The organism is Halomonas sp. 111, assembly GCF_052379685.1.
Classification (GTDB): domain Bacteria; phylum Pseudomonadota; class Gammaproteobacteria; order Pseudomonadales; family Halomonadaceae; genus Vreelandella; species Vreelandella citrativorans.
This window is the reverse complement of the sequence record NZ_JBQSYV010000007.1, coordinates 56,806-109,798: the sequence shown is the minus strand read 5'-3', so window position 1 is coordinate 109,798 and position 52,993 is coordinate 56,806. Positions and strand designations below refer to the sequence as shown.

Annotated in this window: 64 protein-coding genes, 1 other RNA gene, 2 pseudogenes and 1 riboswitch (2 of these 68 running past the window's edge); of the genes and pseudogenes, 19 read left to right on the top strand and 48 right to left on the bottom strand. The window is 55.7% G+C overall.

Annotated elements, in window-relative coordinates; translation table 11 throughout:
- The 30 genes from ACT3T7_RS07315 to ACT3T7_RS07170 form a co-directional block, all read right to left on the bottom strand.
- A protein-coding gene (locus tag ACT3T7_RS07315; RefSeq protein WP_444630521.1) for a terminase large subunit domain-containing protein crosses the window boundary here: on the bottom strand, positions 1 to 507 show its start. Its footprint begins 990 nt before the window's first position; only the first 507 of its 1,497 coding nucleotides appear in the window; its start codon is at positions 505 to 507; the stop codon falls past the left edge of the window.
- A complete protein-coding gene (locus tag ACT3T7_RS07310; RefSeq protein ID WP_444630520.1) occupies positions 504 to 1,055 on the bottom strand; it encodes a DUF3486 family protein in 552 nt (183 codons plus the stop codon). Before ACT3T7_RS07310 ends, ACT3T7_RS07315 begins: the two co-directional genes overlap by 4 nt.
- 1 nt (position 1,056) lies before the next feature.
- The gene (locus ACT3T7_RS07305; protein ID WP_444630519.1) at positions 1,057 to 1,356 is read right to left on the bottom strand and encodes a VpaChn25_0724 family phage protein; all 300 of its coding nucleotides are present in this window, start codon (positions 1,354 to 1,356) and stop codon (positions 1,057 to 1,059) included.
- A gap of 2 nt (positions 1,357 to 1,358) precedes the next feature.
- Complete coding sequence (locus ACT3T7_RS07300; RefSeq protein ID WP_087110208.1) at positions 1,359 to 1,703, bottom strand: DUF2730 family protein; 345 nt, start codon at positions 1,701 to 1,703, stop codon at positions 1,359 to 1,361.
- A gap of 10 nt (positions 1,704 to 1,713) precedes the next feature.
- Complete coding sequence (locus ACT3T7_RS07295; protein WP_444630518.1) at positions 1,714 to 2,016, bottom strand: hypothetical protein; 303 nt, start codon at positions 2,014 to 2,016, stop codon at positions 1,714 to 1,716.
- Positions 2,013 to 2,366 carry a hypothetical protein gene (locus ACT3T7_RS07290; RefSeq protein ID WP_444630517.1) on the bottom strand — a complete coding sequence of 118 codons (354 nt, stop codon included), beginning with the start codon at positions 2,364 to 2,366 and terminating at the stop codon, positions 2,013 to 2,015. Before ACT3T7_RS07290 ends, ACT3T7_RS07295 begins: the two co-directional genes overlap by 4 nt.
- Positions 2,360 to 2,974, bottom strand: a complete 615-nt coding sequence (locus ACT3T7_RS07285) for a transglycosylase SLT domain-containing protein (RefSeq protein ID WP_444630516.1) — start codon at positions 2,972 to 2,974, stop codon at positions 2,360 to 2,362. Before ACT3T7_RS07285 ends, ACT3T7_RS07290 begins: the two co-directional genes overlap by 7 nt.
- Positions 2,971 to 3,144: a hypothetical protein gene (locus ACT3T7_RS07280; RefSeq protein ID WP_444630514.1), complete on the bottom strand. Its 174-nt coding sequence runs from the start codon at positions 3,142 to 3,144 to the stop codon at positions 2,971 to 2,973. The genes ACT3T7_RS07285 and ACT3T7_RS07280 overlap by 4 nt, the downstream gene beginning before the upstream one ends.
- A gap of 1 nt (position 3,145) precedes the next feature.
- Complete coding sequence (locus tag ACT3T7_RS07275) at positions 3,146 to 3,439, bottom strand: putative holin (RefSeq protein WP_444630513.1); 294 nt, start codon at positions 3,437 to 3,439, stop codon at positions 3,146 to 3,148.
- Positions 3,440 to 3,590: 151 nt separating this feature from the next.
- On the bottom strand, positions 3,591 to 3,902 hold the full coding sequence (locus ACT3T7_RS07270; protein ID WP_444630512.1) for a hypothetical protein: 312 nt from the start codon (positions 3,900 to 3,902) through the stop codon (positions 3,591 to 3,593).
- A 30-nt stretch (positions 3,903 to 3,932) separates the two neighbouring features.
- Positions 3,933 to 4,361: a Mor transcription activator family protein gene (locus tag ACT3T7_RS07265; RefSeq protein WP_444630511.1), complete on the bottom strand. Its 429-nt coding sequence runs from the start codon at positions 4,359 to 4,361 to the stop codon at positions 3,933 to 3,935.
- Positions 4,354 to 4,740 (bottom strand): hypothetical protein, encoded by a 387-nt coding sequence (locus ACT3T7_RS07260; protein ID WP_444630510.1) that lies wholly within the window; start codon positions 4,738 to 4,740, stop codon positions 4,354 to 4,356. Before ACT3T7_RS07260 ends, ACT3T7_RS07265 begins: the two co-directional genes overlap by 8 nt.
- A complete protein-coding gene (locus ACT3T7_RS07255) occupies positions 4,737 to 5,186 on the bottom strand; it encodes a hypothetical protein (protein WP_444630509.1) in 450 nt (149 codons plus the stop codon). The genes ACT3T7_RS07260 and ACT3T7_RS07255 overlap by 4 nt, the downstream gene beginning before the upstream one ends.
- 37 nt (positions 5,187 to 5,223) lie before the next feature.
- Positions 5,224 to 5,793, bottom strand: a complete 570-nt coding sequence (locus ACT3T7_RS07250) for a gp16 family protein (RefSeq protein ID WP_444630507.1) — start codon at positions 5,791 to 5,793, stop codon at positions 5,224 to 5,226.
- Entirely contained in the window at positions 5,790 to 6,236 is a 447-nt protein-coding gene (locus tag ACT3T7_RS07245) for a hypothetical protein (protein WP_444630506.1), read from the bottom strand. Before ACT3T7_RS07245 ends, ACT3T7_RS07250 begins: the two co-directional genes overlap by 4 nt.
- The gene (locus tag ACT3T7_RS07240; protein ID WP_444630505.1) at positions 6,233 to 6,637 is read right to left on the bottom strand and encodes a hypothetical protein; all 405 of its coding nucleotides are present in this window, start codon (positions 6,635 to 6,637) and stop codon (positions 6,233 to 6,235) included. The genes ACT3T7_RS07245 and ACT3T7_RS07240 overlap by 4 nt, the downstream gene beginning before the upstream one ends.
- Positions 6,638 to 6,646: 9 nt before the next feature.
- Positions 6,647 to 6,712: hammerhead ribozyme type II (locus tag ACT3T7_RS07235), an RNA gene on the bottom strand.
- Complete coding sequence (locus ACT3T7_RS07230; protein ID WP_444630504.1) at positions 6,712 to 6,972, bottom strand: hypothetical protein; 261 nt, start codon at positions 6,970 to 6,972, stop codon at positions 6,712 to 6,714. The genes ACT3T7_RS07235 and ACT3T7_RS07230 overlap by 1 nt, the downstream gene beginning before the upstream one ends.
- The gene (locus ACT3T7_RS07225; protein ID WP_444630503.1) at positions 6,969 to 7,205 is read right to left on the bottom strand and encodes a hypothetical protein; all 237 of its coding nucleotides are present in this window, start codon (positions 7,203 to 7,205) and stop codon (positions 6,969 to 6,971) included. The genes ACT3T7_RS07230 and ACT3T7_RS07225 overlap by 4 nt, the downstream gene beginning before the upstream one ends.
- Positions 7,202 to 7,444: a hypothetical protein gene (locus ACT3T7_RS07220; protein ID WP_444630502.1), complete on the bottom strand. Its 243-nt coding sequence runs from the start codon at positions 7,442 to 7,444 to the stop codon at positions 7,202 to 7,204. Before ACT3T7_RS07220 ends, ACT3T7_RS07225 begins: the two co-directional genes overlap by 4 nt.
- Complete coding sequence (locus ACT3T7_RS07215; protein WP_444630501.1) at positions 7,441 to 7,812, bottom strand: hypothetical protein; 372 nt, start codon at positions 7,810 to 7,812, stop codon at positions 7,441 to 7,443. Before ACT3T7_RS07215 ends, ACT3T7_RS07220 begins: the two co-directional genes overlap by 4 nt.
- A gap of 1 nt (position 7,813) precedes the next feature.
- Entirely contained in the window at positions 7,814 to 8,446 is a 633-nt protein-coding gene (locus tag ACT3T7_RS07210; protein ID WP_444630500.1) for a DUF3164 family protein, read from the bottom strand.
- Positions 8,447 to 8,449: 3 nt separating this feature from the next.
- Entirely contained in the window at positions 8,450 to 8,692 is a 243-nt protein-coding gene (locus ACT3T7_RS07205) for a hypothetical protein (protein ID WP_444630499.1), read from the bottom strand.
- Between the two features lie 2 nt (positions 8,693 to 8,694).
- Complete coding sequence (locus ACT3T7_RS07200) at positions 8,695 to 9,111, bottom strand: hypothetical protein (RefSeq protein ID WP_444630498.1); 417 nt, start codon at positions 9,109 to 9,111, stop codon at positions 8,695 to 8,697.
- On the bottom strand, positions 9,108 to 9,458 hold the full coding sequence (locus tag ACT3T7_RS07195) for a hypothetical protein (RefSeq protein WP_444630497.1): 351 nt from the start codon (positions 9,456 to 9,458) through the stop codon (positions 9,108 to 9,110). Before ACT3T7_RS07195 ends, ACT3T7_RS07200 begins: the two co-directional genes overlap by 4 nt.
- Entirely contained in the window at positions 9,451 to 10,068 is a 618-nt protein-coding gene (locus tag ACT3T7_RS07190) for a hypothetical protein (protein ID WP_444630496.1), read from the bottom strand. The genes ACT3T7_RS07195 and ACT3T7_RS07190 overlap by 8 nt, the downstream gene beginning before the upstream one ends.
- A gap of 2 nt (positions 10,069 to 10,070) precedes the next feature.
- Positions 10,071 to 10,817 (bottom strand): AAA family ATPase, encoded by a 747-nt coding sequence (locus ACT3T7_RS07185; RefSeq protein ID WP_444630495.1) that lies wholly within the window; start codon positions 10,815 to 10,817, stop codon positions 10,071 to 10,073.
- Between the two features lie 64 nt (positions 10,818 to 10,881).
- Entirely contained in the window at positions 10,882 to 13,086 is a 2,205-nt protein-coding gene (locus ACT3T7_RS07180) for a Mu transposase C-terminal domain-containing protein (RefSeq protein ID WP_444630494.1), read from the bottom strand.
- 33 nt (positions 13,087 to 13,119) lie between these two features.
- Positions 13,120 to 13,596 carry a helix-turn-helix transcriptional regulator gene (locus tag ACT3T7_RS07175; RefSeq protein WP_444630493.1) on the bottom strand — a complete coding sequence of 159 codons (477 nt, stop codon included), beginning with the start codon at positions 13,594 to 13,596 and terminating at the stop codon, positions 13,120 to 13,122.
- Positions 13,597 to 13,700: 104 nt separating this feature from the next.
- A complete protein-coding gene (locus ACT3T7_RS07170; protein ID WP_444630492.1) occupies positions 13,701 to 13,997 on the bottom strand; it encodes a helix-turn-helix domain-containing protein in 297 nt (98 codons plus the stop codon).
- A 211-nt stretch (positions 13,998 to 14,208) separates the two neighbouring features.
- Between ACT3T7_RS07170 and ACT3T7_RS07165 the strand changes: the two genes are divergently transcribed.
- Positions 14,209 to 14,868 carry a helix-turn-helix domain-containing protein gene (locus ACT3T7_RS07165; protein ID WP_444630491.1) on the top strand — a complete coding sequence of 220 codons (660 nt, stop codon included), beginning with the start codon at positions 14,209 to 14,211 and terminating at the stop codon, positions 14,866 to 14,868.
- Positions 14,869 to 15,330: 462 nt separating this feature from the next.
- On the opposite strand, the gene ACT3T7_RS07160 is transcribed toward ACT3T7_RS07165, so the two are convergent.
- The 4 genes from ACT3T7_RS07160 to ACT3T7_RS07145 form a co-directional block, all read right to left on the bottom strand.
- Complete coding sequence (locus tag ACT3T7_RS07160) at positions 15,331 to 16,635, bottom strand: TRAP transporter large permease (RefSeq protein WP_087110758.1); 1,305 nt, start codon at positions 16,633 to 16,635, stop codon at positions 15,331 to 15,333.
- Positions 16,629 to 17,252, bottom strand: a complete 624-nt coding sequence (locus tag ACT3T7_RS07155; RefSeq protein WP_087110760.1) for a TRAP transporter small permease — start codon at positions 17,250 to 17,252, stop codon at positions 16,629 to 16,631. The genes ACT3T7_RS07160 and ACT3T7_RS07155 overlap by 7 nt, the downstream gene beginning before the upstream one ends.
- Positions 17,253 to 17,298: 46 nt before the next feature.
- On the bottom strand, positions 17,299 to 18,321 hold the full coding sequence (gene dctP / locus ACT3T7_RS07150; protein ID WP_087110762.1) for a TRAP transporter substrate-binding protein DctP: 1,023 nt from the start codon (positions 18,319 to 18,321) through the stop codon (positions 17,299 to 17,301).
- Between the two features lie 377 nt (positions 18,322 to 18,698).
- The gene (locus ACT3T7_RS07145) at positions 18,699 to 19,637 is read right to left on the bottom strand and encodes a LysR family transcriptional regulator (protein WP_087110764.1); all 939 of its coding nucleotides are present in this window, start codon (positions 19,635 to 19,637) and stop codon (positions 18,699 to 18,701) included.
- A 184-nt stretch (positions 19,638 to 19,821) separates the two neighbouring features.
- Here ACT3T7_RS07145 and ACT3T7_RS07140 point away from each other — a divergent pair, with 184 nt between their 5' ends.
- The 4 genes and pseudogenes from ACT3T7_RS07140 (at position 19,822) to ACT3T7_RS07125 (ending at position 23,424) form a co-directional block, all read left to right on the top strand.
- The gene (locus ACT3T7_RS07140) at positions 19,822 to 21,165 is read left to right on the top strand and encodes an aspartate aminotransferase family protein (protein WP_444630490.1); all 1,344 of its coding nucleotides are present in this window, start codon (positions 19,822 to 19,824) and stop codon (positions 21,163 to 21,165) included.
- A 49-nt stretch (positions 21,166 to 21,214) separates the two neighbouring features.
- Positions 21,215 to 22,705 carry a CoA-acylating methylmalonate-semialdehyde dehydrogenase gene (locus ACT3T7_RS07135; protein ID WP_444630488.1) on the top strand — a complete coding sequence of 497 codons (1,491 nt, stop codon included), beginning with the start codon at positions 21,215 to 21,217 and terminating at the stop codon, positions 22,703 to 22,705.
- 77 nt (positions 22,706 to 22,782) lie between these two features.
- Positions 22,783 to 23,210: pseudogene (locus ACT3T7_RS07130) on the top strand (alanine dehydrogenase); the annotation flags it as partial.
- The gene (locus ACT3T7_RS07125) at positions 23,188 to 23,424 is read left to right on the top strand and encodes an Abi family protein (protein ID WP_444630487.1); all 237 of its coding nucleotides are present in this window, start codon (positions 23,188 to 23,190) and stop codon (positions 23,422 to 23,424) included. The pseudogene ACT3T7_RS07130 and the gene ACT3T7_RS07125, both read left to right, overlap by 23 nt.
- Positions 23,425 to 23,790: 366 nt before the next feature.
- Here the strand turns inward: ACT3T7_RS07125 and ACT3T7_RS07120 are convergent, their stop codons facing one another.
- On the bottom strand, positions 23,791 to 25,992 hold the full coding sequence (locus ACT3T7_RS07120) for a TonB-dependent siderophore receptor (RefSeq protein WP_444630486.1): 2,202 nt from the start codon (positions 25,990 to 25,992) through the stop codon (positions 23,791 to 23,793).
- Positions 25,993 to 26,203: 211 nt separating this feature from the next.
- Here ACT3T7_RS07120 and ACT3T7_RS07115 point away from each other — a divergent pair, with 211 nt between their 5' ends.
- The 3 genes from ACT3T7_RS07115 to ACT3T7_RS07105 are packed head-to-tail and all read left to right on the top strand — an operon-like array spanning position 26,204 to position 28,513.
- Positions 26,204 to 26,902, top strand: coding sequence for a response regulator (locus tag ACT3T7_RS07115; protein ID WP_444630485.1), 699 nt, complete (start codon positions 26,204 to 26,206; stop codon positions 26,900 to 26,902).
- Between the two features lie 4 nt (positions 26,903 to 26,906).
- Positions 26,907 to 27,074, top strand: coding sequence for a winged helix-turn-helix domain-containing protein (locus ACT3T7_RS07110; RefSeq protein ID WP_444630561.1), 168 nt, complete (start codon positions 26,907 to 26,909; stop codon positions 27,072 to 27,074).
- On the top strand, positions 27,074 to 28,513 hold the full coding sequence (locus tag ACT3T7_RS07105) for an ATP-binding protein (protein WP_444630484.1): 1,440 nt from the start codon (positions 27,074 to 27,076) through the stop codon (positions 28,511 to 28,513). The genes ACT3T7_RS07110 and ACT3T7_RS07105 overlap by 1 nt, the downstream gene beginning before the upstream one ends.
- A 56-nt stretch (positions 28,514 to 28,569) precedes the next feature.
- On the opposite strand, the gene ACT3T7_RS07100 is transcribed toward ACT3T7_RS07105, so the two are convergent.
- From ACT3T7_RS07100 to ACT3T7_RS07085, 4 genes are all read right to left on the bottom strand, one after another.
- The gene (locus tag ACT3T7_RS07100; protein ID WP_444630483.1) at positions 28,570 to 29,046 is read right to left on the bottom strand and encodes an NYN domain-containing protein; all 477 of its coding nucleotides are present in this window, start codon (positions 29,044 to 29,046) and stop codon (positions 28,570 to 28,572) included.
- Between the two features lie 369 nt (positions 29,047 to 29,415).
- On the bottom strand, positions 29,416 to 31,365 hold the full coding sequence (locus ACT3T7_RS07095) for a methyl-accepting chemotaxis protein (protein WP_444630482.1): 1,950 nt from the start codon (positions 31,363 to 31,365) through the stop codon (positions 29,416 to 29,418).
- A gap of 561 nt (positions 31,366 to 31,926) precedes the next feature.
- Positions 31,927 to 32,361, bottom strand: a complete 435-nt coding sequence (locus ACT3T7_RS07090; protein ID WP_444630481.1) for a pseudoazurin — start codon at positions 32,359 to 32,361, stop codon at positions 31,927 to 31,929.
- A 72-nt stretch (positions 32,362 to 32,433) separates the two neighbouring features.
- On the bottom strand, positions 32,434 to 33,447 hold the full coding sequence (locus ACT3T7_RS07085; protein WP_444630480.1) for an ABC transporter substrate-binding protein: 1,014 nt from the start codon (positions 33,445 to 33,447) through the stop codon (positions 32,434 to 32,436).
- A 73-nt stretch (positions 33,448 to 33,520) separates the two neighbouring features.
- Positions 33,521 to 33,713: riboswitch (cobalamin riboswitch) on the bottom strand.
- A 112-nt stretch (positions 33,714 to 33,825) separates the two neighbouring features.
- Between ACT3T7_RS07085 and ACT3T7_RS07080 the strand changes: the two genes are divergently transcribed.
- Together ACT3T7_RS07080 and ACT3T7_RS07075 are read left to right on the top strand one after the other, a co-directional pair.
- Positions 33,826 to 34,290: a DUF2243 domain-containing protein gene (locus ACT3T7_RS07080; protein WP_444630479.1), complete on the top strand. Its 465-nt coding sequence runs from the start codon at positions 33,826 to 33,828 to the stop codon at positions 34,288 to 34,290.
- A 2-nt stretch (positions 34,291 to 34,292) separates the two neighbouring features.
- On the top strand, positions 34,293 to 35,102 hold the full coding sequence (locus ACT3T7_RS07075; RefSeq protein ID WP_444630478.1) for a cytochrome c oxidase assembly protein: 810 nt from the start codon (positions 34,293 to 34,295) through the stop codon (positions 35,100 to 35,102).
- Between the two features lie 37 nt (positions 35,103 to 35,139).
- Here ACT3T7_RS07075 and ACT3T7_RS07070 read toward each other — a convergent pair.
- A pseudogene (locus ACT3T7_RS07070) lies at positions 35,140 to 35,370 on the bottom strand (arginase family protein); the annotation flags it as partial.
- On the opposite strand from ACT3T7_RS07070, the gene ACT3T7_RS07065 reads away from it, so the two are divergent.
- Positions 35,365 to 35,460 carry a LysR family transcriptional regulator gene (locus ACT3T7_RS07065; protein WP_444630560.1) on the top strand — a complete coding sequence of 32 codons (96 nt, stop codon included), beginning with the start codon at positions 35,365 to 35,367 and terminating at the stop codon, positions 35,458 to 35,460. The pseudogene ACT3T7_RS07070 and the gene ACT3T7_RS07065 overlap by 6 nt on opposite strands.
- 4 nt (positions 35,461 to 35,464) lie before the next feature.
- Here the strand turns inward: ACT3T7_RS07065 and ACT3T7_RS07060 are convergent, their stop codons facing one another.
- A complete protein-coding gene (locus tag ACT3T7_RS07060) occupies positions 35,465 to 36,784 on the bottom strand; it encodes an NRAMP family divalent metal transporter (protein WP_192528415.1) in 1,320 nt (439 codons plus the stop codon).
- 498 nt (positions 36,785 to 37,282) lie between these two features.
- Between ACT3T7_RS07060 and ACT3T7_RS07055 the strand changes: the two genes are divergently transcribed.
- Entirely contained in the window at positions 37,283 to 37,933 is a 651-nt protein-coding gene (locus ACT3T7_RS07055; protein ID WP_444630477.1) for a hypothetical protein, read from the top strand.
- 31 nt (positions 37,934 to 37,964) lie between these two features.
- Here ACT3T7_RS07055 and ACT3T7_RS07050 read toward each other — a convergent pair whose 3' ends face one another.
- Positions 37,965 to 39,386: an aminotransferase-like domain-containing protein gene (locus ACT3T7_RS07050; protein WP_444630476.1), complete on the bottom strand. Its 1,422-nt coding sequence runs from the start codon at positions 39,384 to 39,386 to the stop codon at positions 37,965 to 37,967.
- Positions 39,387 to 39,453: 67 nt separating this feature from the next.
- Entirely contained in the window at positions 39,454 to 40,719 is a 1,266-nt protein-coding gene (fabF, locus tag ACT3T7_RS07045; protein WP_444630475.1) for a beta-ketoacyl-ACP synthase II, read from the bottom strand.
- Positions 40,720 to 40,847: 128 nt separating this feature from the next.
- Here fabF and ACT3T7_RS07040 point away from each other — a divergent pair, with 128 nt between their 5' ends.
- Positions 40,848 to 41,498: a TetR/AcrR family transcriptional regulator gene (locus ACT3T7_RS07040; protein ID WP_444621613.1), complete on the top strand. Its 651-nt coding sequence runs from the start codon at positions 40,848 to 40,850 to the stop codon at positions 41,496 to 41,498.
- On the opposite strand, the gene ACT3T7_RS07035 is transcribed toward ACT3T7_RS07040, so the two are convergent.
- Positions 41,495 to 42,418: a LysR substrate-binding domain-containing protein gene (locus ACT3T7_RS07035; protein WP_444630474.1), complete on the bottom strand. Its 924-nt coding sequence runs from the start codon at positions 42,416 to 42,418 to the stop codon at positions 41,495 to 41,497. The genes ACT3T7_RS07040 and ACT3T7_RS07035 overlap by 4 nt on opposite strands.
- A 131-nt stretch (positions 42,419 to 42,549) precedes the next feature.
- Here ACT3T7_RS07035 and ACT3T7_RS07030 point away from each other — a divergent pair, with 131 nt between their 5' ends.
- The 6 genes from ACT3T7_RS07030 to ACT3T7_RS07005 all read left to right on the top strand — a co-directional run bounded on the left by ACT3T7_RS07030 (position 42,550) and on the right by ACT3T7_RS07005 (position 50,473).
- Positions 42,550 to 42,822, top strand: coding sequence for a DUF2798 domain-containing protein (locus ACT3T7_RS07030; protein ID WP_172117817.1), 273 nt, complete (start codon positions 42,550 to 42,552; stop codon positions 42,820 to 42,822).
- Between the two features lie 233 nt (positions 42,823 to 43,055).
- On the top strand, positions 43,056 to 44,636 hold the full coding sequence (locus ACT3T7_RS07025; protein ID WP_444630473.1) for a Re/Si-specific NAD(P)(+) transhydrogenase subunit alpha: 1,581 nt from the start codon (positions 43,056 to 43,058) through the stop codon (positions 44,634 to 44,636).
- Positions 44,637 to 44,652: 16 nt separating this feature from the next.
- Positions 44,653 to 46,095 carry an NAD(P)(+) transhydrogenase (Re/Si-specific) subunit beta gene (locus ACT3T7_RS07020; RefSeq protein WP_444630472.1) on the top strand — a complete coding sequence of 481 codons (1,443 nt, stop codon included), beginning with the start codon at positions 44,653 to 44,655 and terminating at the stop codon, positions 46,093 to 46,095.
- A 299-nt stretch (positions 46,096 to 46,394) separates the two neighbouring features.
- On the top strand, positions 46,395 to 48,545 hold the full coding sequence (katG, locus tag ACT3T7_RS07015; RefSeq protein WP_444630471.1) for a catalase/peroxidase HPI: 2,151 nt from the start codon (positions 46,395 to 46,397) through the stop codon (positions 48,543 to 48,545).
- Between the two features lie 250 nt (positions 48,546 to 48,795).
- Complete coding sequence (locus ACT3T7_RS07010; protein ID WP_192528407.1) at positions 48,796 to 48,984, top strand: hypothetical protein; 189 nt, start codon at positions 48,796 to 48,798, stop codon at positions 48,982 to 48,984.
- A complete protein-coding gene (locus ACT3T7_RS07005) occupies positions 48,977 to 50,473 on the top strand; it encodes a sodium:solute symporter family protein (protein ID WP_444630470.1) in 1,497 nt (498 codons plus the stop codon). The genes ACT3T7_RS07010 and ACT3T7_RS07005 overlap by 8 nt, the downstream gene beginning before the upstream one ends.
- Positions 50,474 to 50,502: 29 nt before the next feature.
- Here ACT3T7_RS07005 and ACT3T7_RS07000 read toward each other — a convergent pair whose 3' ends face one another.
- The 4 genes in view from ACT3T7_RS07000 to ACT3T7_RS06985 are tightly spaced (at most 26 nt apart) and all read right to left on the bottom strand, a layout consistent with a single transcriptional unit that may run on beyond the window.
- Positions 50,503 to 51,432, bottom strand: coding sequence for a biotin-dependent carboxyltransferase family protein (locus ACT3T7_RS07000; RefSeq protein ID WP_444630469.1), 930 nt, complete (start codon positions 51,430 to 51,432; stop codon positions 50,503 to 50,505).
- Positions 51,429 to 52,133, bottom strand: a complete 705-nt coding sequence (pxpB, locus tag ACT3T7_RS06995; protein WP_444630468.1) for a 5-oxoprolinase subunit PxpB — start codon at positions 52,131 to 52,133, stop codon at positions 51,429 to 51,431. The genes ACT3T7_RS07000 and pxpB overlap by 4 nt, the downstream gene beginning before the upstream one ends.
- Positions 52,130 to 52,891, bottom strand: a complete 762-nt coding sequence (locus ACT3T7_RS06990) for a 5-oxoprolinase subunit PxpA (RefSeq protein ID WP_444630467.1) — start codon at positions 52,889 to 52,891, stop codon at positions 52,130 to 52,132. Before ACT3T7_RS06990 ends, pxpB begins: the two co-directional genes overlap by 4 nt.
- A 26-nt stretch (positions 52,892 to 52,917) precedes the next feature.
- A protein-coding gene (locus ACT3T7_RS06985; RefSeq protein WP_172117825.1) for a peptidase M14 crosses the window boundary here: on the bottom strand, positions 52,918 to 52,993 show its end. Its footprint extends 1,691 nt past the window's final position; the window shows 76 of its 1,767 coding nt (coding positions 1,692-1,767); its start codon lies off the right edge, out of view — the gene reads right to left on this strand; the stop codon is at positions 52,918 to 52,920.

Below are 52,993 nucleotides of genomic sequence, written 5' to 3'. Positions count from 1 at the left end.
ATTTTCTTCTCCGTTGTGAGTACTGATGATACGGATCTGGCCGCCCCAGATCGTCATGGCCATGGCGGCTTTAAGCAGCTCTTTGATGTTATCAACGAACGCCGCTTCATCGATCACCAGCCGCTCGCCGGGCCTCCCCTTACTGCGCAGGTTACGGGGGTTGGAAGTGAACGCCTGAATCTGGTGGCCGCTATCGAACTTGATGGTATAGCTCAGTATCTGCTTATCATCTTCTTCGATCACTGACTCTTCGATCTGGCTGGCCGCTGCTTGATACGCCTTGGCCCAACCGGCGCAGTCCTGAATAAAGCCTTGGGTCATCTCCTTGTTGTAGGAGATGTAATAGACGTTGGCACCGGCGCTAGATGCGGCGTAGAGCACATCGTCTGCTGCCTCGCCGTAAGAGAGGCCGATTCGGCGCGACTTCTCGATCACCTTCACGGCAGAGGTATCGTTCACCCAGCGTTGCTGGTAAGGAAGCAGCACGCTTTCGGTGGCGGCGCTCACGACATACCCTCCAGAATTGCCGCGCGCAATGCGGCAACGCCGTCATTGGATAGCCCTTGAGCGCGCCCGGCAGTTTCGGCCTTCGCAGCGGCTTCCTTGGCAAACTCGGCGCGTAGCTCTTTGGCGTGTTTCTTCTGGCTGAGCGACAAGCGGCCCAGACTATCCAGCGCCTTGGAGACCTTGCCCAGGTGATGCGCGGCGGCATCCGGCTCAATCTCCATCTTGCGAAACTCAAGCGAGATGCGCAGCAGATGCTCTTGCACCAAGCGTGCCGTAGCGTCGATCAAGTGGCCTTCGTCGTCTTCCACCGCATCCGACATGGCTTTGGCCATTTCGGTAGTACGGCGCACGCTGCCCATGGCTTCTTCAAACTCTTCTTGCAAGTCCTGGCCATAGCGCTGCACGGAACTACGCGAGACTTCAAAGCCACGGTCTGTCAGCCAATTAGCCAGCCCTGCATAGCCTTGAAAGCCTGTTGATACCAGCTTCTCGTTTAGCTCTTCGCGTACCTCTGCAGGCAAGTCAAAGACCTTGGATCGCTTAGCCATATCAGGCTCCCGGACGTGGTTTGGCAACGCCGGGTACGTTGGCGAGGCCTTCAGCGCAATCAGCGCCACGGCTCGTTAGCGTAATCACCCAACCGGCGCGGGGCTGCTGGGTAATCACCAGCCCTTGTTCATCCAGCCACGCCAAGTCACCGTGCAGCCTGTCGCGGCTGATGTGGTGGGCGTAAGCGCCTTTTAACTCATCGTTAAGCGAGTATTCATTAGTGGTGAACTGGCTACGCCGCGAGAGAATGCGCAGGATGCCAAGGCGTCGGCCTTCGGTTTCAAAGTCCTGGAAGCTCATACTTATACCTTCCCCCCTGAACGGTTCAGCAGATAATCATTCATGCGCCCCACCTGTTGCGCCGTGGCTTTTTGGCTGGCGCTGATCTCGGCCAGCAGCACGTTGGTTTGCGACATTTGTTCTTGAAGCTTGGTGAGGTCGCCGTGGTCGGGTAGGCGCTCAACGGTGTGCTCCAGTTTCACCACCTGTTTCTCCACGTTATCGATACGCTTGTTGGTTGATCGGATGGCGGTTTGGCTGGCGCGGTGCTTGTTGAGCCAATAAATGTACGCGGCCATCACGCCCATAAAGGCGGCTTGCAGCACATCAAATAGCACCTTGGCGGCGGCCCAGTTGATTGGTTCCACGGTGTTCCCCTTAGTCGTTGTCGTCGTCTTCTTCGGCGCTTTGCGCGCACGTATCGGCGTGTTCTCGAATACGGGCGACTTTAAGCCAACCCCGTGCGCCCCATTGGTGTAAATCGGTGATGAACAGCGCCACGTCGGCCTGTGAGTAGTCGCCCATGGGGGGCAGCGGCTGGCGCTCGCGCTCGGTCATGCCTGCTGGCGTCGCGCACTGGTAAACGTTGATAGCGGGTGGCGGGGGCGGTTCGGGCGGCTTGCTTCCGCAGGCGGCCAGCAAGGCCCCGGCGGCGACGATCACAATGGTTCTCACGGTCATGGCAGGCGCTCCAGTGTGTCGCGCAGCACCGGGGCTACGGGTCCATCGTCCGTCGTTGGAGTGCGTTGGATGCGTTGGCGTAGGGTGTCGTAGCCTTCGGCTTGCGCGGCCAGTTCCTCTTGAAGCGCTTTAATATCGGCTTCTGCGAGACGGTGCAGGCGTACGACCGTCTCTAAGTCGCCCAACGCTTCTAACGTCTGCTGGCGTGCAACCTCTGTGCGCGCTTGGGCGTTTTCAGTGGCCTGCTGCTCAATGGCCACCATCTCTTTAAGGTGCTTCACGTAAAGATGCTGAAACCACAACCCAAGGGCCAATACGCCTACCAACGCCAGAGTGGCTTTACTTAACATGGCGCACCCCCTTGCCAGCCTGCCCGCGTATACCGGGGCGTGAGCGTTAGTAGGATGTGGCGCACATAGTGGCGGTTTTCGCGCAGGGCCCAGCCAGCGCGGGCGGTGTACTTCTCAACGCTGTCAAACCACACACCGGCATCATCCCCGGCAGCGCGGGCCAGGCGCTGGTCGCGCTGCACCCAGCCGAGCCCACCGTTGTAGGCGCTAAGCGCGAAGGCCCAGCGCTGGCATTCATCAGCGGCGCTAGCTAAACGCTTCCAGTGCCATTTGTTGTAGCGGGCCTGTGCCCGCATGGCCCATGTGGGCGAGTAAGGCGCGGCTTTCCCCAAGTCCGGGTAGATCTCGGCGATCCATGCCGATGTTCCCGGCATGAATTGGCTAAGCCCTTGGGCGCCCACGGGGCTATCAACGTTAGGCCGCCAGCCGCTCTCCTGATGGATCTGCGCGGCATGAACCGCCACACGGCCCTTCATGCCCCATTCCTGCTGCACGATGCGGGTTAGCTCGCGCTGGTGCTGTTGAGCAGCGCTGGGGATTTGGGCATTGGCGGGTGTGCAGGCAAACACGCTGGCAAGCGTGATGATGGCTAATAGCAACCGGGTCATGCTGCCTCCTTGGGGAGTTCAGCAGCAGCACGTTGCACAACATCTTGCAGCTGCATGTAAAGCACCAGCAGCTTGGGGCCAGCGTTGGGCTTGCCATCAAGCGCTTTGATCTCAGCAGCAAGCCGTTCGCCTTCCTTCAATAGCCAAGAGGTGTTGGCATGGGCGCTCATCTCAAACCCCCAGACCAAGGGCCAAGATAGTGGCGGCGATGATGATCGTACGGCGAAGCATGAAGAGCCCAAGCGAACTCGCGGACAACGCGAGGAGATTGCCGGGACGAGCGTACGGGAACATGGACCGGTCGATCCAGTAGCCGAGGTAGGCACCCCAACACAATTTGGTCAGCGACCAAAGCAGCACGCCAAGCTGGTGGGGGTAGAGAAAGCCCACGGCAATAGACGTGATGATAGCGAGAATCAACCAAGGGCCAATGCGGAGCTTGTCGAGCAGGGTTTGCTTATTCACGGGGATAGCCTCAATGCAGGGGGCGGGATGCAGTGAGGTCAGGATAGGGGCTTCGCGTGGGGCGCTGGGAATAAAGCGTTTTAGGATTTTTCAGGGGCTAGAAAGAAAACAACCCGCCGGGGCGGGTTTGTTGGGGCATCGCTAACAGTAATTAACTGGGGCAGTCCGTAATCCACAGCACGCTAAATGTAGGCCATTGTGATTCTAGATAAACAGCTCTTCCACCATTGTTGGCGATGAAGCGCTCATAGCCAGAATAGGCACCATAAGCATTTTTCCCGTTTACCTCACCACATACAGTTTCCAGTCCGTTAGATGCTTTGCCACTTTTAATGTTACGGAACTGAGCAGAGTCAGGGTCTCTCAGCCGGTCAGCTACGGCTTCTTTCGACTTTTTTACATGCCCTGAATCGCACCCTACTAGCAACAATGTCCCTATAACTACCCCTACCAATACCTTCATGCTAATTCCCCTGTTGTTATCGCGGCTAGCTTAGCCGTTTACGGATTCGTTGAACAGATCCGCTTGGCGGCGAGCGCGGGCCAGTTTCCGCTGCTCAGCGATGATGTTGTAGACCTGCACCGCCGTAATGCCTGCCCGTGCTGCCAGCTCATCAACGTTATGGCCGTTGTGTAATTCCCACAGGGCGCGGTCGCGTAAGGCGCGCTCCAAATGCTTGCCCTGGGGTACGTACAGGCTGCGCCCACCGGCCAAGCGAGAAATGGCACGCACCACGGTAAAGGCGTGGCGGCGGGCACAGTGTGGGTCTTCTCCGGCTTTTACCAGTGCATGCTCAACCACGCTGAGCATGTCGCTTAGGCCTTGCGGCCACTTCTTTAGGATCTCCGGGTCCAAGTGTTCCAGAGCATCATCGGGAACCTCGAAACCCATATCGAGCGTATCGTCATCGTGCTTATTCACGGTGGTTTCCTCGCGTTGAGTGTAGGCCGAGTTCGGCGATCATCATTCTCAGGCGCTCTCGGTTGGCTTGGCGCTTGGCTTCGCTCATGGGTGGCTTGGGTAACCGTGGGCGTGGCAGGCGTTCGGGTAGCATGGCCAGCAGTTGGCGCGGCGCTGGCCAGCGTTCTGACTGTGCGGCCAGCCGGTTAAAGGCGTGGCGAAGGCGGCGGGCGTCTTGCTGCTCATCCCAGCCGATCGGCGCGGCCCAGAGCACTTCTATCCATGTCTGGGTGGTGTATTCGGCTTCGTCTTCCCACGGGGCGCTGGGCAGGCGCAGCACCAGCAGGCGCATGACGCCATCGGTGACGGCGTTACGAAACCATGACGCAATCTGGCTCATCCTTCACGGCTCCGGTTGGCGGCTTCCAGGGCGCGCATCATGCCTTTGGATACAGGCTTGGGGCATTCCGGGATATAGAGGCTAGGGGCTTGCGCCCGTGCGCCTTGGGTTTCGACCACGCGCTTGAGGTAGTTGTGATTGCGCAGCGGGCGCGTGTCTTCGCCGGTGTCGCGCTTGGTGCGGATGGCTTCGACGGTATCCGACAGTGCCACACCTACCACCAGCGTATCGGTGGCCAACGCCAAGGCTTCGCGCATAAGGCGTAGTTGGCGTTCATAGGCCATGGCGCGGGTTTTCCCCCGGAACAGGCCAATATAGGCTACCAGCGGGCGTGATACGTCACGGGGCAGGTCTGCCAGTATGGCCATCATTTCGCGCAGCGCTTCATCTTCCATAGCGTGTTCCAGGCTGAACTGGGTGTGGCAGCACGGGCAGCGGGTTTCCATGGTGTTCTCCGGCGTTTAAACGTGGGTTAACGGCTGCTTAACAGCTGGGGTCAAAGGTCTGGATAAAGCGCGGTGGTTCCGGCAGCAGCGTGGCCAGCTTTTTCAGCATGGTCAGATTGCGCTCCCAGCCCTTCGGTAGCCGATAACGCTCGACCAACTCTTCGCGCGTCTTGCCCATGGCGGTAATGCACTCATCCACGTACGCGATGAGATCGCGCTTTTGGTGCTCTACATCCAGCGCGGCAATCACGCCTTTGAATTGCTTTTCAGTGCGCAGCCAGTCGATGCGTTCAATGCCTGTTTGGCACTTGGCAATGGCTCCGGCGTACTCCCATGAAAGCCCCATGTCGGTCAGCTGTGCTTCGATCTTGGCCATCTGCTCATGCTTGTTGAAGGTGTTGGGCACACGCCCTGCACGCTTGGGGGCTTTGGGCTGCCAGCCCAGGCGGCGGAACTCGTGCAGCACGCCGCCCACGGTGCGATCCGTCAGGTCTTTAGAACTGCTGACGCCCGCCGTGCGGGCGAGAATGGCGCGGTAGTCGTCGTCGCTTAAACCCAGCTGCGCTTTAGCGATGTGGATCTGGGCCAGCTTGCCTTTGGTGATCATGACGTGGCTCCGTTCATCTGGCGGCGTACCGCGTTACACCAACCGCCGCAGGGCTTGCCGTGGTTGTTTCCCTCATGGCACGCAAACACGCCCTGGCGCTTTACAGCGGCGTGGAAGTCCCTCTGAGTGTGCAAGCTTTTGCTGGCCTCGCTTCCCTTACGGGCGGCACAGCCGCCGCACATCGGCACCGCCTGGTTTAGAGCGTCTTCCAGTTCCTGACCTTCCAGAATGCGCACCGGCTTGGGCTGGTAGCTGAGGCAGGTAATGCCCGCGCCGGGGTCAGTTACCCAGCCGCCCTGGGGCCAAGGTGCGCCGTCTTTCATCTCAATCATGCCTTCGATGATCTGGCATTCACCCAAGTGCTTGCACACGCCGCAGAGCATGGCGAAGGCTTCGGTCCACTCTTCGCCCAAGGGCTTGAAGGGGATGCGTTCGAGGGTCATGACGCTACCTCATCTGCCTTGATCTCAAGATCAGGGAAGTGTTTCTTGAGATGAGCCACCACAGCGCCCTCGGTGCCAAAGGTTGGTACTACGCCGATCACGCGTGGCGCTACCATGCGGTCGGCTTCTTTCTTGCCAAACGCCCGCTTAAATTGTGCATAGTACTTTTTGGGATGGGGCGCACGCTTCATTGGTCGCCAGAATCGGCCTTCGGGATGCACGGGCTCGCCATCCTTAGTATCCGTCCACTTGCCTTCCACGGTGCCGTTTATGTAGACGTAAACGAAGATCTTCTTTCCGTCATGCACCTTGGCCAGTGTTAACGTGTAGCCATCCGCCAGTAGCTCTACGGAGCCACCCAAGTGCGCTAGGCGCTCTTTGATTTCTTTCCACTTGTCCATTGTTCACCTCATCGGCTGCTCATCAGTGCCGGGCCACCACGCCCAGCAGACGCCCCACGCGGGGGCGTTTCGCTTTAGCGCTTAGCTGTTTGTGCTTCCTCCAAGGCGTTGCGCGCTCTCACAAACGGCTCGGCGTGCATGGTTAGGCCGTCAAGATCGCTATCTGCCAGCTCGCCCAGCAGCTCTTCAAGCGCCTCTTGCAGCTCCTGTTCGATGCGTAGACGGTTTCCGTCAAAATCCACTGCGACGACTTGGCCGCCTTGAAACTCGGTAGCCGCGCTGTAGCTTGGCTGAACGCCTTCAGGGAAGCGGACAACGATGGTGTGTTCGTTCATTGGTTCTCTTCCTGCATGGCCTTAATGGATTCGGTAAGGGCATTGGGTTGACCAGCAGGTCGCACGTTGTTGGCGTTGACGTGGATCAGCCGCCCGTTGCTGGCGCGGATGAACGCCACATCGCCCTTAATGCTGACCAGCATTCCCTTACGCGCCGAGAAGCTGATCTGATTGCCTCGACGTACCGTGCGCGTGTAGCTCACGCGGTCGCCGTACTTGAGTGCGTTGCTCATGCGGCACCTCGGTTAGCGCGGTAAGTGATGTGATATCGGTACTGGATGCCCGCCGCTGTGTCTGAGTCGCGCAGGTAGTCGTTAACGACGTTGACCTTTGGGCCATATACCTTACGGGCGACGGCCAGCGCCGCTTCGCGGTGCGTTGACCCGGTGGCACGCTTACCGCGCAGGGTGGCGACAAAGCCGCCCATGGCGGGGCTAACGCGGATAGAGGAAGCATTCAAGACGGTGCTCATTGGGCGGCCCCCGTTTCAAAAGCTTCTGGGTCAGCGATATGGCCATCGTCGTCCACGACACCAACCTTCCCGCGTAATTGCTGTTCAAGCTCGGCAGGATCTCTCCATTCGCAAGCTGGACAACTCCGGCTCTTGGCCCATTTCACAAAAGCAACAACAGCTTCGATGGCACTCTCAACTGAGAATGACTCAGGCACGCCCGGAACTAGCAGTGTCCGGTTGTCATAAGCAAGCCGTGCCACCACATCGATCTCCCGCTTAAGCTCTGGTCGAGGGCCAGTAGCAATAACGACAGCACCTCCAGGAACACGCTTGCCCACCTGAATTTCTCCACTGGCAAAGCAATATGCGCTGACTTGATTTTTCATCTCACACCTCCGCGATGTTGAGGCTGATGGGCTGGTAGCGCTCGGTTTCGCCGATACGCTCATAGATGCGTACGTAGCTTTTTGAGCCGGTGACCTGTACGGCGTCGGCGATAGCGTCCATGGCTTTCAACCAGCGCGGGTCGTCAAAGTCGTGGCGGCGCAGGGCTAGCACCGCACCGGTGCGCAGGTTGCCTTGCTTGTCGGTACGGAAGGCGTCTTGCACGATGGTTTTCACCTCATGGCCAGCGCCAGACGTCCAATCGCGCAGGCACTCATCAATCAAGCCCTTGGCGGCTTCCAGGCGTTCATCGAAGGTGATGTGATCGGCCACTTGGCGCTGGATCTTGTAGCGGCCATCGAAGCTCAGCAGCGTGACGTTGCCTTTCTTCCCGCCCACATTGACGCCGTACTGCTCAGCGGAAAGCTGCACAAAGGTTTCAATGTCGCCAAAGGCGGCGGCTTTAAACTGTTGCAGTTGGCGGTTCAGCTCGATGGCCTGGGTGACCAGTTCGATAGTTAACTCATCGCGTGCCTGGTCGATGGGCTTAATACTTTCCTCCGGGATAAGGCGCCCTTTGGCGTCCATCCAGTAGCCTTCTGGAATTTTGGGGGGCTCGGTCGCTTTCGTGTTCATGGGTTACTCCTGGTCCTCGTTATCAATCTGATCTGTCACGGCCTGGATGGCATCGAGATAGCGCTGTGTGTCTGGCCTGTTGATGATGACCAGCGCTCCAAAGACGTTGTTGTCGTTATCAGCGAACACGCTCGACACTTGGCCAGCAGCTATCTCATCCATATCGCTAATGACCTGGCTGACGGTTCGGCTGCCGATGGTCTTGATGTTCAGTAAGCGCCCCATGGCGCTGTTAGGCATATTCATGTTCAGGCTCCTTTACGGGCTTGCTTGCGTTCAAAGTTGGCGGTGGCGCGGCTGGCACCACGGTTGTGGCGGTGGTGGTGCAGCGGCTCTATCAGTGCGCCATTGCGCTGGCGCAGGGCCTTGCTGTTACCCAGCCCCAACATCCACTCTTCCCACACGGCATATTCAGGCGGCAGTTCGAAAGGCTCTTCGTCCGGTACCGTCTCGGTGGCTGCCGTTAAGCCGGTGTCCCAGCGCTGCCAGAGAGGCAGCACGGCGGCGTGCTGGGCGGGCAGCAACGGAAACGGCTCAAACGCCAGGTGTTCGTAGCGTTCAGGCGCGGCCAGGTATTGCTGCAACGTGATGCCGTGGCCTTTCAGGTACATGGCCACATAGCGTGCGGCGTAGTGCTCCAGGTATTCGTCGGTGTAGGTGGTCATGAGCCATCTCCGTTATCGGTGGTGATCACTGCCGTGTTGAGCTGGCTGTTCGGGCAACCGCTTCGGCAGGCGCGATAGAGACGCACCCGCTGAGCATTGGTGGCGGCAAACGGCTGGCGCTGGCAGTCAAGGCACTGGCGTGATGAGATCTCGCCGAGTACCGGGCAGTGAACGGCGCTGCCCATTAACTCGCCTTCAACACGCTTTTGAAGGCCGCTTAAATCACCGGGGTAAATACCTCTGATGGCCTGGCTGATCATTGAGGAAGAAACCCCCAGCCGTACGGCGATACGCTTTTGGCTGCTTTCATGGCAGGCCTGCTGTAGCACGTAGATCCAATCACTCATCGCCGCCGTCCTCGGGCCGCCAGACGACCGCTTGCTTGTTGGCATCCCACACTTGACGGATGCGTTGGATCTGCGGCGCACGGGGGCCGCTGTAGCGGCTGGGCAACAGGCGAAAGCGCGTGGCGCGGTTGGGGCCACCTTCTGCGGTAACCACCAGATACCCGGCGCGGGCGAGGTACTGGCAGTAGAAGGCAGCTTCCTGCACGGCCACGGGGTGTTCTTCGGTGCTGGCCTGTAGGGCCAGCTCGTGGTGGTTGAAATCGCCGATGATGCGCATGGTTCGCCACAGCTGCTCTCGGCCGTAGCCGTGGGTGACCTGGCTGCCGTCCTTGCGCACGCGGGGTGCTTCAACGCCGGTGTCTCGCACCAGCGACCAGGTGGCTTTAGGGAAAGCACCGTTAACACGCTCGGTGGGCCGCTCGCGGTTGAGGTAACCGGCCTTGGTGAGGGCTTCTACGTAGCTGCGCAGTGCGCCTTCCTTGAGGCGGGTGGTGGTTTCCAGCTCACTGATCGTGAACTTGCGCAGCTTGCGGATGGCTTCCCACATCGTTTGGCGGCCTTCGGGGCGCTTGGCGTTGGCGGTGAGGTGTACGGGTTTGCGACCTGCCATGGTTACACCCTCCGCTTCGGTGCTTCGCCGCTGTACAGCGTGCGTTGGCCCCAGGTGGCGGCATCCATGGTGTTGTCACCCTGCACCAGCGTTTCCTGGCGGACGTGTTCGATGTTGACGCAAATGCGGCGGGCAGCGCCCCGGCTGACTTCCAGAATGCGCTCCAATAGGTCGTCGGCAATCGTTACATCGCGGCAGTACATACGCGCCAAGGCGCGGGTATCGTCCAGGTCGCAAGGTTGGGCGGGCGTCCATGAGAGCATGCGGTTGTGGAAGCGCTCCCATTCGCGCAGCTTGGCGGGCATGTTCTCCTCACCGATCAGCAGGATCGCGGCGTTGCTACCTTCGTAGATGTCACGGATCACCTCGACCGCTTTCTTGGTGACGATGTGGTCCATCTCATCAATGATCAGCGGGCGTTGGCTTAGCACAAGCTGCTCGCTGATCTGGGCGGTCATCTCAGGAATGGTCTTCGCAGGAGCAATGCCCATCTCCGTCAGGATTGAGAGCAACAGGAATTTCTTGGTCCAGGTGCTTTTGCACTCGACGTAATAGGCGCGGTGCTTGTTAGCCACGTAGGCGGCGGCGGTGCTTTTTCCCCAGCCGCTGGGGCCGTAAAAGGCCACCATGCCGGGCAGGTGCGCGGGGCGGTTAAGGGCGCGTTCCATCGCCATGTTGCATAGCGCTACGTTCTGTAGCGGGGCGGTGGTCATGCTGTTGACGTTGACCATTGGGGGTTGTTGAGTCATCATTTGCTCCTGTTTTTTGCATTGCATTGGCCCGTTCCCTTCCTCACAAAGGGCGCGGGCTTTTTCATGAGCGTTCGCCGTGAGCGCTCAAACCTAAGTCGTCATAAACCGATGTCATCGAGCGGTATTCGCCGGTGCCGGGGTAGGTCTGGTGAAAGCGCAGGTCGATAGCGTTGAGCTGATCCCCGGCTTGTACGCGACGATCCAGCCGCAACCAGCGTTGATAGCGCCGCTTGGGGGTATCCACTTCCGCTACCGTTGCTGGTTCACCGGCCATTTCCGCCGCCAGCTTTTGGCGCGCATCGCTTTGCGCGGGCGTGGCGGGTTCGGGGATGGGCGGCAGTTCGCGTTTAGCAGCCTGCTGGGCTTGGCGTAGGCCTTCGGGGGTGTAGTCGAGGCTTGGCCGGTGCAGGGTTTCGATGTTCTGGATTTGCTCTAACTGATGCTCAAGCACCACTTGGCCAATGTTGCGATCCACACCTTTCTTGAAGTCGCGGAACTCTTTTTGCTGGGTGGCCACGAAGCGTTTTTGGGCCGTGCGTGAGGCGGCAGCGCGCTCTTTGCGTGAGATGCCTAGCAGCTCTGCACACTCTGCAACGGCGATAAACTCGCCCTCTACATAGACGTACAGCCTGCCGATATCCGCTTCGTCACGTTTAAGCACTGCTGAGCGGCCCACGTGCTCGAATAACGCGGGGGCATCGTAGGAGTTACCTTCAAAGCGAATGCCTTTTTTGCCAATCACGCGGGTGCCGCCGATCTCTGCTAGTAACAGGTCAAGCGCACGCTCATCGTTGATTCGGCGGACAGGTGCGGTCCAGGCGTTGGCAACTTCAAACGGTGTTTTGTTGTTAAGGCCGCTATGAGTGTTGTGGTGATAAATCGAACACCATTGATCAAGGATCAGCTGGAGTTCGTCACTGGTCATTTCGACCTCGACGGTTTCTCCTTTGGTCATGATGCGTTGCGCGAAACTCTTACGCGCTTCAATCACCTTTCGCTCGGCGACGTTGTGGCCAATGAAGCCGGGCAGCAGGTCAAGGATGCCGTGGCTCATGGTGCGGAAGGCGCGCTCAACGGTGCCTTTTTGCTCGGAGGCAAAGGGCAAGCACAGCTCTTGCTCTACTTCTAAATCACGCAGCACGCTGGTGAACTGCTCGCTCACGTAGTCCTTGCCGTTATCCGTACGGGCAATTTCGCAGATACCCCAGTCCAGAGCGGCTCGGCGGAACACTTGGCACACCGCCTTGGCGGTACTGGTTTTTGAGACGTATAGCTTGAACCGACGTGAGTAGAGGTCGATGGTGCCAATCACGCTGTGGCGGCCATCGGCTAACAGCCAGTCACCGGGGGTGGAGTCCAGCTCCCACACCTGGTTAAGCCGCTCGATACGCTCATGGTGACTACCCACCGCCGCCATGTAGTTGTTCTTCCAGGCATCCGGGTTCGTCGCATAGGTGTAGGCCTGGGCGTTTTCGGCTTTCCACCAGTCCATAAAGCGCTTGTAACTGGACACTGAGACGCGGTCTTTGCCGGGTTCTTCAGCGCTTATATAGAGCTTCACTTTTTTGGGTGTGATGTGTGGCCGTTCCAGCATCAAGCCGATCACCATCGCTTCAAGGCCGTCGATCTCACGGACCTTAAACTGCTCTTTACGCCCACCGTAATTGTCGACTAACCCCCACAGCCCTTCGGCGCGGTAGTCGTAATGCCACTTTTTGAGCGTACCGGCGTTGATGGAGCGCGTGCCTTGGTACTCAGGCATCCACTGCCATACGTTGTCGGGCAGGGTTACGTCGCCAGTATTGGCCAGCTCGGCAAATTGGTTCAGGGCCGGGCGCAGGCTAATGCCACGGCGGCGCTTGAAATCCCACAAGGCCAGCAGCACCGCTTCACGCGCCTTGGCGCGCAGGCGCTTTTCGCTGTTGGGGGCCAGCGCGGCAAACTGTTTCATACCCAGTTGCTTACGCGCTTGGCGGGTGGTGTCGTCGTCGGCCTGCGCTTGGTTCAGGTGGCGACCATAGGCGCGGGCGTCTTCTACCTGAGCACTGTTGTTTAGGCGATCTTGCGCGGCGGCAATGGCCTGCTTTTCGTTTAAGGCGTTTTGCACCGTCACTGGTAAACGATCAGCGACGTATAGGCGGCGCTTGCCGCCACGGCCTTTGGCTATGTCGAAGGCCCAGCTTTCACGGTTAGCCCGTTTCTGAGCAGCCTGCTGGCTAACACCCAATGCGTCAGCAATGGTGCGCATTGAGTAGTTCTCACTCATGAGCGGCACCTAAATTCTTGGCTGCTGGCATCTTTATGCTCCCTCGAATAGTTCAAGTTCTGGCGCGCTGGCTTTGCGCACGTTTTCGCGGTGGCCAGCGAGTTGCTTAATGGCTTGGGTGACGCCCTCAAGCGTTGCGTCGACATCGCGTTGCTCGCGGTAGAAGCCACTGAGGTGTTCAACCGCTTTGTTCAAACAGGTCTGCAAATCCATCAGGTCGTTCTGGCTACGCGCCCGGCCTGCCGGTATATCGATCACTAGCTTCTGGGCACTGCCCGCGATCCACTGGGTGATAAAGGTGGCATCGCACGCAAACTCAAAAGGGCGGATGCGGCGGGTAGGTATGCACCCATCGGCAATCCATTTGTAAACCGACCATTCGCTCACCCCGACTAGGTCGGCCACTTGGGCAACGCTACGGTTGTGCTTGTGCAGCGCGTAGTCGATACACAGGCGTGTGGCGTGTTCCAAGCTATGGGGTTGTACGGGCTTCCAGCGCTTCCGAGTCATTGGAAGTGTGTCCTTGTTCAGTAGCTACAAACGTGGCGCTGCTCTGCATCTAGGCGCGTTGAATAACGGCGGTTAGGCTGAGTGGCACATGATTGGAGTTCGACCTATGCTGCTTTTCTATTGGCGTGACCACGATGCTGTTTGTCGGCACCAGTGGTATCCTTGCCCTCGTAACGACTCGGCCAAATGGTCTGAGCGTCAGTGCCGATCGCTTCGGCAATCAACCGCTCACCTCTCGGCCAGGGTCGATCAAGGGCAGTGGTTAGCGTGGTGGCGGACTTATAACCGTGATGCTTGGCGAGCTTTCGCAGAGACCAGCCAGCTTTACGGACAGCGGCGACAATGTCGGCGCGGTGCCAGTCTCGAAGTCTGGCTTTTTTTGACGCACTTTTTTCATTCATGTCTAAAGACTCTTTACGGCTAGTGGGTTAGTACATGAATCAACTTTAATCCCGAATGTGGGTTATATCAACCCCTTTCGTAGGTTGTAACTTCGCTTTGTGTGTCAGAGAGGCCGGGGCTTTGTTTAAGTTATTGTTATTAATGGTGAATAATGGAAGCTACAACCTGTATCGAACTTACAACCATGGGTTGTAGCTTTGGGGGTGGGAAGTGACAACCACAATCGGGGAGAGAATAGCCTACATACGTGGTGACAAAAGCCAGGCGGCTTTTGCTGAATCCATCGGTGCGCATAAAAACTCAATAGGGAACTACGAACGGGGTGAGCGTACTCCTGATGCAGGTTTCATCCACAAGCTCGTTCAGGCAGGCTACAACGCAAATTGGGTGCTAACAGGCAAGGGGCCAATGATCCTCATTGATGAGGCTCACTCGGCAACAGGGAATGGGCTTCCGCCTTCGATCCACGAGGATCAGGAGGCTAGCTTCGCCTTTACTGGCACTCCTAAGAGCAAGTCTAGTGAGGGTTACGAAGAAGATGATAGCGTAGGGCCGGTACGTATTGAGGAGATGGAGGCTCACTTTGAGCGCGCGCGCAAGGCCGATATAGAGGCCGGTACCAGCAGTTATGCGCAAACGCTACCCATTCCAATGACTGTATATGTGCGCCTTGTCGGGCCTTTGGCTGAGTTGGCGCCGGACGATGAATGGCATCGTGAGGCTATATTAGCGAGAGCTATCAGCGCGCTGAGGGCGCTTACCTATGATGATCCAGTTGAGATGCTCCACTTCCAGGAGCCAGATCTGCGCAATATAGTTGCTTCCGCTTGCACAGCCTATAGAATTGCTAGTGAAAGAAGAGGCGTGTAACTGCTGCTAGATTCAGTAGGGATATTCAGAGTAGAGTTAACGGGTCTTTAAAGGGCTTTGAAACACCAATGTTAAGTGTCGCAAACTATGCGGTACGTTCCTGAAAAATACCGCTATCCATTCGACACGCCGCTTTTCCCTGCGCGACCCGCGCCACTTCCTTGTAGCCCGCGCCACTGTGGGCTTCAACTCACATCAACACGCTGCAACCCACATCAACCCGCTTTCCTTCCATCTGTCCTATACCATTTGATAAGTCACAATAGTCTGGCACAACAATTGGGACAACCTTCTTGGCAGTGATTAGCTCTTTTCTTGCAGCCTATTTGGCACTGGATCGAAACAAGACCACTTTTCATCTTGTTGATCTGCCCCGACCCGGGTCGGTAACGTTTAGTTTCGGTGAATCATATTTTACTAAAAGTAAGCTTACGTCTTATCTCACTCGATAGGGCATACCTGTTAGGTAATGCCCAAAATAAACCTAGGTAGGGCCAGTGATAACTCAGGTATGAAGGTCACTATCAGTACCATTGGAAGGTGGCCAAAGAGCAAAAACTTCATTGTGACCCCAAAGTACTTATCGAGAGATATTTTACTAACGCCTGCAGCCATATAAAGCATAGGTGCGCATGGTGGTGAGACATTACCTAACCCTAAATTGACGCCAACAATAGCGGCAAAATGAATAGGATGTACGCCAATAGCAGTGGCTAATGGCAGCAGCACAACTGCAGCTAAGATGCTGCCGGAAATGTCATCGACAATCATGCCGATTAAAAGCAGAACGAGATTTATAAGCAATAGAATGACGAGTGGGCTGTCTGATAGTCCCAGTAGAAAGCCTGTCACTTGGCTCGGCACCTGTTGAAGGATCATGGCGCGGCTCATCATGAAGAGAAAGAAAAGCACGGCAATGATTGACCCAATCGTCAATGTGGCTTGAATCAAGCCATTCCAGAATGCCTTGACGCTAAGAGTGCGGTAGAGCACAAATCCAGCAAAGGTGGCGTATACGAAGGCTATGGCTGCTGCCTCAGTAGGCGTCGCTATGCCTCCATAAATGGTGCCCAGGATGATGATAGGCATTAGAAGTGCCCAAATTGCGCTTTTACCGCTTTTCAAGATCTTAATGCCAGCCTGTCGTACAGGCAGTTTTTCATCAACTTGTATGTTGGGGTTGTTGCGCAGGAAAAAGAAATTCAACCCGACGTAGATAATCATCAGTAATACGCCGGGAATGACGGTGGAAAGAAAGGCAGCGCTAACGGAAAGCCCACCCGTTATCGCGAAGACGATCATCGGTACCGAAGGTGGGATGAGCAGTGCAAGTACCGAAGAGCATGCTACCAAGGCGGTTGCATGGCCAACAGGATAGCCCTCTCGAACCATTCGCGGAATCATAATCTGGCCAATCGCTGCGATGGCGGCAGAAGATGAGCCAGAAATGGCTCCAAAAAGAGCACACGTTATAACGGTAACAGCTCCCAGGCCGCCCTTAACTCTTCCTACGAAGGCATTGATGAAGTTGAGTAAGTGTGTGGATATCCCCGCTTGGGCCATTACCACGCCCGCTAATACGAAAAGAGGTAGCGCTAATAACGCAAAACTGGTTGTCGTTTGAAATGCATAAGGAATAAGGAATGAGATATCAGCACCAGTGCTGAGCAAATAGACAAGAGCACCAAGACCAAAGGCGAAGGCTATCGGCATTCCCAAGAGTAATAAAGCTACAATAATCCCGAGAGCTAGGGAAAAAATCAGCATCGTTGCCTCTCTTCTTTTTGTATGCGACGAAGGTCAAGGAACTGGTTAATCGTTTGCATGAGCAACGCTAATATAGTGCCTAAAAAGCCCACTACTAATGAGGCAGACCACAACCACCTAGGCCAGCGCATATAGGAGCTCAAGCGACCTCGATCGAAATCAAACATGGCGTACTTAATGGCAAAGTAACCAAACACCACGCAGACAGCTATGCTCAGTAGGGACATGCAGAGATTGATGATTTGGGTCTTGCTACGAGATTTAACAATAAGATCTAGTATGCCGCCGCGTATATGCTCGCCCTCTCTAGTGGTATAGGCAATAGCCGGAAAATAAATCCATGCTCCTAGCAGCAGCGCAATCTCTTCAATGCCTAGAAATGGGGAGTTAAAGACGTAGCGCATTAGCACTTGACCAAACATCAAGCCACCCAAAAGAATGCTAAATATTGCCAGCGAACTTTTGAGAAGCATTGCATAAGCGGCTTCACACTTTAAAAAAACTGAATAGAGTGGGCTAACAGGAAAGTTTGGCACGGCAGTCACTTCTGCCACCTGGCTTACCTGATGGCTTTCATCCGCAGGGGAAAAGTCTTTTTCCTTTTCTTGTATTGGCATCACTTTACTCCAAAGAGAAAGGCCCACTAAACGCGGGCCTTGGGTCTTACTCAATACCAGCGGCTTGTCTCAGTTTTGCCATAATTTCGGAGCCGACCAGCTTCTCCATTTCAGGCCATTCTGTTTCATGAACAATTTGTGCAGCAGTGGCAATCTGCTCATCACTGAGTTCGACGACATCAATGCCTGAATCTCGCACTTTATCCAGGAATTCTTCACTCAAGCTCTGAGCCTCATCCCAAGACCACAGCACAGTGTCGTCGGCAGCGCTCTGTAGTAAGTCGCGGTTCTCCTCAGAAAGTCCTTCCCACCAGTCTTTATTCACTAGCCAGAAAGCAGTTTCAAAGTAGTCATTGGTAAGAATGTTCGTTTCCAGAACATCTCGCTGCTGGTAAGTTTCTACTGCAGTCGAAAAGGCTCGGGCATCGACTGTACCTAGCTGTAGGGCGGTATAGACCTCTGAGAGTGGAATAGGTACTGATGCGAAGCCAAGGTTACGGAAGCGGTCAATGGCGATAGGGACAGGTGGTACACGGACCTTAATATTGTTGCCATCTTCGGGGAAGTTGACAGGGACTTCTCCTACGCCTTTGCGGATAACAAGGGAGCCAAAATCGGTAGGGATAATGCCGATAGTATGCAGGTCGAGATCATGAAATATGCTGTTATAGACTTCTAGCATTTCGCCATTAGGCCCATAGACATCCCGAGCGTCTTCCCAGTTCGAAACAACATAACCAAGCCATGAGAGGTCGAGGCGTTCGTCAAATTCCGAGGCACCCCAAGTCAGCGTCATCGGCACAACGCCTTGCATGGATTGCTCAAATAGAGACGTCCAGTCTCCTAAATCACCACCTTGGTGGTAGGCAATCTGAAACTCCTCACTTTCCTGAATCTCGTCGATAAAACGCTCAGAAATAGCGTGGAAGATATGATCGCTTGGCATGGCATGTGCCAATATGAAGCGCTCATTAGCTTGCGCTTGGGACGTAATGCCCACGCTCGCCATAGCAACGGCTGCAATCGCTACGCTTGTGCGAATCTTCGTAAGCGGTAATCTTTTCGGCATCTCTACTACTCCTTTCTTGTACTTTGTTTATTAAGAAGAGTTTTATAGTATATATTAGCTTAATAGACTGGGTGTTGAGCTTTAGTGCATGGTTTTTAGTTCTTGAAAATTATCCGCTATTGCTGTTTATGTTTTCTAGATCTAGATAAAGATTAAAGCCACCTTTGATCAACTTCTAGTTAATCAAAAATAGATTTACCCCTCCTGTCACTAATAGGTTTTTTTGATTTATATCAAGCTCTTCAAATAACTTGACATTGCGAAGTTCAGGCTAGGGTAAATAATTTTTATTTTAAATAAGTATTTGATTAATCTAACGTAAGGTTTTGTTTAACATAGTTGGTTTTTGGCACGTAATTACCCCGTCTCTATTATGCTTAAGTATTAGTGTTTGGAGAGGTGCTGATCAGTTTATTCAACTCATCAAAATATGTTTCCAAAACTAAATTAGAAAACCCTCCTTTACGGGTGATGGCGCTGTAACCTGTGAAGTAATGCCATTTATTGGGTGGCAGTGCTTTCATCTGCCCGTCGCGTACCCATCGCTCAGCATAATGAGTGGGTAGGTATCCGATATAGCTCCCAGACAGTATAAGAAAAGCAACGCCCTCGCGGTCGGTCGCTGACGCTGATGCTTTAAGCGGTTCATGCATTGCCTTTATTTCTGGTGTTTGGGCATAAGCGGGTACAACAGCGTCGTAATGTGGTAAGTCTTCTTCCGTAATATTGTTCGCGTGAAATAGTGGGTGTTCAGTCGAGCAGTAAAGTCTTGAGGTTTCTTCGTACAGTGTCAGGTAGTCAAGCCCTGGTAGAGTTTTGAGATTAGGAATAACGCCGGTATGTAAGCGTCCATCAAGAACGGCTAGCTCAATATCACTAGGCGGAATCATGCGAATGTTGATACGAACATCGGGGCCTTTCTCTTTGAGTGCATTAAGCGCATGAGTTATATGCATTTCGGGCATGGTTACTAGGTTATCGGTAATACCAATGTTGAGCTCACCTTTGAGCTGGGCATGCAAGCCGTTGACTTGAGTGCGAAATCCCTCAACTGCCGCTAAAAGCTGTAGAGACAATTGGTAAACTTCAGAGCCTTCATTCGTTAGGGCAAAGCCACTACGGCCACGTTGACAAAGGCGGAGGCCAAGTCGTGTTTCCAAGTCATTCATTGCCATGCTAATGGCAGCACGGCTAATGCTTAATTCGACTTCAGCCGCTGAGAAACCCCCGCATTCCACGACTTTTCGATAAATTCTGAGGAGCCGAAGGTCAGAGTCGCTTGGTTGCCCCATTGGCGCTACTTTCCGAAGTGCCATATTTTTCTTGCTCCTTACCTACACAGTGAGATTTATGTAACCCCCATCGTAGCGTCATCGTGCTTAAAAGTTAAGTAAGTAGTTATTTGAAATAAACTAGTTGTTTATTTAACTTATCAAAGAGGCGTTCTAGGCTGGTTTTCTAAACCCCATTAATGACAAGACTCTATAGAGGGTAATAGATATGTCAGCTCAAGAGTTTTCCCCTACTGCCGGGCTCAGCGTCGAGCAACTCGACGCATACTGGATGCCTTACACCGGCAACCGTCAGTTCAAACGCGACCCGCGTATCATCACCGGTGCCAAGGGCAGTTATCTCACCGATGCCCAGGGTCGCCAGGTTTTTGACGGCCTCTCCGGATTGTGGACGTGTGGCGCTGGGCACTCTCGCCCAGAAATCGCCGACGCGGTAAGCAAGCAGTTGCGCGAGCTGGACTATGCACCTGCTTTCCAGTTCGGGCATCCCAAGGCGTTTGAACTTGCTCATCGTCTGCGTGAGCTGACACCTAAAGGTCTGGATTACACCTTTTTCACCGGCTCGGGTTCCGAGAGCGCCGATACGTCCTTGAAGATTGCCCGCGCCTACTGGCGTAAGAAAGGACAACCCACCAAGACCAAGCTGATCGGGCGTGCCAAGGGCTATCACGGCGTCAATTTCGGTGGTTTCAGTGTGGGCGGTATTGGTGCCAATCGGGCGCTTTATGGGCAGGGCGTCGATGCTGACCACCTGCCCCACACCCTGATTGCTGAGAACGCCTTCACCCGTGGCATGCCCGATCGCGGTGCCGAGAAGGCCGACGAGCTGCTTGAGTTGATCGCGCTGCACGACGCTTCCAATATCGCCGCGGTGATCGTCGAGCCACTGGCCGGTTCCGCAGGGGTAATCCCGCCGCCGAAGGGGTACTTGCAGCGGCTGCGCGAGATCTGCGATCAACACGATATCCTGCTGATCTTCGACGAGGTAATCACCGCCTTTGGGCGCATGGGATCTATGACCGGTGCCGAGGAGTTCGGCGTCACTCCCGATATAATGAATTTCGCCAAGCAACTGACCAACGGTGCGGTCCCCATGGGCGGCGTGATCGTTCAGAGTGAGATTTATCACACCTTCATGGAGCAGGGTGGTGCCGACTACATGCTTGAGCTGCCCCATGGCTACACCTATTCCGGGCACCCGGTGGCCTGTGCCGCAGCCCTATCGGCTCTGGACGTGCTCGAGCAGGAATGCCTTATCGACCGCGTGCGCGAGATGAGCCCAGTCTTCGAAGAAGCGCTTCACGGGCTTAAGGGCACGCGTTATATCAGCGATATCCGTAACTATGGACTCGCTGGCGCCTTGCAGATCGAACCCTACCCTGGTGAGCCGGCCCGCCGACCCTACGAGATCGCTATGAAGTGCTGGGAAAAAGGCTTCTACGTGCGCTACGGCGGCGACACCATTCAGCTCGGCTTGCCCTTTATCGTCGAGCGTGAGGAGATCGACCGCGTCGTCAATGTGATAGGCGATGCCATCAGCGAACTGAACTGAAACTCTTACTTCTGCAGACTAAACCGACAGACCCAACAAGAGGCAACTCATGACAACACTCGGCCATCTGATCAACGGTGTGCGTGTCGACCGCGAAGAGCGTACCCAGGATATCTTCAACCCCTCCGTTGGCGAGGTTGCCGGCCAGGTGAGCCTGGCGAGCAAAGCTACCGTCGAGGAGGCCATTGCCGCTGCCGAGGCCGCCTATCCGGCCTGGCGTGACACCCCGGTCGCCAAGCGCGCCCGGATCATGTTCCGCTTCAAGCAACTGCTGGAAGAGCATGCCGACGAAATCGTCCGCCTGGTCGGCCAGGAGCACGGCAAGATAGTGCATGATGCGCGGGGCGAACTCGCCCGGGGTATCGAGAATGTGGAGTACGCCTGCTACGCCCCGGAGCTGCTCAAGGGCGAGCACAGCAAGAATACCGGCCCCAGCATCGACTCCTGGAGTGAGTTCCAGCCCTTGGGCGTGGTGGCTGGCATCACGCCGTTCAACTTCCCGGCGATGGTGCCGCTGTGGATGTATCCCATGGCCATCGCCTGCGGCAACACTTTTGTTCTCAAACCCTCCGAGCGAGACCCCAGCTCGGCACTTTACATTGCCGAGCTGGCCCAAGAGGCGGGGCTGCCCGCCGGCGTGATCAATGTGGTCAACGGTGACAAAGAAGCCGTCGACACTCTGCTCGACGACCCGCGCGTGCAGGCCGTCAGCTTCGTCGGCTCCACTCCGATCGCTGAATACATCTACTCCCGGGCAAGCGCTAGCGGCAAGCGTTGCCAGGCCTTGGGCGGCGCCAAGAACCACGCCATCGTCATGCCCGACGCCGACATGGACAACGTGGTCAACTCCTTGAACGGGGCGGCCTTCGGTTCGTCGGGCGAGCGCTGCATGGCGCTTTCCGTTGCGGTGGCCGTGGGCGACGAAGCCGCCGATACGCTGATCGCCAAGATGCAGGAGCAGATGAAGTCGCTCAAGGTCGGCCCCTTCTCCGACAAGAGCAACGATTTCGGCCCGGTGATCACTAAGGCGCACCAGGAGAAGGTCTGCGGCTATATCGACAGTGCCGAACAGCAGGGCGCCACCATCGTGGTCGATGGGCGCGGTGTTCAGGTACCGGGGCACGATAACGGCTTTTATGTGGGCGGCACCCTGATCGACCGGGTGACACCCGAGATGACCTGTTACCAAGAGGAGATATTCGGCCCGGTACTACTGGTGGTGCGCGTCGGCTCCATAGATGAGGCGATGAAACTGATCAACGATCACGAGTATGGTAACGGCACTTGCATCTATACCCGCGATGGGGAAGCGGCACGTTATTTCAGCGACCGTATCCAGGTTGGCATGGTGGGCATCAATGTGCCGCTGCCGGTGCCAGTCTCCTACCACAGCTTCGGCGGTTGGAAGCGCTCGCTGTTCGGCGACCTTTCCGCCTATGGCCCCGATGCGGTGCGTTTCTACACGCGGCGCAAGACGATCACCCAGCGCTGGCCGTCGGCCGGGGTACGCGAGGGCGCACAGTTCTCTTTCCCCTCCTGATCGAGCCGGGTCTACCAATATCAGCGCATGACCGGAGGGTCATGCGCTCGGCCTCCTAACAAAAAGAGATAACGATCATGCAGATTGCTATTTCCAAGGAAATCAAAACCACGAATATCGTGTCGGCTTGATCCTCACCGGCGCCCGCGAGCTGGTCAGCCGTGGTCACACCGTCACCGTGCAGGCCGGGGCAGGAGAGGGTGTTGGTTTCGCGGGTGCTACCTATGAAGCCGCAGGCGTCCGCACCGAGGTTGATGTGGCTAAGGTGTGGGGCAGTGCTGAGCTGATACTCAAGGTTAAGGAGCCGCAGTCCGAAGAAATCAAACGCCTCAAGGGGGGCCAAACGCTGTTCACTTACCTCCTCTTGGCCGCCGAGGAAGCCTTGACCCGGGGCCTTATCGAAAGTTGTGCCATCTGCATCGCCTACGAGACCATCACCGACCGTCAGGGCGGCCTACCTTTGTTGGCTCCGATGAGTACGGTTGCCGGACGCATGGCTGCGCAGCTTGAATTATTTACGCAATGTATGTGCTCATCATAGTCGGCTGTGGAATCGCAATATGACGGACCAGCCGCGTAAGCCCGCCCATGGTGAAGCCCCTCTATTTTCCCAAGGCTGGCAAAACTCCCATGTTCAGGCGCGCCCTTTCCTACTGTTCTGTATTGTTCGACGGTTAACCCGACGAGCACTTGGTGGGCCCGCTTATCAGAGTTGTTAAGCAGTTTCCCAGATTTGCGCGAAGCAGGGCTAAATCTAAAAGGCATGGGAATTATAGAAGGTTGGGAGCAGTGGGAATGGGAAGCAAGGCAATAAAAAAACCCTAAGCAATGCTACTGCGTGGCAGTCTCACCGATAGGGGCCGTGTTGAAGTAAATACTAGGTGCGTACCGGCTTCGATAAGCTGGTTGATCTACTGGCTGTGGATGCCAACGGCACGTTGAGCCAAAGTGGGAAGCATTTTAACCGATTAAAGGACGCATAAGCGGCGAATAAACGCCCAAGCGCCATGCCGAGGATTCCGGCATGGCGCTTGTTTTTGTGCTTAAAATTCAGCCCTTAAACCTTAGTCCTTAAAACCAGCCCCTTAAAACTCGGTCCTCAACGTAAGCGAGGCACTACGTGGGGCGCCGTAGATGGCACCGGCGTAGAAGCCGTAGCGGTTGTAGTAGCGTTGGTCGAACAGGTTATCGACGTTAAGCGTTACGCTGGTTTCATCGCTGATATCGTATTTTGCCATGGCGTTAACGGTGGCGTAGCCGGGCCAGTTGACGGCAGTGGAACCTGTGCTGACGCCGTTTGTAGGTTGGCCTGCCGGGCCTGATATGGCGTGGATGTTGCTTTGCGCGTACACACCGCCGCCGAAGGTCATGCGGTTCAAGAAACCGGACGGTTCATACGTAGTGGAAAGCTTGAACAGATGCGATGGGTCGCTGCGGCCATCCGAGTCCACACGGTGGAAGTGCAGGTAAGTGTAGCCACCGTAAACATTCCAGTTGGGCGTCAAAGCGCCGGCGATTTCCAGGTCGATGCCATCGGTTTCATTGCCTGTTCCTGCCTTGTAGGCCTGGTCGCCGGTGGGTGTAACATTGTCGCCGTCACGTACGGCCTTGTTGTCCTGGCGGGTGCGGAAGAAGGCGACGGAGGCATTTAGTCTGCCGTCAAACCATTCGCCTTTCACACCGGTTTCATAGCTGTCGCCCACGATGGGTTTAATCGTGGCGCCGCTGGTGGTTTCACGGGTTTGCGGCGTGAATGTGCTGGTGTAGCTTGCATATAACGAGTGATTGTCCGTGAGGTCATACACCACGCCTGCGTAGGGCGTTACCACGCCGTTGTCGTGCTGGCTGGAGTGTTCGCCCGAGGACGTTTCGCTTTCGGTTTTGTAGTAGCTGGTGCGAGCACCAAGAATAACCGACAGCGGTTCGGTGATACTTAGGCGCGTTGCGGCGTATAAGCCTCTCAGGCGTGTTTCGGTGAGGCTGCTGCGGCCAGTTTTTGAGGCCTCCATGGTAAAGTCGGCATCGACACCATGACGCCAGTCGGTGACCGGCAAGCCGTTGTTAGCTCGAAACAGGCAGTTGGAGGAGTGGATGGTGGTGGTGTTGCTCGACATGGTGCAGGTGTAGTCGGGAGAGCGTGCCCGCGTGCGGCTTTCGTTATAGCCGAGCATGACATCATGGCGGCGGCCGATAGCATCAAATGCACCGCTTAAGTCAAACTGGGCGGACCGCTGGCGCGTCTCGGTGCTGTCGTGCAGGCCATTCAATATGGCACCGCTGCCATCCTCTTCATCCCAATAGCCGATATAGGTGCCACCACTGCCGCGGTTGACCTTGGCCAGGCCACGGTGACCAACGGCATCTATGTCGCTTTGTGCGATGTTGATATCAAGCGACCAATCGTCGTTGAATGCGTGTTCCAGCGAGGCGAACAGGGTGTCGGTCTGGTACTCCCCATAGCTCCAGCCAGGTGCCAGGTTGTTGCTGCGCGGCAAGTCTGTCAGTTGGCCACTGGCGTACCAGATGGGAATATTGGCACCCCAGCCCGCGCCGTAGGTTTTGTTGTATTCGTACTGGTAACCCACGCCCAGAGTGGTGGCGTCGGAGACATCAAACTCGAAAGTGGCAAGCGCAGCCCGGTCTCGGCTGGATTCATGGTCGCGGAAGCCATCGCCTTCTTGCTGGGTGACCACGAAGCGCGAGCGAATGCGGCCATCCTCGGTAAGCGGCACGTTCACGTCGACTCCAGCGCGGCCAGTATCCCAACTGCCATAAGTGGCGTAGGCGCTGCCGCCGAAGGTTTTCTCGGGGCGCTTGCGAATCAGATCAACCGTTGCCGAAGGGTCCCCCGTTCCGCCCAGCAAGCCATTGGCGCCACGCACGATATCAATGTGCTCGTACAGATCCATGTTAAGGGCGTTACCGCCGTTACTAAAATCCGAGCCTCCCGGGAACGCCAAGCCGTTAACTTTCCAGTTGCTGACACTGTAGCCACGCGCCCGGAACGCCGTACGGCCACCCACTTCCGACTTGCTGGAGCTGATGCCGGGCGTAAGCGCTAACGCCTGCTCGATATTCACAATCTGCTGATCATCCAATTGCTGACGCGTGATGCTGGTCACCGACTGCGGCGTTTCACGTGGCGAGAGATCAAGGCCGGTGGAGCTAGTGGTTTCAGGAACCGTATAGCTACGGGCAGGGTCGCCTTGATAATTTGCCTCGACCCTCATGGTATCCATCTGTACCTCGGATACACGTTGAGGCTCTTCCGTCGCGGTCTGAGCCATCACCGACGTGCTTAGAAGACAGCCACAGGTGGCGACAATAGCCCTTGCGAGGGGCGTTTTTGACCCTTCGTAGGCGTTCCTGAGGGGCTGCGAGACGCGATACATCATGAGAATCCCTATAAAATAATAATGATTGGCATTTACGGTTGTTAGGGGCACGATTATATTGACGACTCTGGCTAAGAAACTTTTGCTCTATGGGGCATATGTAATGAATTGTAGGGATGATGTGGCGCCATTGACGTTAACCGACGAACCACACGATGAAGGCGCTCTTGTGCTTGTGGTGGATGATGACGAGGAGATCCGCGAGCTGATTTGTGGCTACCTGAGCGAGATGGGGTGTCGCACCCGTGGCGCTGCCAGCGGCCGTGAAATGTGGCGCCAGTTGGATGACCGCGTCGACGTGGTCATTCTCGATCTTATGTTGCCTGGCGAGGACGGATTGAGCCTTTGCCGGGCCTTACGGCACCAAAGCAGCCTGCCGGTGATTATGATCAGCGCGCGTGGTGCTTCCGCGGAGCGCATCATCGGCCTTGAGATTGGCGCGGACGATTATCTGTGCAAGCCTTTTGATCCTCGCGAATTGCTGGCGCGTATCCGCGCTGTTATGCGCCGAGAGCAGAAAAGCCGAGAAAAGCCGGATATCGAAAATCAGAGCCTTGAAAACCAGAACTTTGAAAGACAGCATCTTGAAAAACAGAGCCCTGAGAGGCAGAGCAAGGCACCACCACCGGCCGCCGAGGCGACCGAGCACTGTTTTGCCGGTTGGCGGCTGGACTTACACGTACGCCGGTTGCACTCACCCAGCGGCCATGTTTTTGATCTCACGCGCTCCGATTTCAGAGTGCTAAAAGCGCTGAGTGCCGCTCCCAACCGAATTGTGAGCCGTGATGAGCTGAGCCGCTGAGCCGCTGAGCCGCTGTGCGTTTGGGCGGGAGTATTATGTCAATGACCGCTCCATTGATGTCTGCATTAGCCGTTTACGCCATTACCTTGAGGATAATGCTCGTCGCCCTCGGTTTATTCGTACAGTACGTAATGAAGGGTATTTGCTCGAACTGCCCGCTACGCCTAACTGATGCGCTGGTTAGGATGGCATCGGCGATTATGGCCGGTCGTATGGCCAGGCTCGCTATTTGGTCAGTTGAGCGTGATAGTGGTGGTCGGTGGTTTGGCCATCCAACTGCTGTTTAGCAGCATCTGGTACGACGTGCGCTACAGCCAAGTGCTGGAAGTGCCTGCCCGGTTGGTAACCTTTCGTACCGTCGACACCCTGCGTAAGCTCGCTAATGGCGACGCGATCACATCGCTTTCGTCCGCGACCTTCCATCCCGAACTTCTCTTGTCGCCGCTTCCTGCACCGCCACAGCTGGACGATGCCCAACAAAATGTAGAGCGCATGCTGCAGGAGGCGTTACATCATGAGATGGGGGAGGCTGTAGAACTGTCCTTGCTCGATGTGACGATCCAGGACGAGAACGGTCATGCCAGAACATGGGCGGGCCTGTTCGGGTTGTCTCATGTGGTGGGCCATTTTGATTTCCAGCTTCGCCTGGCTTCTGGGCAATGGCTGCATGTGAAAGCGGTTCAAGAACAGGGCTGGAGCACGCAGCCGGCCTGGCGCGTGCTGGGCGACTATGCCCTGCGCGTTTATCTGCTCCGTGCACTGGCCCTGTTGGTGGTGGCGCTTATCGTTGTACGTATTAGTACCCGCCCACTAAGGCACCTGGTTCGCGCCGCTTCGGCATTGGGGAAGAACATTGAGCAGCCGCCGTTGCCGATCGAAGGGCCGAAGGAAATGCGCCAAGCCGCCGAGACCTTCAACGCCATGCAGCAACAGTTGATGGATCTTATGGGCGAAAGAACACAACTGCTGGCCGCGGTTTCTCATGATTTACGCACTCCGCTCACCCGTATGCGCCTGCGCGTGGTCGGTATTAAAGAGACACACATCCGGGAAAAGCTGATTAACAACATCGACCAGATGGAGGAGCTGATTCGCTCTCTTCTGGACTCCATCAGCGAAGGCGCGAAACCGGAGGGCTACGCCACGTTCGATCTGGCAGGTTTGATTGATGAGGTGGTGGACGAGTTCGTTGATACGGGCAGTGATATCCGCTGGGCAGGCGCCTCAGCGGTCATTATTTCTGGCCACGCCGCGAGTATTCGGCGGGTGCTGCACAACCTGCTTGAGAATGCGCTGCACTATGCGGGAAACGCCCAACTGACGCTACGGCTGACAGGGCGCTGGGTAGACGTAGAGATTCAGGATGATGGCCCGGGCATTCATGATGAAGAGCTACCCACCGTGATGCAGCCTTTTGTACAGAGCGATACCCCAACATCCTCCTTCTCAACCTCCAACGCGCTCGGCTACGGTTTAGGGCTTAGTATTGTGCGCAGTATCGTCATGGCGCATCGCGGCAGGCTGGCACTCGAAAACCGAGCCGGTGGCGGGCTACGTGTTGTAATGGCGCTACCCGCCTGTGCTGACACGTCAAGGGAAAGCGCCTCTTGATGCGTGTGGCTTCGGCGCGGGGATAGGGCTTGAGATGAGCGGGGCCAGCGTAAGAATTAGCGCAGCAGCAGGTCTTCCTTAATGGGAATAAACGCGCTCGCTTCGTTCATTAGTGACGCAGCGGTGAGCTGGGGAACGCCATACACCTCTACTTTTTTCCCATACTTGATGCGAATTTTATTCACCAGCAAGTCAAAATCGCCATCACCCGTTACCAGTACGATAACGTCGGCGTGCTCTGCGTACTCGATGGCATCCAGCGCAATACCCACATCCCAATCGCCCTTGGCAGAACCGTCGGCGCGTTGAATAAAGGGCTTTAGCTTCACCTCAAAACCAATGGCTCTGAGTATATTTTGAAACTCGCGCTGTTTCTTATCGCCTTTATCAATGGCATAGCAAAATGCACCTACCACCTCTCTATTCGCAGTGGCTTGTGCCCAAAACTGGTTGTAATCAAAGTTTCTCCGATATGCATCCCGCGTGGTGTAGTAGACGTTTTGTGTATCAATAAAGATGGCGACGTTGGTCATAAGTATGGCTCGTTGCGAACTATCCCATCATGCGGGCATGTTGGTCCCATAGCATCCAGATCGTACCGGCCACGATGATAAGCACGATCAGTGTGGTGAAGAGGATACGCTTTAGAGCGTCCCGGTGCGATTTAGCCTAGCCAATATGTAGGAAAAAAGCGCAGATGAACAATGAAGTGCACCAGTGCGAGCGCACCGAATACCATGAGGGCAGGCATGCCTGTTAGCAGGCTCAGGGAGATATTTGCACATGACTCACTCTGAGCTGATCTTGCAGGCAAATGAGCGCTGGATAGGCCATTCATGATGGGCAAGTCATTCATGAAACGCCCCGCCATGTTTCGTCGGCGGGTGTTTCATGAAAGGGTCTCAGTAGCTGTGATGCGCCAATGCGAATGTATTACTTTCCTCGGTGACCTTAAAGCGACCTACCATGCTGGCCATGTCGCCTGCTTGGTCATCCAGTGAGCGGCTCGCTGTGGCGACCTGCTCGACCAGCGCAGCATTCTGCTGAGTGACTTCTTCCAACTGGGTTAACGCCTGATTAATTTGCTCAATGCCTGATGACTGTTCGGTGGTTGCTGCGGATATTTCTGACACCAAAGCAGCCGTATGCTGAGCACGTTCTGCAATGTTTTTTAGCGTATCGCTTGTTGAGGTAACAAGCTCTTCCCCGTCTTCTATGCTTTTAACGTTATTGTCGATCAGCTTTCGAATCTGCTTGGCTTCTTCTGCACTTCGGCTTGCCAAGTTACGTACCTCTGAGGCTACCACTGCAAATCCACGCCCTTGCTCCCCGGCTCTTGCGGCTTCTACGGAGGCATTCAAGGCAAGGATATTGGTCTGGAAAGCGATGTTATCGATGGCTTCCACTATCGCAGTGACTTGCTGATTGGCTTCATGGATCTGCTCCATCGCCATACGCGCCCGTTCGGCTATATCGTTAGCGGAATTTGCCTGGCTTGCCATGTCCTGTGTAGAACGACGTGCTTCCTGAGCCGTATCTGCACTTTGCTTCACGGTGGCCGTAATTTGCTCCATGCTGGATGCCGTTTCCACAAGCGACGCAGATTGCTCTTCGGTGCGCTGGGCAAGGTCTGCATTCCCCTTGGCAATCTCCTTGCTGGCAACTTCGACAGACTGAGCACCCTGCTTGATGCTGGCCACCAGCTCTTCCGTTTTAGCCGTTGATTCGTTGAACGCCAGATAAAGCTGTGACAACTCATCGCTTCCTGGAATCGCCAAGCGCTGAGTCAGGTCCCCTCCACGTGCCTGGATGTTTTCAAGCGCTATTTTTAGCGGGCGTACAATACTGCGGACAATGAGCACAGAAAGCAGAACCGCTAACAGAGCCGCCGCTAAGGAGCACGCCAGATAATACGCCAGCTCGCTGACTGCGTTGTCACGCAAGCTCTGGGCTGTTTCAAGCAGAAGATCGGCCGCTTCTCGTCCTACTTCCGCCTGGCTGTCAATCAGCATGGTTTGTTGGTCAAACCACTGCTGGTGATTGGTATTGAAATCTCCAGCCGTGCCTTGCTCCACCGCGGTACGTCGCATGTCAGCAAGCGTTTTAGCAAGATCACTTTCCAGTATAGCTGCCAGCTCGCTCTGCAGGCTGGCATTGGAAAGCTGATTAAACGTTTTAAGGTATGCTTCTGATCGGCCTGTGATCGACAGCAGATTGGCGAATGCGTTAGAAGACATGGCGTCTGCACTAAAAGCGGTTGTTAACATGGCCCGCTCAATACCCGCTAGTTCTTTTATGTTTAACAAATTGTAATAAGCGTTGAGCTGTCGAACAATTTCTCCGCGCTCAACGCTAAAGGTAAGTTGGCTGACAATGTTGATTAAAAAATCATTAATGTCCGTATAATAACGGTTGGATTGCTCGCCTGGTATTTCCAGCCTGTCGGCGCGCAAACGGAGTGTGTTTATCTCATGCAAAATTTGTTTAGCTTGAACTACCTGCTCTTGAACGCTTGTGTCATCTTCAGAAAAGGTAAGGTTTTCGGTATAAAGATTGAACTTCTCAATCTGCTCGTCGGTCACCTTGCGCTGGCTAGGCAGCTCAGTGCGAAAGTTTTGCCCGCGGCTACCTAAAAAGGCGGCTGTCATGCCACGCTCGCGCTGAAGTTCATGAATCAGGTCACCGGCATACTGGCTCAGTACCGTCATCTCCTGAAGATGATTCATTTCAGACACAATCGCTTTACGTTCTAAAATACCTGACACTGCTAGCCAGGTCATGGCTAGCAATGGCAAGGCGAGAACCAGCATAAACTTACGGCCTATAGTAATACGGTGTAATACCTGCAGCATTATGTTTTCTCACATGAAAAGGATAATTTATGACAACGACGTTGAAAAGCTGACCATAAACTGCGCATGTGACTGTGCATTAATGGCTTGCTTACTTTTATCGGCAATGAGCGTTATAGCTGAAGCCATGAGGGGAGAAGATGATTCCAGGTTTGATCTAAGTCAAATTTAATAAAAAAATCAGACTTGTCTATCTTGACGGTAAGTTTTTATGACTTTTTTAAGCCTATAGTTGATGTGTTTAAAGTGGTTTTGATTTTTTCTTATAAGTTGTTTTTTAATGGTAGCGGCGCAGTTAGATAGCAAAATGTCGCAAAGGCGATGATGGGAAGGTGTGTGATCTAGATGGCATGCTGGTGGTGTTAAAGTCGTATGTTTAATGTCTGCTCACTGAGTTGTCTGAGAGGGTAGAGAGCAAAGAAGATCAACATTACATGTTAGATAGTTCTCCCAGAGCGCTTTTTCATATCAAAAGTGACTAGGCTCACGAGGTATCACTAAATGCTGATCTTTAAAGGCGGTTTGATGTGACAAACCGCCCGAATAGATAAAGTAATATAGTTAATTGTTTGCCTGCCGTGACAGGATTTCAACAAAACGCTGGCGTGCCGGTGCAGGCAGGTTGTCGGGCAGATCCTCTTCCGTTGCGGTGGTGTCGCCGACCTGAATTAGCATCACCATGCCCATGGTGTAATGCGGCGAGCACTTAATGCCCCAAATGCCCTCGGCATTCAGTGTTACCTCAATCTCTTCGTTAATATTGCCTACGAATGCCTCGCCGCCTTCGGGGATCATGCCGTCAATAGTGGCCGCATTATGCCCGGGCGCGGTGGCTAGAAATTTCACCGTATCGCCAGGTTGAACAACAAGATAGTCCGGTGCGAAAGGCATTGACCCGGTATCGTTGCGGTTCAGCATCTCAACAGTATGTGTGTCGGCCAGAGCCGCCAACGGTAGCAGGCCAAGCAGAACAACAAATCGTTGCATCATTTTCATAGTGAGTAAGCTCGTGCATTAATGAGTAAGAAGCGCGCCCTTGGGGCACGCTCAATGTGGCGGCGCAATGCCTCACGGTGATAGGTCAAATTCCGCTAACTGGTTGGCGAGTGCTTCCAGCGCAAAGATCGCTCGAACCGAGGGGTCCATCGCATGGGCATCGATCTCAATAATGCGGCCTTGTTGCACGGCTTCGGTCATGCTGGTGACAGGGTCTGACGCAAGATACGCCCGCTTGGCGGCAATGTCGTCGGCTGGGAACCGACGGCGATCCATTCTGGCGGCAGCAATAAACGTGGGATCGCTTCTAACAATGGTTTCCCAACCGACGGTGGGCCACTCCTCTTCTGACGTCACGACGTTAGCGATGCCCAGCTTCGACATCATCCAACCGGGCACGCTATTAACACCTGCCACGTAAGGATCGATTCCCAAGTCGGCGGAGGAGTACCAAAACACGCCAGTAGTATCGTCCGGTAAATCAAGGGCCGCTGCCTTTTCGATGGCGGCAGCTTCACGCGTCTTCAGTTCGGTAATCAGCTTGTCACCGCGCTCGGCAACATCAAACATCTGCGCAAGCGTCGCGATGCTGCTGTAAAGCAGTTCGGTATCAAACAGCGTTGTACGGGCGCCGTCCATGCTCTGGTGGTTGCTTTTGCCAATACACTCCGTGGGCATGGTCCAGCTGGGAATGCCCACATCGGCAAACATCTCGGGGGTACCGACCACGCCTGCCGGCCCAATCATCCACTCATAGGCGGATATCACCAGGTCAGGCTTGGTAGCCACCACGCTTTCGTAGCTTGGTGCATCATCCGCCAATCGTTCGACATTAGCGTCAATGTCAGCAAACTCCTCCAATACCGGGTTAATCCAGAGTGCGGTGCCAGCAACCGTATCTTCAAGGCCCAGCATGTAAAGGATCTCGGTGGGCGCTTGGCCGATACTCACTACCCGCTCAGGGGGCGCTTCTAGTGTGATCTCGTGCCCGCAGCTTTCAAGCGTCAAGGGGTAGTCGGTGGCGGCATAGGCGGTTTGCCCCAGCCAAAGGCTGGCGACAGCCGCCGTGGTCAATCTCAACATCATGTACACTCCCGTGCATGATGAGCAGGCCGCTGGCGTGTAGCTGGCTAAGTAGCCAGCCGAGCCGACCCGCTCGATGAAGGTTAGGGTGTCGGCAGGTCTCCTGACTGACGGGTCGTCGCTAGCTCACCTTCCCAGACATGGCGTCCAGTGGCATTGTCGAGCATCGCTCGCCGCCTACAGTTGCGGGGGCAGTTCCGTTTCGCGGCCGGGCCACGGCGGATTCTCTATTAGGTTCTCGAAAGAACACCGACGTGGTTATTCTAGGGGGTAACGGTGAGGCTTAACATGGTTAAAATTAGCCTGGGATCACCGCTTTCTGGTTGCGATAAGCGCGTGGCGTACCTAACTTGAGGGGAAACTTCCAGGAGCAAGGATGCCATGGCTAGCTACCCCGCCTCATCAGTATTTGATACCCAACGTTCGCTGTGGGCAGCCATTCTGATGGGAATTGGTGCCATGGCCGCTGTCGATGAAATCGTCTTCCACCAACTGCTTCAATGGCACCATTTTTTCGATTTCTCCACACCTGCGTTTGGGATTTTCTCGGACGGTTTACTGCATGCCTTTGAACTCCTTGCCATCGTGGTTGGGGTGTTTATGCTGCTTGATCTTTCCCAGCGCAAACGGTTGTCGATCCCATGGGCTCAAGCGGGCTTCTTTCTGGGGATGGGCGGGTTTCAGCTTTTCGATGGTGTTATTAACCACAAGATTTTACGCCTGCACCAGATTCGCTATGGGGTTGATCCGCTGATGTATGACGTGGTGTGGAATGGCACGGCGGTAGGGTTATTGGTGGTAGGCGTCTGGTTGCTTTTTCGCGCCAAGCGTTTGGCGCGTCGTTAAGCATGCAGGCTCACGATCACGCCGCTCATGGATCGATGCTTGATTGGTTGCCCGTGGCACTGATCGTTCTACTTACGCTGGCGTATCTTCTGGCCGCTTATGCCCAGCGGCAACAAACAGCCGGATGGAGCGTTTGGCGAAGTATCTTCTTTACCTTGGGTAGTCTGCTGATAGCTATCGCCGTGGCGCCCCCTTTGATGGCTTGGGCGCACCATGATCTAGTGGGCCACATGGTTTTGCATTTGTTAATCGGTATGTTTGCGCCGCTCGCTTGGGTACTGGCCGCCCCGGTTACGTTACTGCTACGCACTTTGCCTCAGGCGGGCGGAAGACGAGTCGTCGCCTTGCTACACAGCCGGTTTGTGCGCTTTGTTTCACACCCGGTTAGCGCACTTGTGCTCAATATCGGCGGTATGTACGTGCTCTATTTAACACCGCTTTATGCGCTATCTCTCCATCACCCGATAGTGCATGTTGTCATACACCTGCACTTTCTTTTGGCCGGTTACCTGTTCTGCTGGGCGATTCTGGCCGAGCCCGATGTGTCGCCCCATCGGCTGAGCCTGCGTTTTCGGATGGGCGTGCTGTTTGCGTCTATTGCCACTCATAGCCTGTTGGGCAAGCTGATGTACGGCTACGGTTGGCCTCGTGGTACTGGCCATTCGCTTGAGGAAGTACAGGCCGCCGCCCAATGGATGTATTACGGCGGCGACCTGGCGGAAGTGCTGCTGGCCGTGGTGTTGTTAACGCTTTGGTTGCGCACGCCCGTTGAGCGGCGTGAGGGTTTATTTAAAAAGACGAACGCCGCATAAGCCGCGTTCGATTAGTATTTAGGTAGGTGTCATGATGTTAAGTACGCTTGGACGCCGCTAGGACATACAAAAACTCAAGCCCTAGAGTAGCCGTGGCAAGCGAGGTAATGTCGCCGTGACCGTAAGCCGGGTTGACCTCTACGACATCCATGCCCACTAAATTCATACCCACCAGGCCGCGAATAACTTTTAGCAGTAAGTCGGTCGACATACCGCCACATACCGGTGTGCCGGTGCCCGGTGCAAATGCAGGGTCGAACTCATCAATACCTGCGCGGCCGAAAAACTGCACTTAAGCCAGTCAGCGCTCAGCCATGCACTAAAGCGGCTTCGCGAGGCGCTGACTAGCGAGTACTGACTAGTTAGTGAATAAAGCGAACGTAAATATAGCCCAGCGACAGAAGCGCCAGGGTAGCGATTGCTAGCCAGCTCCAGGCATTAATCAGGCGTGAAGGGCGCTGGGACACCGGCACGGTTGAGCCGTTTGCCGTCAGGTGGTTGAGGGTAGCCAGCACCGGGCTTATCAAAAATGCCACGACCATGACAAAGTCCATAAACAGCCGGAAGCTGCCCATCAAGGTATACAGAATCACCACGGCCAGTAGTGATAAGCCCACCATGCATACAAAAAATGCGCGGCTGCCCTCAATCGTACGGCTCTCTTCCGTGGCGCCTTCCGGGCGTGTAAACGTATAGTAAGAGGCCGTGATCATGCGTGGAAAGCCATCCAGCACGGTCAGCAGTGTGGTGAGCATGACGGTAAACGCGGAAATACCCACGACCACGCCGCTCCACTCGCCCAAGGTGTTGGTATAAAGGCCAATCACTTGGCTCGCAAAAGCGACGGCACCATCGGCGGGCGTTATTGCCTGGCTGTGCATCACGCCAGCGCCCATTACGACAAAACAGGCCGCCAGGACGGCCGCGCCGATATAGCCGATATTGAAGTCGATTTTTTCGGCGGCAGTGCCGCTGCGCACGCCCTGATTTTTATTACGCGCCTCTGACCACAGTGAGTTCATCACCGCGAGCGTAATGTCAGACGGCATCAAGCCAAGCACCGCTACCAGGGTAATAAAGGTGGCTGTACTAAAAAGCGGAGAGACGGCTGTCGCGGGGTAGAAGGTCCAGTCGACTAGGGGCACGGCCACCAGGGCGGCCAACAGGGTGGTGACGCTTAAGATGACAATAAAGACTTTATTGACCCAATCAAGTAGCTTGTAACCGCCTGCAAATGTCAGCACGCAGCACAGGGCAATCAGTATCACGGCGATGGCTGGCGGGCTTAACGTCATGGGCACGATACTGCCGGCAAGACCTGCCGTGGTAATCGCAATGGCGGCAATAATAATCGCCGAGACTGGTATTTGGACCAGCGCAAACAGCGCCACCACGGATTTACCAAAGGTCTGGCGGTAGCCTTCAACCAGCGACTTGCCTGTGACGCTGACATAAAATGGCCCGAAGAAAAAAGACGGATACTTAAGCAGTATGGCAAGTAAAATAAAGACCAGTAAGCCGATGCCATACTCCGCCCCAGCACGCGTTGATTGAACAACGTGAGACGTGCCAATGGCTGCCCCCGCAAATAAAAAACCGGGACCAAGCGCGGCCAGGTATTTGGCATACATGGACGTGACCGGAGGAGAAGCCGTCAGCGTGCTGGATTCTTGAGGGGGCATGGTGGGCTCCTTGTGAGCGAGATTTTATTGAAATTTCATTATTGTTTTAAGCGATTCTGATCGCGGGCCGCTATGTTAGCTCAGTCTTTGATGGCTTTCATGCGCTATGCGCTGTATGACGCTACTCACGTATAGCAAAATCATTAAGGTTAGCTAAATGGCGAAGGCGTCACGCTAGCCGGGTTTGCTTGCGCTGGGTCAGCCTTTAAGCTGATATGTATTTATCGTAACGTTCTGAGTCTGTACTGAAACGGCAGTGCAAGGCAGAATTCAAAAACGCACAGATGGCGAGCAGGACATTCGTTAACTAGGCGTCAGGCTGTTAGGCTTTGTACGAAAACTGCTTGCGCTCGACCATACGGCGTTAAAAACCAGCTCAAAATACTCATTTACCCATGTAAACTCCGTTTTTTCGCTGATTTTTGCCTTGCCTGATCTTCGCTCAGCGACTTTTCGTGCAAACCCTAGGGTAATAAAACGTTTAAGAGGCGCGCTACTATGCTGACTGTTTTCATTTATTTTATGATTTTTATAGGTGTCACGGCCGCTTTATACCAGGTGTATGAGGTTAACTATAATATTAATTTTGCCAATGACTTGAAGCTTTCAAGCGGCGATAAAGTGCGCTTAAGCGAGCTTTCGCATAAAGCATTGTTGGCGAAACAAGCAGGCGGGTCAGCCGACTTTGACCAAGAGGTCGCTCAAACATTTGGACCTCAGATGGATCATCACATGGCGCTCCTGGCGTTTACTGAGGAAAAAGCGGGCACCTATGCCATTCCGCTTCTGCGTCGCAGGGGGCAGCTTGATGTCAGCGGCGAGTTACGCGTGCGGCATTTGTCATTCTGTAAAACCCGGCTGCCCACATGGGATGCCCGCGTACTGATGATTTCACTGGTGATTGTGAACAGCATGCTGGCGCAGTTCCTGGGGGGAATGAGCATCTATACGCTGTTATACCCCGTTTCATCGGCCGCCTTTACCTGGTTGAATGAGCCCATGGTGCTGATGCTATTAACCTTCGTGCTGATCGCCATCTCTCACGGCATTTCCCGGCTTGATATGTATCTGCACGACCTGTATCAAATTGGAAAGCTTGCTCGGTTAACGTCAACAAACCACCAGCAGCTGCATAGCCAGAAAGCGTAAATCGCTAAAATGGGCGCCTGAAACGTAGCGCCTAGCAGGAGGCCAGCATTTCTCGTAGCTGTTCGCCCAAAAATGCCATGGCCTCTTCGCTGCGCGGTGTCCACGGGTGGCCATAGCTTAAGCGGGCGCAGTTCTGATACCCCTGCGTGGCAGAGAAAATAGGCCCAGGTGCAATACTGATCCCGTTTGCCAGGGCTATTTGAAACAGGCGCAGTGAGTCCACCGGCTTGGGAAATTCAAACCACAGAAAGTATCCGCCCGCAGGACGTGTTGCGCGGGTATCCGCAGGAAAGTAGCGTGCCGCCGCCGAGAGCATACGGGCTTGCTGAAATTCCAGCGCTAGGCGCAGCTTGCGCAAATGGCGGTCGTAGCCGCCGTGCTGAAGGTAATCTGCAATGGCTACCTGAGCGGGCACCGAGGGTGAAATTGTCGTCATCAGTTTCAGCCGGGAAATGCTTTCGGCGTAGCGCCCTCCGGCTACCCAGCCGACCCGATAGCCGGGCGCCAGGCATTTTGAAAACGACCCACAGTGAATCACCAGCCCTTCATCATCAAAGTGTTTAACCGGCACGGGGGGCTTGGCGCCAAAATAGAGCTCGGCATACACATCATCTTCGATCAGCGGTACCTGATGCTGCTTCAACAGCCCATACAGCGCCTGCTTTTTGGCCGTACTCAAGCTCGCCCCAAGCGGGTTTTGCAAATGGCTCATCAGCCAGCAGGCTTTAATAGGGTACTTGGCAAGGCTGTCTGCCAGCTTGTCCAGGTCGATTCCTTCCCGTGGATGAACAGGAATCTCGACTGCCCTTAACTTCAAGCGCTCCAATACCTGAAGGCTTGCGTAAAAGGCCGGGGACTCGATGGCGACAAGGTCACCAGGTTCGGTCACGCACTGAAACCCCAGGTTGAGGGCTTCCATGGCGCCATTGGTAATCACCAATTCCTGAGGCGGTAGGTGTACGCCTGCCAGCCGATAACGCAGGGCGATCTGGCGGCGCAGTGCCGTATCGCCTGCGGTCATATCGGTGATGATGGCATTGGGAGAAAGCTCGCGCAGCCCTTTGGCCATGCTGCGCGCCAGGCGGGGAAGCGGAAACAGCTCAGGGCTTGGAAAGGCCGAGCCAAAAGGCACCGTATCGACATTTTGAAGCGACCCCAGCACTGAAAAAACCAGTTCACTTACCGCAATGTCGGCCGTTTCAGGGTGGCCTTGGGTCATTTCGGGCTCGTTGAGAAACTGCTGCGCCTGTTCGCGGACAAAGTAGCCCGAGCGTGGCCGCGACACGATTAGCCCCTGCTTCTCCATCAGGTAGTAGGCTTGAAACACTGTCGATGGGCTGATGGCGTAGTGGCGGCTGGCCTGGCGAACTGAGGGCACACGTTCCCCCGGCGCTAGCACACCACTGCGGATCAGTTCGGATATTTCTTCGGCAAAGCGTTCGTAGCGTTTCATGTTCTTCCGCCGCTAAAAGCAGGCCAAGAGGATACGCGAACGGCGGTAAAAAACCGATGGCCAAGCGCTACATCTGGCTGATAATCAGCGCCGCGTTGACGCCACCAAACCCAAACCCGTTGCACAGCACGTGTTGAGTGGGCTGGGTGCGCGTTGTTAGCGGGATAAAGTCCAGATCCTGCATATCTTCATCGCAGTGCGTCAGGTTAAGCGTGGGCGGCAGTTGGCCCGTCGTGGCAGAAAGCGCTGAAAAGATGCTCTCAACACCGCCCGCAGCCCCCAATAAATGGCCCGTTGCCGATTTGGTGGAAGAGATCGGAATGTGTGGCAGAGTGCTACCAAACACGCGCCGTAAGGCGGCAATTTCTGCCCGGTCGCCCACTGGGGTTGAGGTGGCGTGGGCATTGATATAGCCAATCTCATCCGCGTTAAGCCCCGCCATTTTCAGCGCCGAATGAATAGCGGCGGCAGCACCGTTACCATCCTCTGGCCCGGCAGTAATATGGTAGGCATCAGCACTGGTACCGTAGCCGCTAATGACGGCCAGCGGCGTGGCGCCGCGCGCTTGTGCATGTTCAAGTGTTTCAATCACCAGCAGGCCCGCGCCTTCGCCCATCACAAAACCGTTGCGGGTGCTGTCGAAGGGACGCGATGCACTTTCAGGCTGCTCATGCTCGGTGGAAAGCGCTTTGAGCGCGTTGAAGCTCGCTAATGATAGTGGATCAATACACGCCTCGGCGCCGCCCACTAACGCCACGTCGGCTTCACCGCTACGGATTAGACGCATGCCGTCGCCAATCGCTTGCAGGCCCGCCGCACACGCCGTCACCGGGCAGCCCAAAGGCCCTTGAAAGCCATAGCGAATCGACAGATTGCCCGCCGCCATATTGGCCAGAAACGCGGGTACGGTAAACGGCGACACCCGACGGTAACCTTTCTGTTGTAGCGTTTGCTGGGCCTCGGTAATCGTTGGGAACCCGCCAATGCCGGAACCGATAATGGTCGCCGTGGCGCGGCGTTGTGCTTCGTCCGTTGGCTGCCAGCCAGCCTGCTCAAGCGCCTCTTTTGCCGCTGCCATGGCGTAAAGGCTGAACAGGTCCAACTTGCGGCGCTCTTTGGCATCCGCGATATCATCCAGACAAAGCCCCGCCTGCGGGTCATCAGTTGAGTGGGCAACCGCACTGGCAATTTTGATAGGCGTTTGAGCGGTATCAAAGCGGGTAATCTGGCGGATCCCTGAACGGCTTTGCAGCAGAGCGTCCCAACTTGTCTTGACGTTACATCCCAGCGGGCTGACCATGCCCATGCCGGTGATAACAATAGGTGAGTGCATAGCGGCTCCTCAATGCTTTAAATACGGCTACGCTAGCAGTACGCATTATATGATCAAGATAATATTTAGCAGGATTATTTAGCCAAACAATTTAGCCGAACGATTTAGCAGTACATAACGAGGTCAACATGCCTTATCCCAAAAGCCATAAGGCGAAAACCCGAGAGCGTATCCTGGCGTCAGCCACTGAACTGTTCAGCCGATACGGCTTTAATAAAGTCTCCATCGGTCAGGTCATGAAGCTGGCCAGAATGACCCACGGGGCTTTTTATTCCCACTTCGCCTCCAAAGAGGCGTTGTATGATGCCTCGGTGCGTAAAACGCTGGATGGCAGCCGGGCGGCACGCTTGGTAAAAGGGCCGCTCTCCTTGCAGCATCTAACGGAGCTGGTCTCTAACTACTGGAATCTCCAGGAGCTTGAGCGTAAGCAACAGCCAGGGCCGGAAGCGGTGCTGTTTAATGAAATAGGCAGCGAGAAAGCCGAGATTCGTACCATGTTTGAGGCGTCTTACCTGCGGATGAAAAAGATGCTTGAAATGCGCTTGCTTGCCCTGAGTAAGCTAAAAAAACTCCCCTTTGCCCACGACCGCGAAGTGATTGCCGATAAGTCGCGGGTTATTCTGGCCGCGCTGGTGGGGGCCGTGGCCATTGCCAAAAGCCTACCCGGTGAGGAAGAGCGTCAGCATGTGTTATTGGCGACCCAGCGCCAGATTTTGTTAATGCTGGGGGTGAGCGAAACGGAAGCAGAAGGGATGCTGCAACGCGTTATGTCGGCCTAGGCCCGCCAGTGGGCAGGGAGAGTCTCGGTGAGAAACTGCTGAAACACCAGGACCTTGGGCGTTAATTCACGGCGGTGCCGGACACAAAGATAAAACTCCAGTGGGTCAACCTCCAGGGGCTCATCAGTCGCAAATGGCGGCGTAAACAGTGCGACAAGCTTGCCCTGCGCAATTAACGGTTCTGCAATAAACGCCGCTAACCGTGTGATGCCACCACCTTCAATGGCCATCTGGGCCAGCGCATCAATGTCGTCGCTGATCATACGAGCCTTCACCGGTACATCGAAACGTATGCCGTTGCGTACCGCGCCCCAGCCGAGATAGCGGCCATCTAGAGGGAACCGAAATACCAGGCAGTCATGCTCCTTAAGCTGCTCCAGAGTGTGCGGGTATCCGGCCTGCTCAAGATAACGAGGTGCTGCGCAGAAGATGGACGGCACCCGCGCAATAGGACGCGCCACCAACCCCTCTTCCAGCGCATGACGAATGCGAATGCTGGCGTCAACCGATTCGGTGATATGGTCCACGTGGCGGTCGGCAATGCTGAGCTCGACCGTGATGTCGGGATAACGGCGATTAAAGGCCGGGATCATGGGGGCCAATAGGTGCCGGGCAAAGGCACCGGTTGAAGCGATGTGCAAACGCCCTCTGGGTGCGTCATGCAGCGCGCTGACGGCCTGACCGGCAAGCTCCAATTCCTGTACCAGTTCACGCACTTTTGCGTAATAGGTGGCGCCGCTTTCCGTCGGCGCCAAACGGCGCGTAGTACGGGTGAGCAAGCGCACCCCCAAGTGGGTTTCCAATCGGCTGATGTTTTGGCTGGCGGCTGCCGCGCTAATACCCAAACGGCGCGCGCCGCCCGCAATGCTGCCGGCTTCAACTGCTTTCACAAAACTCTCAATACCGCGTAACGCAACCATAAGTCATACCTTAATCTTTAGCGTCATTCGTAATATTAACTTACGGCTGTGCTTATCGTGAACCTGCTTCTGAATTGGTTCAAGTCACTGTAGAGTGCGCAAACACGTTTGATAGATAAGGTAATTCACCCATGACAACCCGCCGCTACCCAGAACAGCGCCTGCTTGCAGCGCGCAAGCTGCACCCACGTTTTACGCCGGTCATATTTGCATTATACATGTCGACGATTATGGCGTTCTTAATGACCCTGATTATTACCGCCGTTAATGCGGGAGTGAGTGATCACTATTTCAGCCAGGTATGGCACGCCTATCGGGTAGCCATGCCCAGCGCCTTTGTGTGCATTTTGGTAGTACGGCCACTGGTCGCCCGTCTTGTACAGCTTACGATCAGGTCGCATTGAGGTAATTATGCCGCTTGATTTTTGCGCATACTGCTCCTGCCGGTGACGATGTTTGGAAAAGCTCATGTCATGCATCAAAGGTTGAATGGCTTTATTAAAACGCAACATGAGAGCCTGTAACGTTTTATAAAGATGTGGTGGTCGAAACCAACTGCCGTCAAGCGGGCTGTACTTGGCATCAAAACAAACCATGACAGCTTATTGTCGGCTTTCAAACCGTAGGGAGTACCCGTGTGAGAATAGGCGCACCTAAGGAAACGAGTCGGGGAGAAGCACGTGTGGCGCTTACCCCTGAAAGCGCAAAGCAGATCCAAAAGCTGGGCCACGAGTGTCTGATTGAAACAGGCGCTGGTCTTGCGGCGGGCTTTAATGACAACGCTTATCGTGATGCGGGCGTTACCGTAGTGGATAGTGCTGACGCTCTTTGGCAGGGCGCTGAGGTGGTCATTAAAGTCCGCGAGCCTTCTGATGAAGAGGCGGAACGACTACGAGAAGGACAAACGCTGATTGCGTTTTTCTGGCCTGCTCAAAACGAAGCGCTGCTTGAGAAGTGCCGTGCCCAAGGCGCCACCGTGATCGCCATGGACATGGTGCCGCGCATTTCCCGTGCCCAGAAGATGGACGCGCTCTCCTCCATGGCCAATATTGCGGGCTACCGCGCGGTGATTGAGGCAGGCAATAATTTTGGCCGCTTCTTTACCGGGCAGGTAACCGCTGCGGGCAAAGTGCCTCCGGCTAAGGTGCTGGTAATTGGCGCAGGCGTTGCCGGGCTTGCGGCCATTGGTACCGCCACCAGCCTGGGTGCTGTGGTGCGTGCCTTTGATGTGCGTCCAGAAGTCTCCGAGCAGATCAAGTCGATGGGAGCTGAGTTCCTGTTCCTGGATTTTGCAGACAGCGAAGATAGTCAGGATGGCTCGGCAAGCGGCGGTTATGCTTCGCCCTCAAGCCCCGAGTTTCGCGAAAAGCAGCTTGCGTGCTTCCGCGAGCAGGCGCCTGATGTGGACATCGTTATTACCACTGCGCTGATCCCCGGGCGCCCGGCGCCCAAGCTGTGGCTTGAAGATATGGTCGCGGCCATGAAGCCCGGCTCGGTGATTGTCGATCTTGCGGCTGAAAAAGGCGGCAACTGCGATTTAACCCAGCCCGATGAGCGTATCGTCTCCGATAATGGCGTGATTGTGGTCGGCTATACCGACTTCCCCTCACGCATGGCGACCCAGTCGTCCTTGCTGTATGCCACTAATATTCGCCATATGCTGACCGATTTAACGCCTGAGAAAGATGGCGTGATCAATCACAATATGGATGATGACGTGATTCGTGGCGCGACGGTGACTTACCAGAACGAAGTGACCTTTCCGCCGCCCCCGCCCAAAGTAAAAGCGATTGCTGCGGCCAAACCGAAGAAGAAAGAAAAAGAGCCGACGCCTGAAGAGAAAAAAGCCACAGAAGCGGCGGCGTTTAAGGCCCAGACCAAACGCCAGGTCGGCATATTGGCGATCGGTGGTGCGCTGATGCTGTTGCTCGGCCAGGTCGCGCCTGCGTCTTTTATGCAGCACTTTATTGTCTTCGTGTTGGCGTGCTTTATCGGCTTCCAGGTGATATGGAAAGTTAGCCACTCGCTGCATACGCCGCTGATGGCGGTGACCAATGCGATCTCCGGCATCATTATTTTGGGGGCGATTTTGCAGATTGGCTCAGGCAGCGCGGTGGTTAGCGTGCTGGCGGCTATTTCGGTACTCATCGCAACGATCAATATTGTGGGTGGCTTCCTGGTGACACGCCGGATGCTGGCCATGTTCCAAAAATCCTGAGCGGCGGAGAGACGATATGTTAGGTCAAGGATTCGTATCTGCCGCGGCGATTGCGGCAAGCGTACTGTTTATTTTATCGCTGGGTGGGCTTAGTAATCAGGAAAAAGCCAAGCGCGCTGTGTGGTACGGCATTGTAGGGATGGCCGTTGCGGTGTTTTTCACCGCCTTTGGGCCGGGCATTGGCGGCTACTGGTGGTTGATCCCGATGATGATTATCGGCGCAGGCATCGGTACCTATATGGCGGGTAAGGTCGAAATGACCGAAATGCCCCAGCTGGTGGCCGCCCTGCACAGCTTTGTGGGTTTGGCGGCCGTGTTTGTGGCATGGAGTGCGGACCTGGAGCGCCGCCGAGTGCTGGCTGCCCGTGCGGCTGATGGTGTCATGCAAGAGTTTTCGGCGTTTGCCGCGCTGGTGGCTACCAAGGCCCCCGATGAGCTAACGTTTTTGCAGATTGAGGTCGTGCTGGGCATCTTTATCGGTGCGATCACCTTTACAGGCTCCGTGATCGCCTTTGGCAAGCTGGCGGGCAAGGTGGATGGCAAACCGCGTCAACTGCCTGGCGGGCATCTGTTGAATGCTGGGGCGGCAGTGCTTTCACTGCTGTTGGCGGTGCTTTATCTCAACGGTGCAGGCTTCTGGACGCTGATTTTGCTGGCCGCACTGGCTTTCTTCATCGGCTATCACCTGATCATGGGGATTGGCGGTGCGGACATGCCGGTGGTGGTGTCGATGCTCAACAGCTATTCCGGCTGGGCGGCGGCGGCTATCGGTTTCACGCTCTCTAATGATCTTTTGATCGTGACCGGCGCGCTGGTGGGCTCCTCCGGGGCGATTCTCTCTTACATCATGTGTAAAGCGATGAACCGCAACTTCGTTAACGTGATTCTAGGCGGCTTTGGCGGAAGTACTGGGCCAGCGGCAGAGATCGAAGGCGAACAGGTGGCGATTGATGCTGGCGGCGTGGCCAGTGCCCTTAACGATGCCGATAGCGTGGTGATTGTGCCGGGTTACGGTATGGCTGTCGCGCAAGCTCAAGGTGCGGTCAGCGACCTGGTGCGCAAGCTGCGCGCGGCAGGTAAGAACGTACGCTTTGGCATTCACCCGGTGGCGGGCCGTTTGCCTGGGCACATGAATGTGTTGCTGGCCGAGGCCAAGGTGCCTTACGACATTGTATTGGAGATGGATGAAATCAATGACGATTTCGCCAGCACCGATGTGGTGATCGTGATTGGCTCCAACGATATCGTCAATCCGGCCGCTGAAGAAGATCCGAACAGCCCCATTGCCGGTATGCCGGTCTTGAAGGTCTGGGAGGCCAAGCAGGTGTTTATCTCCAAGCGTGGCCAGGGCACCGGCTACTCGGGCATCGAAAACCCGTTGTTCTTCAAGGAGAACAGCCGGATGTTCTACGGCGATGCCCGCGATAGCCTGACCGCATTGCTACCGCTGGTCGATTAACGCTCCACAACGCAGTGTAAGCCAATGAACAGGGCGCCCAAGGGCGCCCTGTTCGCGTTTAATCGGCACGTCTCGCTCACTGTCATGGTTACCGGGAAAGGGCCTTGTTGCTTGTGGATTAAAAATTACTATCACGTTGTTTGCTAAATGCAAGTTGTAGCTATAGCTAATGTGCTTTAAAACAGCCTCATGTCAATGAGTCACCCGCTCGCGCGTTTTGGAAGCGTTATGCCGAGAGACGTCATTGGGTGTTCCTCTGGTTACGCCAGGGGGTAAGAGCAATAAGGGGAGATGAACGCATGAGTGGTAAATGCCCGGTAATGCACGGCGGTAACACAGCCGCCAGCAAGTCCAACACTGACTGGTGGCCTAACGCCCTGAACCTGGACATCCTGCACCAGCACGATACAAAAACGAACCCGCTGGGTGAAGGTTTTAACTATCGCGAAGCGCTGGAAACGTTGGATGTAGAGGCACTGAAAGCGGACCTTCGCGAACTGATTACCCAGAGCCAGGAGTGGTGGCCAGCGGACTGGGGCAGCTACGTAGGCATGTTTGCCCGGGTGGCCTGGCATGCAGCAGGTTCTTATCGCCTGGCGGATGGCCGTGGCGGCGGCGGTACCGGCAACCAGCGTTTTGCACCACTGAACTCCTGGCCGGATAACGCCAATACCGATAAAGGCCGCCGCCTGCTGTGGCCGATCAAGAAGAAGTACGGCAACAAGATTTCCTGGGCCGATTTGATGATTCTCTCCGGCACCATGGCCTATGAAGTCGCGGGTTTGAAAACCTTCGGCTTCGCGTTTGGTCGTGAGGATATCTGGCATCCGGAAAAGGACACCTACTGGGGCGCTGAAAAAGAGTGGCTGGCACCGTCCGACGGCCGCTATGGCGACGTGGCAAAGCCCGACACCATGCATAACCCGCTGGCCGCCGTGCAGATGGGCCTGATCTACGTGAACCCGGAAGGTGTGAACGGCCAGCCTGACCCATTCAAGACGGCCGCCCAGGTGCGTGAAACCTTCAAACGCATGGCGATGAATGATGAAGAGACAGTGGCCCTGACGGCGGGTGGCCACACTATCGGCAAGTGCCATGGTAACGGCACGCCCAGCGATCTAAGCCCGGAGCCCGAAGCGGCTGGCCCCGAGCTTCAGGGCCTTGGCTGGATGAAAACCAAGGGTCGTGGGATTGGCCGTGACACCCTGGTAAGCGGTATTGAGGGCGCCTGGACCAAGAACCCGACGCAGTGGGACATGGGCTACTTCGAGATGCTGTTTGGTCACGAATGGGAGTTGAAGAAATCCCCCGCCGGGGCTTGGCAGTGGGAGCCTGTCGACATTAAGGAAGAGGACATGCCGGTAGACGTGGAAGATCCTTCCATCCGCTGCATGCCGATCATGACCGATGCCGATATGGCCATGAAGGTCGACCCAATTTACAACGCGATCTGCCAGCGCTTCATGGCGGACCCGGCGTACTTTGATGATGTCTTCGCCCGCGCCTGGTTCAAGCTGACCCACCGCGATATGGGTCCGAAAGTGCGCTACGCAGGCCCAGATGTGCCTCAAGAAGACCTGATCTGGCAAGACCCGGTGCCCGCAGGGCCGGCCGATTACGACGTTGACGCCTTGAAAGCGCGTATCGCCGCTAGTGGTTTGAGTATCAGCGACATGGTTAACACCGCCTGGGACAGCGCACGCACTTATCGTGGCTCTGACATGCGCGGTGGCGCCAACGGCGCACGCATTCGCCTGGCGCCCCAGAATCAATGGGAAGGTAATGAGCCCGAGCGCTTGGCCCGCGTGCTGGCAGTGCTTGAACCTATCGCCCAGGAAAGCGGCGCAAGCCTTGCCGATACCATCGTGCTGGCGGGTAACGTAGGTATCGAACAGGCAATAAAAGCCGCTGGCTTACGTGCCACGGTGCCCTTTGCCCCCGGCCGTGGTGATGCAACGGATGAAATGACCGATGCCGAGTCGTTTGAGGCGCTTGAGCCTTTGGCGGATGGCTTCCGCAACTGGCAGAAAGACGCCTACGTGGTCAGCCCCGAAGAGATGCTGTTGGACCGCACTCAGTTGCTCGGCCTAACGGCTGCTGAAATGACCGTACTGATCGGCGGCATGCGCGTATTAGGCACCAACCACGCAGGCACCCAGCATGGCGTGTTCACCGAGCGCGAAGGCGCATTGACCAACGACTTCTTCGTGAACCTGGTGGATATGGCTAATACCTGGCATCCGGCGGGCGACCATTATGAGATTCGTGATCGTCAAACGGGTCAGGTGAAGTGGACAGCCAGCCGTGTTGATCTGGTGTTCGGCTCCAACTCGATTCTGCGTGCCTATGCCGAAATCTACGCCCAGGATGACCACGTCGAGAAGTTTGCCAGCGACTTTATTGCCGCCTGGACAAAAGTAATGAACGCTGATCGGTTTGATTTAGCGTAACGCCACGCGCCCCATAAGGGACGCGTGAGCAGTCATTGTTATTGGTGTACCCCCTCTTGCCCGCATCGAAAGATGCGGGCTTTTTTTATTGCCTGAGAAAGCATGAGTTATGCAATTAGTCTTCAGGAGACGTACACAAGATGCAGGCAAATCGCTACTCTGACAGACCCGGGCAGTACGTTGGTGTGGTTTATAAACCATAGTGGCGCTGCATACGCCTTCTCCCAGCTCTGACAACCCAAGGTGAACCGTGAAACGAGGCAAGTGGATAGTGGCCGTTTGGCTAGTGGTACTGCTCAGCTGCGTAGTGCCCTACACCCTTCTGACAAATACCGCGGCCTGGTATGGCAGCTTTCTTTTCTGGGCGTGTGCTGGGCTCGTGGTGATTGCCCTCAACATCTTTATTACCCAGGATTTTAAGGAACACGATCGTGACTGAGGCGATGATCTGGGGGGCCATTGCCCTTTATCTACTGGTAGCGGTCGGGATTGCGGTTCTCTCGCGGCAGGGGGCTGCGAACAGTATGTCGGGCTATTTTCTGGGTAACCGGCAGATGAATGGGTTTGTCTCGGCGCTAAGCTACAGCGCAACCACTTATAGCGCCTTTATGATGGTGGGGCTGGCGGGGCTAACCTACGCCGGTGGCGTCGGTGCACTGGGCTTTGAAATTATCTATTTTGCGGGTGTTTCTCTGGTGGCTGTTTTCGGTCCGCGTTTCTGGGCTGTCGGCAAAAAATTTGGCTTTGTTACTCCCAGCGAAATGCTGGGGTATCGTTATCACAGTAAGCCGGTCGCCATGGCCGTTGCTATCACCAGCTGTATCTTTCTGATCCCTTACTCTGCTGTGCAACTGGCCGGCGTGGGCTATCTGCTGGAAGGTATGACGGATGGCGCCATCACGTTTACCACCGGGGTGGTCATGGCGACGTTAATCGCCGTTTTCTTTTCCTATATTGCCGGTATTCGTTCGGTGATGTGGACCGACTCGTTACAGGCGCTGATGATGATTGTTGCCTCAACGCTGGTCGCATTGCTGGTGATCCAGGGGCTGGGCGGTTTCAGCGGCCTGTTTGGCACGCTTGAGGCGGAGCATCCTGCGGCCCTCACCGTTCCTGGCACGGGGCTTTTTGGCCTGGTGACCTTTTTGGGGCTGAGTATTCCCTGGTTCTTTTTTAGCCTTTCCAACCCGCAGGTCAGCCAGCGCCTGTTTATGCCTGCGTCGTTGCGCGCCATGCGCCAAATGCTGATTGGCTTTTTGGTGTTTGGCTTTATCTATACGCTGGTGTCCGTGCTGTGGGGATTCTCGGCACTGGCAGCGTTTCCCGATCTTGCGCGGGCTGATCTCGCTACACCCACACTGCTGGCTTCTGACTTTGTCCCCCCCGTGTTGGGAGTGATCGTGATGGTGGGCATTATGGCGGCAGCGGTCTCAACGATTGATTCCATCATGTTAACCCTGGCCGCCATGTTTTCTCGGGATGTTTACGCCAACGCCAAACCCGGCGTAAATGAAAAGCGCCAACTGCTGGTGGGTAAGATCGTTGTGCCGGTTATTGCCCTGCTGGCGCTTGGGTTTGCTGAGCTGCAGCTGGATTTAATTGCGGTACTCTCCGTGGCAGCTTCGTCAGGGTTGGTCGCTATGGTGCCCGCGATTATCGGCGCTTTTTACTGGAAGCGAGGCACCGCGGCGGGGGCGTTGGCAAGTATCGTGGGGACCAGCGTTTTTGTGCTGTTAATGTACGCCACGGGTAATTCGCTGCTGGGGTTGCCGGCCGGTATTTGGGGCATCGTGGTCGCGGCAGCGCTTTTTGTGGGCGTAAGCTTCATCACCACCCCTCATGCCGCCTCAAGGGATGCTTTTTTGGCGGCAATCACAGAAGTGCTGGAGCGCAATAAGCGTGTGAAGGTTGACGCATCCTCGGCGTAAAAGTATCTGCCCAGGTATAAGCCCGGTGATTAACGCCATTCTGCCAACTGCTGGCGATGGCTCACCTGAGCCTGGGTAGCGCTAACCGGCTGTAGCCACACCTCGGTGCCGGGCAGGCACTGGGAGAGCAGGGCACAGGCGCTGGGGGTAATCGCGCCCATGCGTGGGTAGCCACCAATGGTCTGGCGATCATTCATCAAAATGATCGGCTGGCCATCGGGCGGTACCTGTACAGCTCCCAGTGGGATGCCTTCTGAGATCACGCCGCTTACTTTACTTTCAAGCGCTTGCCCAGTAAGTCGAATGCCCATCCGGTCAGCGCGCTGATCAACGTGCCATGGTTGATTAAATAATTGATAGAGGCTGCGGCCCGCAAAGAGGGCCGCCTGGGCACCTAGTACCATTGGCAGCCAACAGCGACCGTTGGGAATCGGCAACTGAGCGCTTGCTGGAAGTCGGCGTGGCGTCACGGACGCGCCCTGCCAATACAAGCGGTCATTGAGCTGTAAGGGTCTGCCATCCTCATAAAGCCCGCCCAGCTGCTCTCGGGCCGTGCAGGCGCGGCTACCCAATACGACTGGCGCCTCAAGCCCACCGGGGAAGGCGAGGTAGGCACGCAGCCCGGCACGTGGCTGGCGAAACGTGAGTGCTTGCCCAGGGCGTAGAGTGAAGGGCGCGTTAACTGCCAGCGGCTTATCATCAATACGCGCGTCAAGGTCGGCACCGGCCAACGCCAGGCACACGCTTGCGTCGGTTTCCAATGTCAGGTTGCCGCCCATCACAATCTCTAGCGCGGCGCTCTCAAGCGGATTGCCCAGCAGCCAGTTGGCCCAGCGAAAGGAGATCCAGTCGGCGGCGCCGCTTTGGGTAACGCCCAGGTGGCCGACGCCGAAGCGCCCGTTATCCTGAATAAGCGCAAGGGGGCCTGCCTGCTTTACGGTGATGCTAGCTTGGCTCATACGCGCTCCTCCAGCGGGGTTGTATCACCACCGGCAGCTTCAAATTCGGCTTGAGAGATGGCCTTGAAGCGTACCTTATCGCCGGGTAGCAACAGCGGTTCGCCGCGTTTTGCGTACTCAAAAAGCGGCATCGCCGTGCGGCCAAGAATATTCCAACCACCAGGCGAAAGCAGAGGGTAAATAGCCGTTTGGCGCTCGGCGATGCCTACGCTTCCGGCCGCCACCCGGCGTCGCGGGGTTTTCAGGCGAGGAGTGGCCAGGTCTTCATCCACCAGCCCCATAAAGCCGTAACCCGGCGCAAAACCAAGCGCAAAAACGCAGTAGTCGTGACCGCAGTGGCGCGCAATCAACTGCTCAATACTTACCCCGGCGCCTTGGGCCACTGCCGGTAGTTCAGGCCCCACGCTTGCGTCGTACCACACCGGGATCTCATGCAGCTGGCCCTGCTGTGTATCGGCAGGCTGAAGGCCCTTTAGGGCTTCACGGATTCGCGACGTTGCTTCAACGAAGGTCATGCGTTGGCAGTCGTAGTGAATGAGCAGGGTCGTATAAGAAGGAATAAGATCGATCAGCGCATCGTTAAAGGCGTGGCGCAGGGCAGTGTCCGCGGCCATGATCCAGCCCATATTGCGCTCATCAATCTCATCAAAAAGACGCACCGTGAGGGCGTCCATGGCAGCGGTTTCAAGACGCAGTTTCACGCGATCTCCAACACCTTGAAAGCTTCACGGATTGCACGCACGGCAGCAATCGACTCGGCGTTATCACCATGAACACAGAGCGTGTCGCAGGGAAGTCGCAGCGATGAGCCGTCGCGGGCGGTCAGGGCGTCGCCCTTAGCAAGCGCTATGGCCTGGGCCACGATGGTCGATTGGTCGTGGTGAACGGCACCCGCCAAGCGACGCGATGCCAGGTGGCCGTTGGGCTCATAAGCGCGGTCGGCAAAGGCCTCAAACCAGAGCGTGATGCCCATTTTAGCAGCCAGTTCGCGATGCGGCTCGGTATTGGCGGTGGCCATTACCATCAGCGGAAGGCTTGCATCGAATGCTCGCACGGCACGCATCGCGCCTTCCAGCAGCTCAAGGTTGGCAGCCATATCGTTATACATGGCGCCGTGCGGCTTGATATAGCTAAGTTCGGCACCTTCCGCGCGGCAAATACCGGCAAGCGCGCCCGCCTGATAAAGAATCATATCTTCGACTTCAGCCGCCGAGCAGGCCAGGGAGCGCCGCCCAAAGCCGATTAAATCCGGATAGCCTGGGTGAGCGCCGATCTGTACCCCATGCTGAACAGCCAGTGCCACGGTACGACGCATGACGTGAGGATCGGAGGCGTGGTAGCCACAGGCGATATTGGCGCAGTCAACAAAAGGCATGACCTCAGCGTCCAGCCCAAGCGTCCAGTTACCGAAGCTTTCACCCATGTCGCAGTTGAGCGCGGGGAGCTTTTTATCGGTCATTATTGACTCTCCTGGTGAGCGGTCGATCAGCATGGCGTGTTGGGCAGGGCCATCGTTTGGTAGCACTGATAAGCGCTTAAAATAGTTTCGTATTGCACTTGA

What these genes read in the sequence shown, in the direction of transcription:
- ACT3T7_RS07310 (WP_444630520.1), bottom strand. Translation starts at nt 1,055, where the DNA reads ATGGCTAAGCGATCCAAGGTCTTTGACTTGCCTGCAGAGGTACGCGAA.
- ACT3T7_RS07305 (WP_444630519.1), bottom strand. Translation starts at nt 1,356, where the DNA reads ATGAGCTTCCAGGACTTTGAAACCGAAGGCCGACGCCTTGGCATCCTG.
- ACT3T7_RS07295 (WP_444630518.1), bottom strand. Translation starts at nt 2,016, where the DNA reads ATGACCGTGAGAACCATTGTGATCGTCGCCGCCGGGGCCTTGCTGGCC.
- ACT3T7_RS07290 (WP_444630517.1), bottom strand. Translation starts at nt 2,366, where the DNA reads ATGTTAAGTAAAGCCACTCTGGCGTTGGTAGGCGTATTGGCCCTTGGG.
- ACT3T7_RS07285 (WP_444630516.1), bottom strand. Translation starts at nt 2,974, where the DNA reads ATGACCCGGTTGCTATTAGCCATCATCACGCTTGCCAGCGTGTTTGCC.
- ACT3T7_RS07280 (WP_444630514.1), bottom strand. Translation starts at nt 3,144, where the DNA reads ATGAGCGCCCATGCCAACACCTCTTGGCTATTGAAGGAAGGCGAACGG.
- ACT3T7_RS07270 (WP_444630512.1), bottom strand. Translation starts at nt 3,902, where the DNA reads ATGAAGGTATTGGTAGGGGTAGTTATAGGGACATTGTTGCTAGTAGGG.
- ACT3T7_RS07260 (WP_444630510.1), bottom strand. Translation starts at nt 4,740, where the DNA reads ATGAGCCAGATTGCGTCATGGTTTCGTAACGCCGTCACCGATGGCGTC.
- ACT3T7_RS07255 (WP_444630509.1), bottom strand. Translation starts at nt 5,186, where the DNA reads ATGGAAACCCGCTGCCCGTGCTGCCACACCCAGTTCAGCCTGGAACAC.
- ACT3T7_RS07250 (WP_444630507.1), bottom strand. Translation starts at nt 5,793, where the DNA reads ATGATCACCAAAGGCAAGCTGGCCCAGATCCACATCGCTAAAGCGCAG.
- ACT3T7_RS07245 (WP_444630506.1), bottom strand. Translation starts at nt 6,236, where the DNA reads ATGACCCTCGAACGCATCCCCTTCAAGCCCTTGGGCGAAGAGTGGACC.
- ACT3T7_RS07240 (WP_444630505.1), bottom strand. Translation starts at nt 6,637, where the DNA reads ATGGACAAGTGGAAAGAAATCAAAGAGCGCCTAGCGCACTTGGGTGGC.
- ACT3T7_RS07230 (WP_444630504.1), bottom strand. Translation starts at nt 6,972, where the DNA reads ATGAACGAACACACCATCGTTGTCCGCTTCCCTGAAGGCGTTCAGCCA.
- ACT3T7_RS07225 (WP_444630503.1), bottom strand. Translation starts at nt 7,205, where the DNA reads ATGAGCAACGCACTCAAGTACGGCGACCGCGTGAGCTACACGCGCACG.
- ACT3T7_RS07220 (WP_444630502.1), bottom strand. Translation starts at nt 7,444, where the DNA reads ATGAGCACCGTCTTGAATGCTTCCTCTATCCGCGTTAGCCCCGCCATG.
- ACT3T7_RS07215 (WP_444630501.1), bottom strand. Translation starts at nt 7,812, where the DNA reads ATGAAAAATCAAGTCAGCGCATATTGCTTTGCCAGTGGAGAAATTCAG.
- ACT3T7_RS07210 (WP_444630500.1), bottom strand. Translation starts at nt 8,446, where the DNA reads ATGAACACGAAAGCGACCGAGCCCCCCAAAATTCCAGAAGGCTACTGG.
- ACT3T7_RS07205 (WP_444630499.1), bottom strand. Translation starts at nt 8,692, where the DNA reads ATGAATATGCCTAACAGCGCCATGGGGCGCTTACTGAACATCAAGACC.
- ACT3T7_RS07200 (WP_444630498.1), bottom strand. Translation starts at nt 9,111, where the DNA reads ATGACCACCTACACCGACGAATACCTGGAGCACTACGCCGCACGCTAT.
- ACT3T7_RS07195 (WP_444630497.1), bottom strand. Translation starts at nt 9,458, where the DNA reads ATGAGTGATTGGATCTACGTGCTACAGCAGGCCTGCCATGAAAGCAGC.
- ACT3T7_RS07190 (WP_444630496.1), bottom strand. Translation starts at nt 10,068, where the DNA reads ATGGCAGGTCGCAAACCCGTACACCTCACCGCCAACGCCAAGCGCCCC.
- ACT3T7_RS07185 (WP_444630495.1), bottom strand. Translation starts at nt 10,817, where the DNA reads ATGACTCAACAACCCCCAATGGTCAACGTCAACAGCATGACCACCGCC.
- ACT3T7_RS07180 (WP_444630494.1), bottom strand. Translation starts at nt 13,086, where the DNA reads ATGAGTGAGAACTACTCAATGCGCACCATTGCTGACGCATTGGGTGTT.
- ACT3T7_RS07175 (WP_444630493.1), bottom strand. Translation starts at nt 13,596, where the DNA reads ATGACTCGGAAGCGCTGGAAGCCCGTACAACCCCATAGCTTGGAACAC.
- ACT3T7_RS07170 (WP_444630492.1), bottom strand. Translation starts at nt 13,997, where the DNA reads ATGAATGAAAAAAGTGCGTCAAAAAAAGCCAGACTTCGAGACTGGCAC.
- ACT3T7_RS07160 (WP_087110758.1), bottom strand. Translation starts at nt 16,635, where the DNA reads ATGCTGATTTTTTCCCTAGCTCTCGGGATTATTGTAGCTTTATTACTC.
- ACT3T7_RS07155 (WP_087110760.1), bottom strand. Translation starts at nt 17,252, where the DNA reads ATGCCAATACAAGAAAAGGAAAAAGACTTTTCCCCTGCGGATGAAAGC.
- dctP (WP_087110762.1), bottom strand. Translation starts at nt 18,321, where the DNA reads ATGCCGAAAAGATTACCGCTTACGAAGATTCGCACAAGCGTAGCGATT.
- ACT3T7_RS07145 (WP_087110764.1), bottom strand. Translation starts at nt 19,637, where the DNA reads ATGGCACTTCGGAAAGTAGCGCCAATGGGGCAACCAAGCGACTCTGAC.
- ACT3T7_RS07140 (WP_444630490.1), top strand. Translation starts at nt 19,822, where the DNA reads ATGTCAGCTCAAGAGTTTTCCCCTACTGCCGGGCTCAGCGTCGAGCAA.
- ACT3T7_RS07135 (WP_444630488.1), top strand. Translation starts at nt 21,215, where the DNA reads ATGACAACACTCGGCCATCTGATCAACGGTGTGCGTGTCGACCGCGAA.
- ACT3T7_RS07120 (WP_444630486.1), bottom strand. Translation starts at nt 25,992, where the DNA reads ATGGCTCAGACCGCGACGGAAGAGCCTCAACGTGTATCCGAGGTACAG.
- ACT3T7_RS07115 (WP_444630485.1), top strand. Translation starts at nt 26,204, where the DNA reads ATGAATTGTAGGGATGATGTGGCGCCATTGACGTTAACCGACGAACCA.
- ACT3T7_RS07105 (WP_444630484.1), top strand. Translation starts at nt 27,074, where the DNA reads ATGCGCTGGTTAGGATGGCATCGGCGATTATGGCCGGTCGTATGGCCA.
- ACT3T7_RS07100 (WP_444630483.1), bottom strand. Translation starts at nt 29,046, where the DNA reads ATGACCAACGTCGCCATCTTTATTGATACACAAAACGTCTACTACACC.
- ACT3T7_RS07095 (WP_444630482.1), bottom strand. Translation starts at nt 31,365, where the DNA reads ATGCTGCAGGTATTACACCGTATTACTATAGGCCGTAAGTTTATGCTG.
- ACT3T7_RS07090 (WP_444630481.1), bottom strand. Translation starts at nt 32,361, where the DNA reads ATGAAAATGATGCAACGATTTGTTGTTCTGCTTGGCCTGCTACCGTTG.
- ACT3T7_RS07085 (WP_444630480.1), bottom strand. Translation starts at nt 33,447, where the DNA reads ATGATGTTGAGATTGACCACGGCGGCTGTCGCCAGCCTTTGGCTGGGG.
- ACT3T7_RS07080 (WP_444630479.1), top strand. Translation starts at nt 33,826, where the DNA reads ATGGCTAGCTACCCCGCCTCATCAGTATTTGATACCCAACGTTCGCTG.
- ACT3T7_RS07075 (WP_444630478.1), top strand. Translation starts at nt 34,293, where the DNA reads ATGCAGGCTCACGATCACGCCGCTCATGGATCGATGCTTGATTGGTTG.
- ACT3T7_RS07060 (WP_192528415.1), bottom strand. Translation starts at nt 36,784, where the DNA reads ATGCCCCCTCAAGAATCCAGCACGCTGACGGCTTCTCCTCCGGTCACG.
- ACT3T7_RS07055 (WP_444630477.1), top strand. Translation starts at nt 37,283, where the DNA reads ATGCTGACTGTTTTCATTTATTTTATGATTTTTATAGGTGTCACGGCC.
- ACT3T7_RS07050 (WP_444630476.1), bottom strand. Translation starts at nt 39,386, where the DNA reads ATGAAACGCTACGAACGCTTTGCCGAAGAAATATCCGAACTGATCCGC.
- fabF (WP_444630475.1), bottom strand. Translation starts at nt 40,719, where the DNA reads ATGCACTCACCTATTGTTATCACCGGCATGGGCATGGTCAGCCCGCTG.
- ACT3T7_RS07040 (WP_444621613.1), top strand. Translation starts at nt 40,848, where the DNA reads ATGCCTTATCCCAAAAGCCATAAGGCGAAAACCCGAGAGCGTATCCTG.
- ACT3T7_RS07035 (WP_444630474.1), bottom strand. Translation starts at nt 42,418, where the DNA reads ATGGTTGCGTTACGCGGTATTGAGAGTTTTGTGAAAGCAGTTGAAGCC.
- ACT3T7_RS07030 (WP_172117817.1), top strand. Translation starts at nt 42,550, where the DNA reads ATGACAACCCGCCGCTACCCAGAACAGCGCCTGCTTGCAGCGCGCAAG.
- ACT3T7_RS07020 (WP_444630472.1), top strand. Translation starts at nt 44,653, where the DNA reads ATGTTAGGTCAAGGATTCGTATCTGCCGCGGCGATTGCGGCAAGCGTA.
- katG (WP_444630471.1), top strand. Translation starts at nt 46,395, where the DNA reads ATGAGTGGTAAATGCCCGGTAATGCACGGCGGTAACACAGCCGCCAGC.
- ACT3T7_RS07000 (WP_444630469.1), bottom strand. Translation starts at nt 51,432, where the DNA reads ATGAGCCAAGCTAGCATCACCGTAAAGCAGGCAGGCCCCCTTGCGCTT.
- ACT3T7_RS06990 (WP_444630467.1), bottom strand. Translation starts at nt 52,891, where the DNA reads ATGACCGATAAAAAGCTCCCCGCGCTCAACTGCGACATGGGTGAAAGC.